The sequence below is a fragment of the Paenibacillus sp. YAE3 genome, assembly GCF_057546105.1.
The window spans coordinates 57,672-115,342 of the sequence record NZ_BAAIYF010000010.1 but is presented as its reverse complement, the minus strand read 5'-3'; the positions used below and the strand labels follow the sequence as shown (position 1 = coordinate 115,342).

Here is a 57,671-nt window from a genome sequence, read left to right as displayed (position 1 = left end):
TTTCGATGTCGTTATACAAGGGGGAAATCACGCTGCTTTTGGGTCCCGGCGGCTGCGGAAAAAGCTCGCTCGCCCTCTGCTTGAACGGGATATACCCGCATGCGGTGGAAAGCGTCGTTACCGGCAGCGTGAAGCTGTTCGGAGAAACGCCGGACCTTCGCCATCCCGGAAAAACGGCCCAAACCGTCGGCATCGTCTTTCAAGACCCGGACAGCCAGTTTTGCATGCTGACGGTCGAGCAGGAGCTCGCCTTTTGCCTGGAAAACATCGGCTGCCCCCGGGAGGAGATCGGCGGGCGGATCGAAGATGCACTGAAGCTCGTTCAGCTGAGCGAGTGCCGGGAGAAAGAAATCCATACGCTCTCCGGAGGGCAAAAACAGCGCGTCGCCATCGCCGCGGCGCTCGTCCTTAGGCCCAAGGTGCTCATCCTGGACGAACCGACGTCGAATCTCGATCCGGCTTCGGCGCAGCAGCTCGCGGACCGGATCCATGCCCTCCGCCGGCTGCTGCCGATGACGATCCTGCTGATCGAGCACAACCTCGATCCATGGATGGAATACGTCGACCGACTTGTCGTTATGGACAAGCAAGGAACGGTTCGATATGAGGGGAAACCGGATGCGTTTTTTACGAACCAAGCACACGAAGCGGCGCAAGACGGCATTTGGCTCCCTCGGGCCGCCACGCTTCACCGCGCGTTGATCCGGGATGCCGGCGTGACCGGCGGCCAAGCGGATGCCGGGGATATCCCGGGCCCGCTGCCGCTTTCCGCCCGGGAGCTTATCAAGGAATGGACGGGGTATCCGGCCCAAATTCAAAAACAAGCGGCCCGTTTGCTTCGGGCGCGGCTACAAAAAAACGCGGAACCTGCGCGCCGCGGCGCGGCCGTCTCCGAACGCGCATCCGGCCCCGGCGTTGCCGAACGCATCCTGCTTCGCGCAGACCGGTTGTCCTTCTTCCGGGGAAAACGGGCGGTGATCGAGGAGATCTCCCTGTCGGTCCGCGCGGGAGAGCTTCTGGCGGTTACCGGCAGGAACGGTGCGGGAAAATCGACGCTGTTCGCCGTGCTGTCCGGGCTTCTGGAGCCTTCGTCCGGCAGCGTCACGCTGGACGGCAAACCGCTGCCGGACTGGAAGGAAGCCGAGCTCCGGAGCCGGATCGGATTTATTTTCCAGCATCCGGAACATCAATTCGTCGCCGATACGGTGTATGACGAGTTGGCTTATTCCTTTCGATTGCAGAACCGCAGCGACACGGACATCGGCGAGCGGGTAAACGGCCTTTTGCAACGATTCCGTCTGGAGGGCCGCGAGTCCTTCAGCCCCTTCTCGTTGAGCCAAGGACAGAAGCGGCGCCTGAGCGTGGCCGCCATGCTGTCGGACGAACAGCAAATTTTGCTGTGCGACGAACCGACCTACGGGCAGGACGCCCATGGGGCCAAGGAGCTGATGTCAGGCCTGCGGGCCCGCGCGGACCAGGGGTTGGCCGTCGTCGTCATCACGCATGACATGGAATTCGTGCAGGAATACGCCGACCGCGTAATCGTTATGAACAGCGGTTCGATTCATTTCGAGGGGCCTCCGATCTCGCTCTGGTCCAAGCCCGCGCGATTTCTGGAAGATCAAGGCCTTATCCCCCCGATAGCCGCGCGGTTGCTGCAAGCCATGGAGATGGGAGATCCATGCTGAACGTCCAGAGCGAAAAATCCGTCCCGGTCCCCCGGCCGCGGCTGCTTCGGCTTGAGGAGCTGAATCCGGTCATCAAAGGCGTGACCGTCGTATTGTGCGTGCTCCCGCTGTCGCTGGTATTCGATCCGGTGACGACTTCGGCGGCGTTGGTCATGACGCTGCTTGTCACATGGATATTCGGGGACGTCTCCTGGAGAAGATGGCTGCTTCTGTTTTCGCCGTTCCTTGTCCTGGCATGCGGTTATTTCTGGACCGCCGCTTTGTTCCCGCGCGAGCAGCCGGAACCGGGCTCCGCGGTCCTATGGTCCATCGGACCGGTGCGGGTGACGGTGGCCGCATTTCAGGTGGCCCTGTCGCTCGGATTGCGCACGCTGCTGTTTTCCGCGCTGTCGCTTCTGTTTATGCTGACGACCGACCCGGTCAAGCTGATGCTCAGCCTGATGCAGCAGTGCAAGCTGCCGCCCAAGCTCGCTTACGGCATTTTGGCGGGTTTTCGTTTTTTGCCCTTGTTCCGCGAGGAATTATCCATCATGCAACGAGCGCACCGGGTAAGGGGGGCCGGACGCATCCGCCGCACGCCCCGGTCGCTGCTGGAGGCGCTCAAGCGCTATGGCATTCCGCTGCTCGCCGGAGCGATCCGCAAATCGGAACGGGCCGCGGTGGCGATGGTATCGAGAGGGTTTACCGGAACGGGCCGGCGCGATTTTTATGACCGGATTCGGGTCACCTGGAGAGATTGGGCATTTATGGCCCTCATGCTGGCGATCGTCGCGTTCAGCTGCGGTTTTTCCTATGCCCTGGGGACGCTGCGGTGGTATAACGGGGAACTTTGAGAGGCATTCAAAAAAAGGAAGCCGTCCAACCGGACAGCTTCCTTATCATGTTTGTTTTGCCGTATGGGCTACGTTCAAATTCGTTGCAACGCTTTCGACAGCCTTGCTCCCTTTCCGTTTCCGCTGCTAGGCCGGCGGCGCCTTATCTCCACTCCGCCACCTTCCACACATCGGTCACCCAGTCTTGGTAAAAGGCCGGCTCGTGGGAGACGAGCAAAACGGTGCCCTTGTAATCCATCAATCCTTTTTTGAGCGCTTCCTTCGCCCGGACGTCCAAGTGGTTCGTCGGCTCATCCAGCACCAGCAGATGGCTCGGCGTCAGCATCAGTTCCGCCAGGCGCACCTTGGCCTGCTCGCCGCCGCTCAGCGTCCGGATCGGCTTGCGGATATGCTCCGCCGTCAGACCGGCCATGGCCAGCACCTTCCGGATATCCTTTTGCGTCAGATCCGGCCGCAGCGCCCAAACCTTTTCCATCGGCGTTTCAACGGGCGCCGCATCCTCTTGGCGGTAATAGGCGGCTTTCACCTGTTCGGATGCAAGCAATTTGCCGCCAAGCGGCCTGAGCTGGCCCAGAAGAGTGTTGACCAGCGTGGATTTGCCCGCACCGTTTTCCCCGACGATCGCTATTTTATCGCCTTTGCGCACCTTCAGCGACACCGGTTTGAACAGCGGGCTGTGATACCCGACCTCCAGCGCCTTCGTCTCTACGATGGTCGTGCCCGCCGTCGCGGCCGGGGTGGAAAACTCGAAACGGGGCGCGGGCCCTTCCACCGGCTTTTCGACCCGGACGATTCGGCTCAGCATTTTTTCCCGGCTTTTGGCCTGCTTCGCTTTACGGATCCGGTTTTTGTCGATAAAAGCCTCCAGCCTTTCGATTTCCTTGCTTTGCTTCTCGTAAGCGATTTGCTGCTGCACCTGCCCGAGCGCCAGCTCCTTTTGGAACTGCCTATAATTGCCCGTATACCGTTTCATATTTTGATGGGCCAGATGAAAGATGACCGTCGTGATTTCATTCAGGAAATGCTCGTCATGGGACACGACGATGTAGGCGTGTTTATAGCGCTTCAGGTAACCCGTCAGCCATTCGATATGGACCTGGTCCAGATAGTTGGTCGGTTCGTCCAACAGAAGCACCTGGGGTTCTTCCAGCAGCAGCTTCGCCAGCAGCAGCTTTGTTTTTTGCCCGCCGCTCAGCAGGCTGACATCCCTTTCGAGCCCAAGCTCCGTAATGCCGAGCCCTGATGCGATGTCTTCGATTTTGGAGGAGATCTGGTAAAACTCGTGATGCTCAAGGGCCGCCTGAAGTTCTCCGTATTTGCGCAGCAACGCATCAAGCTCCTCGCCCGGATCCGCCAGCCGCTCGGCGATCTCGCCCATTTCCTTTTCCATGGCGAACAAGCCCGAAAACGCCCGCTCCAAATACTGCCGTATCGTCGTTCCTTCCTGCAGCTCGATATGCTGCTCCAAAAAACCGACCTGCACCTGCGGCGCCCATTCGATTTTGCCCGCATCCGGCAGCAGGCCGCCGGTCAGCAAGCGGAACAAGGTCGATTTCCCCGCGCCGTTGGCGCCGACCAAGCCGGCATGCTCTCCGGGCAGCAAGCGGAAATGAACGTCCCTGAACGTGATCTGATCGCCATACATATGCGTTAAACCTTCGACATTTAAAATACTCATCGTGATCTCTCCTTCTGGTTTTCGTTGGATTCAAGCGAAAGCCATCCGGAGAAACAGCCATATGAAAATCGCAAACCGCGCCTGCCTTGAAGTTAGGCGGAAATATTCGAATTATAGAAACGGCTCTTTTCCCTGACCATGAACCCGATGCCGGGATAAAAAAACGGGTAAGGCGAATACACCTTACCCGTCGTTCTATATCAGAGTAAGAAAGGATTCGGAATCATATCAACTGTTCTCGAGATGGCTTGTTAAAAAAGGGCAGACTTCTCCCGTCTTAAGCCAAATCTCTTACAAGAACAGTTGATCTTTCCATACCTTTCCACCTCATATCGTCAAATTAAAAAAGTTCCCCGCGTCCGTTTTGATCGACCAACGATTCGTCGAAAAAACTGCCGCTTCGTACCAAATTATAATGAATCGCCACTCCGGATGTCAACCGTGTCGGCAAAGCCTATTCCCCTAGGCTGACCGGACCGCCCGATTATTCGATATAGTCCTTCAGCCGTTTGCTTCGGCTGGGATGTCTCAGCTTGCGCAAGGCTTTGGCTTCGATTTGGCGAATCCGCTCGCGGGTAACGCCGAACACCTGGCCGACTTCCTCCAGGGTCCGCGTCCGTCCGTCTTCAAGCCCGAATCTGAGACGGAGCACGTTTTCCTCGCGTTCCGTGAGCGTATCCAGAACGTCGCCGAGCTGTTCCTTCAAAAACTTATGGGCGGCGGAGTCGACGGGAGCCATCGCATCATGGTCTTCGATAAAATCGCCGAGCTTCGAATCGTTTTCGTCCCCGATCGGCGTTTCAAGCGATACCGGTTCCTGGGAGATCTTCATGATTTCCCGTACCTTTTCAACGCTGAGCTCCATGGCGCGCGCAATTTCCTCTTCTTCGGGTTCGCGTCCCAATTCCTGCACCAGCTGTCTTGAAATGCGGGTAAATTTATTGATCGTTTCGATCATGTGAACCGGTATGCGGATCGTTCTGCCTTGATCGGCAATAGCCCGCGTAATCGCTTGACGGATCCACCAAGTCGCGTAGGTGCTGAATTTGAAACCTTTCGTATAATCGAATTTATCCACGGCCTTGATCAGGCCCATATTGCCTTCCTGAATCAGATCCAACAGCTGCATGCCGCGTCCCGCGTACCGTCTCGCAATGCTGACGACCAGCCGGAGATTGGCCTCGACCATCAGCTTTTTGGCTTCTTCGTCGCCGGCTGCGACGCGTTTGGCCAAACTCACTTCATCCTCGGCGCTAAGCAAACCGACCCGGCCGATCCCCTTCAAGTACATACGCACCGAATCGTCGTTTTTCATTCCAGTCGGCAGAAGCTCCGCTTCGGCAAAATGGACGGCCTGCCCCTGATCGTTCGTATCGGCACGATTTGTCTCTAATTCATGTTCCTCGTTCGCCATACGTACGTCCTCCCCCTTTAAAGATCATTTCGACATATCCTGTATCTTCTTCGCTGCGGCCCTCAAATGAATATTGACGCAAATGAGAAAATATGCTATAATGTTAATGACTATATGGTATCATTTTAAGGGTACATTATATAGTATCATATACGTATGTCACATGCAACATGTTTCATTAAATTATGCAAATCATCATTCTTTTTTTCATAGAACCGAAACGGACTCTTTCCGCAAGAGACCTGTTTCGGTTTTTTTGCTGCGTCATGCCTTTACCGGATCCCACGCCAATACAGCGAGAACGGGAAGATGATCCGACGCCGTATCCTCTTCGATCGCCTGAGCTCCAACCAGCCTCCACCCGCTGTTTTCATCGAACAGGATATAGTCGATTTTGCCGTCTTCGGCATGGGTAGGCCCGATGTGAGCCGTAGCGTCCGCCATGTTTTCCGCAAAAACGCGCATCGTCGCGGAATCCGGCAGCGCGTTCATGTCCCCAGCCAGAATCAACGGCGTTTTGTCCTTGAGCTCATTTTGGATCGCGTTTGCTTGCGCCAACCGGATCTGTTCGGCCAGCTCGGCGTTTTCCTGCCATTCCAAATGCGTATCCGCAAACACGAATGACGGAAGGCCGTGTTCCGGAGCCAGCTGAACGGCCAGCAGCACGCGCTGCTCTCCTCCCGGTTCGTTCGGCAGCATCAGCGTATGCGACGAGGCAATCGGAAGTTTGGAGAGAATGGCTATTCCGTATTCGCCTCCGTCAAAAGCGATCGCCTTCGCGAACCGGTGATCCATGCCCGTCAGTCTTCCCAGTTCCGCGGCCTGGTCCACGCTGCCGCTTCTGGACAAATGGCGGTCCACCTCCTGCAGCGCCACAAGATCGGGACGGATGCCGCGAATCACGGCGGCAATCCGCCCCAGGTCCAAAGCGCCGTCCATTCCTTCGCCATGATGAATGTTGTACGTCATGACCCGGAGCACCGACTTTCCCCCGCCGTCGGGGTCTGGGATGAACGCCTTTTCGGCGCGCTCTTCGGAAGCTGAATAGCCTGCTTTTTGCATCGGAAGTTCCCCCTCCATCATTCGTTTCCTTTGGCCCGGTAAAACGATTTGTTCTCAAGCGCCCTTACCGGCGCGGACCAATCATCCGTGGACGGCATCATCGAGATCGCATCCTCCGCCGCCTGCAGCTTGGCATCCATCTGGTCGATCAAGTGCAGCGCAAGCGCCTCGGGAATTTGCGGCAGAACGGAGCTGCCCCACTCCGGCAAATTATGATGCGACAAAATCATATGCTGCAGCAACACGATTTTTTCCGAATTCACGTCCGCCCCGATCGTCATCGCGGCTTCCGTCACCCAACTGGCGGCAAGCGGAATATGTCCGAGCAGTTTGCCGGTGAAGCTGTATTCGCTGACGATGCCCAGCTCCGCCGTCAATTCCTCCGTTTTGGCGATATCATGCAGGATGATGCCCGCCACAAGCAAATCGCGGTTGAGGAAAGGGCGCTGCTTGCAAATAAACTCGGCTAACTCCAGCATGCGTACGATATGATAGGCCAGACCGGCGTAAAAAGCATGGTGCATGCCTTTGGCGGCCGGATAATGCATTAATTTATCCCCGATTTTGTTCAGGCAGTGGTCGATGATCATCTGGATTTCGGTGTCCTGAATCGTATACGCCGCCGTTTTGATCGTATAAACCAGATCATTGGGCGGAACCGGCGCGGACCGTACGAAATCGGTGATATTGTGGCCGTCTTCATCCGTTGCGGGCCGGATTTTGTTCACCTTGAACTGCAGCCGCTCGCGGTACAGCTGCACGACGCCGCGCACTTTCACGAGCATGGGTGCAAAAAAGGTTTCCTTGTCCGCCGCGGATGCATCCCAAAATTTAGCCGGAATTTCCCCGCTGGCGTCCGCAAGGACAAGATCCAAATAATCTTTGGGCGGCGTGGAATTCGTCTGTTTGACCATCGCCGTTTTTAATAAATAAAACCCCGTAACTTCCTGTCCTTCGGTAAATGATTGTATAAGCGTCATATGGCATCTCCTCCCCCGAATCTCGTTTGCTTGAAAAAGCAAGGAACCGCCTGCTGCAAGCAAGCGGCCCCGTTGCCTCTACCTTTGCTTCAGTATTACAGCAGGGCATGCACCACAAAGTTGACGACGAACAAAGCGGCGATGATATAAAGCACCGGAGAAACGTCCCTGCTTTTTCCCCGGGCGATTTTGACGAGCGGGTACGCGATGAATCCGAAAGCCATGCCATCCACAATACTGTATGTGAAAGGGATCATCACCATGATCAAAAAGGCCGGAAACGCTTCGGTCATATCGCTGAAATCCATTTCCTTCACGTTCTGCACGATCAGTCCGCCAATCACGATCAGGACCGGAGCGATCGCGCTGTCCGGAATGTAGGCGAGCAGCGGAATAAAAAAGAACGTCGCTCCAAATAACGCGCCCGATACGAGCGCCGTAAGGCCTGTCCGTCCGCCGGCCGCGATTCCCGCGCTTGTCTCCGCCGAAGCGACCATCGGGCTGCTGCCGAAAACGCCGGCAACGATATTCGTCAGCGCCAACGCCCGCAGGCTTCCCCTGAAATTGCCGGGACGGCCGATCATCCGGGTTTGGGCCGCGATCAGGCCGATGTTTTCGAACACGACGATCAAAAGCAGCAAAAACACCGCGATCCAAAACACGAGGCTGCCGATTCCCGACCAGGAAAGCTGCCCGAATAACGTCCCGTACGATTCGAACAGGCGGCCAGGCTCCGTCTGCTGCACGGGTTTGACCGCTCCAAGCAGATAAGCCAGCCCGGTGCCTGCCAGGATCGCGATCAAAAGGCCGCCTTGGACGTTGCGGATAAACAGGATCAACGCCAGAAGCAGCGTAATGCAGGATACGATGACCGAAGGATCGCTGAAATGGCCGATCGTAACAAACGTCGTTTGATGCGCGATGACGATTTGGCTTTTCTGGAGACCGATAAAGGTCAGGAACAAGCCGATCCCGACGGTGATGCCATGCTGCAAATGATGCGGTATCGCCTCGCTGATGATCCGGTAAAGGGACGTAAACGCCACAATCGTGAACAAAACGCCCGTCACCGTCACCACCATCAAAGCCTCCTGCCAGCTTAAACGCATCGAGTGGACCAGCGTATAGGTAAAAAAAGCATTGATCCCCATGCCCGGCACGACGATGATCGGCGATTTCCCGCCGAACGCCATCAGCAAGCAGCCGACGATCGATGCCAAAATGGTTCCGATCATCGCCGCCTTCAGCGGCATGCCTGCATCATGCAGGATGTTCGCGTTCACCATCACGATGTACACAACCGAAAAATACGCTACGGCTCCGGCGATGAGTTCCTTTTTCCAGCTGTCTCCCGGCCTGAGGCCGAGACGATTCCGCCAAAAACCTTGTCTCAAAAAAATCCCCCTTTTTTCTCTCTCTATGTCGAACCCCCCGGCAAATGACCCCTCATTGCCGGGCATGAAACAAAAAGGCGTGATTGTCGGTTTTTCTCGACTTTTCACGCCTTTTGATTGTACCACATTCTGGCTGAAGGAAGGGATTTTCTTTACACCCGGATCCCGGCCTTTTTCAGCAGATCCTTGACGGCCTCGCCGACCATGATAAGTCCGGCTACCGGCGGGACAAACGCGTTGCTGGCCGGCGGCTGCTTCGCTTTGCGTATTTCCGGAGCATTTTCGGGCACGATTTTTTCCGTCACGTCCACCCGCGGCTTCATCGGCTCTTCGGTCGAAAAGACGACCTTCACGCCTTTTTTGATGCCTTCCTTGCGCAGCTTGGTGCGGATGACGCGGGCGATCGGGTCGACCGTCGTCTTGGAAATATCCGCGACCTGAAAGCGGCTCGGGTCCATTTTGTTGGCCGCGCCCATGCTGGAGATGATCGGAATTTTTCGCTTGAGGCATTCCTTGATGAGATGGATTTTGTACGAAACGGTATCGGACGCGTCCAGCACGTAATCCAGGTCGTATTTGAAAAGCTCCTCGCAGGTTTCCTCGGTATAAAACATATTCAAGGCGATCGCTTCGCATTCGGGGTTGATCAGCTTGATCCGTTCCACCATCAAATCGGCTTTTTTCTGGCCGATCGTCGTCGTGAGCGCATGGATTTGCCGGTTAATGTTGGTAATGTCCACGACGTCCTTGTCGATCAGGATCAGCTTGCCGACGCCCGTGCGGGCGAGGGCCTCCACCGCAATGGAGCCTACGCCGCCGATTCCGAGGACAGCCACCGTGCTGTTTTTCATCGCTTCCAGACCTTCCGGTCCTATGGCCAGTTCCGTCCGGGAAAATTGGTTGAGCATAGAGTATGGAGGCCTCCCTTTATTTAAGCATTCACTTTTTTCTCTGCAGGTTTTTTCGCCACTTTGATATGAAGCTGTTCAAGCTGCGACGCATCGACCGGCGATGGCGCGTCCATCAGCAGATCCGTGGCGCTTGCCGTTTTAGGGAACGCGATCGTTTCGCGCAGGTTGCTGCGGCCGGCCAAAAGCATGACGAGGCGGTCCAGGCCGAAGGCGATTCCGCCGTGCGGCGGCGTGCCGTATTCGAACGCTTCGAGCAGATGGCCGAATTTGTCTTGGGCTTCCTCCGGCGACAATCCCAGCGCCGCAAACATTTTTTCCTGCATGTCGCGCTTGTAGATCCGCATGGAACCGCCGCCGACTTCATAACCGTTCAGCACGATATCGTACGCCTGGGCCAGAATTTGACCCGGGTTCGTTTCAAACAGATGCTGGTCTTCATCGCGCGGACGGGTGAACGGATGGTGGAGAGCCACGTAGCGTTTCTCTTCTTCATCCCACTCCAGCAGCGGGAAGTCGACTACCCAGGCGAATTTGAACTCGTTTTCGTTGATCAGACCGAGTTGTTTGCCGATTTTCAGGCGGAGTGCGCCAAGCACGTCGGCAACGACCTTTTTATTGTCGGCGGAGAAGAGCAGCAGGTCGCCTTCCTCGGCTCCGGTGCGCTCTCTCAGCGCTTCGATCTCTTCAGGGGTAAAGAATTTGACGATCGGCCCTTTGAATTCGCCTTCCTTGACTTGAATCCATGCCAATCCTTTGGCGCCGTAACGGGCCGCGAACGGTCCCAGATCGTCGATTTCCTTCCGGCTCCACGTGCCGCAGCCTTTGGCGTTCAGCACTTTGACCTCTCCGCCTTTTTCGATGACCGAAGCAAATACCTTGACGCCGCTCGACGCAACCAGGTCGCTGACTTGAATCAGTTCCAGCCCGAAACGAAGGTCCGGTTTGTCGGAGCCGTATTTGTCCATCGCTTCAGCGTAGGTCAGGCGTTGGAAAGGCAAAGGAATGTCGACGTTAATCGTTTCCTTGAACAGGCGGGCCATCAGTTTTTCCATCATGCCCAGCAGCTCGTCCCGGCTCATGAAGGACGTTTCGATGTCGACCTGCGTGAATTCCGGCTGACGGTCCGCGCGCAAGTCTTCGTCCCGGAAGCAGCGGGCGATTTGGAAATAACGCTCGATGCCGCCTACCATCAGAAGCTGTTTATACTGCTGAGGGGATTGCGGCAAAGCGAAAAATTCGCCTTCATGCACCCGGCTTGGCACGAGATAATCGCGTGCGCCTTCCGGGGAGCTTTTGGTCAGGATCGGCGTTTCCACTTCGATAAACCCTTCGCCGTCCAGGAAGTCGCGGAAAATCTTCGAAGCTTTCGAGCGGAGCAGCAGCGTTTTCTGCATTTCCGGGCGGCGCAGGTCCAGGTAACGGTATTTCAGGCGAAGCGACTCGTCGACTTCCACGCCGTCTTCGATGAAAAACGGAGGCGTCTTGGCGCCGTTCAGTACTTCGATCTCGGTGATTTGAACTTCGATTTCGCCTGTGGCAAGGTTCGGGTTGATCGTTTCCGGATCGCGTTTGACGACTTTACCGGTAACCGCCAGCACGTATTCGCTGCGCACCTTGTCGGCAATCGCCAGCGCTTCCCCGGAATACGCGGGGTTGAATACGATTTGCACGACGCCGCTGCGGTCGCGCAGGTCGATGAACAATACGCCCCCGAGGTCGCGGCGGGTTTGCACCCAGCCGTTCAGTGTTACGGTTTCTCCGATGTGGCCTGTCGTCAGGCTTCCGCATTGATGGGTCCTAAGCATGATTCTCAAACTCCTTTTATATTTGGTATGCCTATTCGGCGATTTCCTTTAGTTTCGTTGCAAGCTCGCTCAGTTTTACCGTCTGCTGTTCGCCGGTCGCCATCGATTTCAGCGCGATTTCGCCCCGCTGCAGCTCATCGTCGCCGAGGATCGCCGTCACTTTGGCGTTAAAACGGTCCGCGGATTTCATTTGAGCCTTCATTTTTCTTCCCAGGTAATCGCGTTCGGCCGACAATCCTTCCTTGCGGACGAGATACAGCAGCTTCGTGATTTCCCGGTCGGCCGCTTCGCCGAGCGCGACGAAATAAACGTCCAGCGGTTTAACGGCGTTCAGGTCGATTTCCTGCTTTTCGACGATCAGCAAGATGCGCTCGAGCCCGAGCCCGAATCCGATCCCCGGCTGATCCGGCCCGCCGATTTCGCCCACGAGGCCGTTGTAGCGGCCGCCGCCGCCGATCGTGTCGATCGCGCCGATGCCCTGCGCTTTATATTCGAAAGCCGTATGCGTGTAATAGTCAAGGCCGCGAACCATACGGTGGTTCACCTCGAAATCCACGTCCATATCCGTCAAATACCGTTTGACCTGTTCAAAGTGGGTCGTGCATTCCTCGTCCAAACTGTCGAGAATCGAAGGCGCGTCGACGAATTTGTCCTGATCGACCTTGCAGTCCAGCACGCGCAACGGATTTCGCTCCATCCGCGATTGGCAGTCCTTGCACAAACGGTCCTTCATCGGAGTGAGGAATTCCAGCAGCTTTTCGCGGTATGCCGCGCGGCTCGCCGGGTTGCCGACGGAGTTGATCTCTACCTTCACGCCCTGCAGCCCTAGTTCTTTGCAGAACTGGTAACCAAGCGATACCACTTCCGCATCGATCGCCGGATCGATCGCGCCGAAGGCTTCGACGCCAAACTGGTGGAACTGCCGATAACGGCCGGCCTGCGGACGTTCGTAGCGGAACATCGGTCCGATGTAATACAGTTTGCTGACGTCCGGTTCCCCGTAAAGCTTATTCTCCACGTAAGAACGGACGACCCCCGCCGTTCCCTCCGGACGAAGCGTCATGCTGCGGTCGCCTTTGTCCTTGAACGTGTACATTTCTTTTTCGACGATATCCGTCGTTTCGCCGACGCCGCGTTCAAACAATTCCGTCTGCTCGAACATCGGCGTGCGGATTTCGCGGTAATTGAACCGCCGGCACAAGTCTCTGGCTTTTTCCTCGACGGACTGCCATTTTTCCACGGTTCCAGGCAAAAAGTCCTGCGTGCCTGTCGGTTTTTGGTAAGCCATCGTTCTACCTCCTGCTCCATGTATTTTTCGCAAATTTCGCAGCAAAGCTCAACATTTGCCAAAATACGGTTTTGAATGTTTCTTTTCGTATTTCAAATCGCTTATCAAAGTACGGGCCAAAAGCCGCCGGGTATGCAAAAAATCCCTCGCCCTGCCGCTTCAATAAGCAAACAGGGACGAGGGATTGGATCGATCAATCTCCCGTGGTGCCACCCACATTCCGGACCCGCTGATATAGCGCATCCGCTCATACGTTTAACGCCCGTTACGCGCAGCACGTCTACTGGCAAGGATCGCACAGATTCCTCGGTTTTCGACGCGTGTTCTCGGGGAAGTCATTCATCCGGTCATCCATAGAATCCTTCCAGCCTAAGGGATTCCTCTCTGCATGGTGGGGCGCGGACTACTTGGTCCCGTCATCGAATCGGTTTTTGGATTATTTTTAGATTGTAATGAACTGCTTTACTAAAGTCAAGGGGCAGGCAAAAGAAAAACCTACAATCCGATTGTAGGTCCAAAAGACTTTATATTAAAAAAGGGGGTCATGCTGTTATTATAAGCAGGCTATATTAAAGGATGATGAAGCTTATATTACAGTTATATTACAAATAAGAAACCGCTTTAAAAAGCCCGGCTTTTACTCATTCCTCAAAGATTTCGACGTGACCTCCGTGATTGCGCAGCGTGTTGACGACTTTTGCATAATCCTCATCCCGCACTTTGCAGGAAAGCACGTATTCAAGATCATCGTAACGATCCGCGTACAAATCCATGGAATCCGGCAGCAGCACGTCTTCCGCGGTCCGGTTGTCCACCGGTGATTCCCCGGCTGCATCGCCATCCCGGTCTCGCGCGCCCTCGTCATCATCGACCGACATTACCACCGGAGGAGTATAGGCCGCCCCGGAAACGCCGGCAGCCGATGCGGAACCGGTCGATACACCATTGCCTGTCATCCCCGCCGGGGCAAACGGGAGCAGAATCCGCCTGTTGCCTTCCAGCGCAGTCCCGAGCCGGCCGACCTCCAAATGCTCCGTCTCGATGCCGATCAATTTCGTTTTCGCTTGCTCGGCGTCGTCTTCCGTTTTGAAGTATGCCTGAATTTGTTTCGACATGATCATTGCCTCCTTTTCCGGAAGGATTCTGGTTTGCCTTTATGCTCTGTAATTACCCCAAAGAAAACCGGTGTAACCATCATTTAAAAAAGCAGGGTTCCGATATGCCGGAAGCCCTGCTTTGCATGGGTACTGTTCGATTGTTAACGCTGGCGGTAAGGCAGCGATCCTTTTCCCTTGTCGTATCCATGCCATAAAGGAAAAGGAATTTTCCCTGCCTGCTCCAGCTTGACCGCTTCTTTCACGGATTCAAGCGGAATAAGCGGCAGCTGCTTTAGGGCAGATCCTTGGAAAGATTGGCGCATAAATAGGACGGCTCCTTCGGATAATTGCTGATGTTCTATATTTCAGCATTCCCTTGGGGACGCCGGTTTATGCCGTCGTTTTGCTGTCGATGATCAACGTGACGGGACCCCAGTTCGTAAACGCGACATCCATCATCTCGCCGAAAATGCCGGTTTCGACCTGCAGCCCTTTGGCGGACAGCTCGCGGTTAAAACGTTCGTACAGCTCAAGCGCCCGATCGGCTTTGGCCGCAGCCATAAAATTCGGACGTTTGCCTTTGCGGCAATCGCCGTAGAGCGTAAACTGCGAGATGGACAAAATCCCCCCGCCCACATCGGTGACGCTGTAATTCATTTTGCCTTCCCCGTCCTCGAAAATGCGCAAGCCCGCGACCTTGTCGGCCAAATATTGCGCATCCTTTTCCGTATCTTCATGGGTAACCCCTACGAGGACCATCAAACCTTGGCCGATCCGGCCGGTAATTTCTCCGTTCACGGTAACCTGCGCTTCCTTGCAGCGCTGAACGACGACTCTCATGCTGCGATTCCCTCCGCTTGCTGAATGATGAATGTTATTGAATGATCCGGTGCACGGTATAAACGTCTTTGACGCGTTTGATCCGCTCCACGACCGAATGGAGATGATCCGTGTTGCGGATCAGGATGGTCATGTGGATCAGCGCCATCTTGTTTTTGTCCGAACGTCCGGTGACGGCGGAAATGTTCGTTTTGCTTTCGGATACCGCCTGAAGCACCTCGTTCAGCAGGCCGTTGCGGTCATGGCCCGTAATTTCGATGTCGACGCTGTAATTCGCTTCGATTTCCGTCTCCCATTCGACCTCGATCACGCGGGCTGCATCCTCGCTTTCCTCCGACGCCTGAATGTTCGGGCAATCCGAGCGGTGTACGGAAACGCCGCGTCCGCGGGTAACGTAACCGACGATATCGTCCCCCGGAACAGGGTTGCAGCAGCGCGCAAAACGGACCAGCAAATTGTCGATTCCTTTGACGCGCACGCCGTTGGTCGGGCGGGATCGTTTTTCCGACGGGGCTTTGATTTCCTTTTTCTCCGACGTCAGTTCCAGCAGATTGGCTTCTTCCTGCTCTTTGCGGAGGCGTTCCGTCAAGCGGGTGCAAATCTGGGCGGCCGTGATGCCCCCGAATCCGATGCCTGACAGCATGTCCTCCACGTCGTTGAAGGCGAACTTTTTGGCGACTTCCAGCAGCTTGTCGTCCGTGGTCCATTCGGCAGGATCGAGCCCGCGGTTTTTCAGCTCGCGTTCGATCATGTCGCGGCCTTTTTCGACGTTTTCTTCGCGTTTTTCCTTTTTGAACCACTGCTTGATTTTGCTTCTGGCGTGGGAAGACTGGGCAATCTTCAGCCAGTCCCCGCTGGGTCCGTAGGAGTGCTTGGACGTCAGGATTTCGACGATGTCTCCGGTTTTCAAGCGATGGTCCAGCGGCACGATCCGCCCGTTCACCTTCGCTCCGATCGTACGGTTTCCGACCTCCGTATGGATCCGGTAAGCAAAATCCAGAGGCACGGATCCTGAAGGCAGCTCAATAACCTCGCCCTTCGGAGTGAACACGAATACGAGGTCCGAAAAGAAATCCATCTTAAGGGATTCCACGAACTCGGAAGCATCCTTCGCTTCATGCTGAAGCTCCAAAATTTCCCGGAAGAAAGTCATTTTATTTTCAAAATTGCCTCCGGCCGGCGTCGTCCCTTCCTTATACGCCCAGTGAGCCGCGATCCCGTATTCGGCCGTCCGGTGCATATCCCACGTCCGGATCTGCACTTCCGTCGGTTCCCCGTTGGGGCCGACCACCGTCGTATGAAGCGATTGGTACATGTTGGCCTTCGGCATGGCGATGTAATCTTTGAACCGTCCGGGCATCGGCTTCCATAACGTATGAATGATGCCGAGCGTGGCATAACAATCCTTGATGTTGTCGACGATGACCCGGATCGCGATCAGGTCGTAAATTTCGTTAAACTGCTTGTTTTTGGACGTCATTTTGTTAAAAACGCTGTATATATGCTTCGGCCGGCCGGACAGATCGCCTTCGATCCCCATTTCGTCCAGCTTTTCGCGGATTTTGGCGATGACGTTTTCGACAAACTGTTCCCGTTCGGCGCGTTTTTTATGAATCAGGTTGGCGATCCGGTAATATTGCTGAGGGTTGAGATAGCGAAGCGACAGGTCTTCCATTTCGCTTTTGATCGCCGAAATACCGAGCCGGTCCGCGATCGGGCAAAAAATTTCGAGCGTTTCGTACGCGATCCGCCGCTGGCTCTCCTCCGACTGGTATTTTAAAGTACGCATATTATGAAGCCGGTCCGCAAGCTTAATCACGATGACCCGGATATCCTGCGCCATGGCGATAAACATTTTGCGGTAATTTTCGTTCTGCTGCTCTTCTTTGGAACGGAACTGGATACGCTCCAGTTTGGTCAATCCGTCAACCAGCATCGCGCAGGCGTCGCCGAACTTGTCCCGGATTTCTTCCAGCGATACGGTCGTATCCTCAACGACATCATGCAGCAGCGCAGCGACGATGGATGTCGTATCCATCATCAAGCCCACGACAATTTCTGCAACCGCCAGCGGATGCAGAATATAGGGTTCGCCGGATTTGCGCACCTGTCCGTGATGAGCTTGCTCCGCAAATTCATAGGCTTCGCGGATGCGGCTCAAATCCGGTTCTTTGATATAGGCTCCTGCCTTTTCAAGTAATCGCTCTATGCCCATTCTAGTCGTTTCCGTTTCCCTTCTATATGAAATAGAACCCGCAAACGTTTATCCTAAGCAGGTTCCCTGGTCAAATAAGATTTCCTATAATTATGACGCTTGAAAGGCTCCGCGTCAATATTTCGTGCCAGGAACAGGGAGGTTTGGACGGAACATTCCGGTGTTTTTGGTTTTTCGTCAATTTTTATCATCGAATTTGGCCATAATCACATAAAAAAATGATTGAAAAATGTCGGCATCTTAGCTAATCTAGTTCATTGAATGCAATTCGAGATACGAAAATATTTCATATTTAGGAGTGAAGAACCTTGCAACGCGAAATTCAAGTCCATGAAAGGCTTCCGCTTGGCCCGGGATTCCTTCTCAGCCTGCAGCACCTGTTCGCCATGTTCGGCAGCACGGTCCTCGTGCCTAACCTGTTCGGCGTCGACCCCGGCATGATTTTGCTGATGAACGGCATCGGCACCCTGCTGTACATTTTGATCTGCAGCGGAAAAATCCCCGCCTACCTCGGCTCCAGCTTCGCGTTTATTTCGCCCGTACTAGCCGTCCTGAATCATAACACGGACAATTACCCGCTGGCTCTCGGCGCTTTTATCGTCACCGGCATCATTTTCATCGTCGTCGGACTGATCGTGCAATACGCCGGAACGAAATGGATCGACGTCGTTTTCCCTCCCGCGGCCATGGGCGCCATCGTCGCTACGATCGGCCTTGAACTCGTGCCTACTGCAGCCGGCATGGCCGGCCTGATCCCGAAGGACGGCGCTTCGGCGGATTGGTTTCATCCGAACGCGGTGATCCTGTCCATGACGACGCTTGGCGTCACCGTCATCGGCGCGGTGCTGTTCCGCGGCTTCCCGAAGATCATCCACATCCTGATCGGGATCGTCACCGGATACGCGGTCGCCTATTTTATGCCGGGCATGATCAACAAAAGCGCCATCGCAAGCGCGCACCTCTTTTCGATGCCGACGATCACCACTCCTAAATTCGATATGAATGCGATCCTTACTATCATTCCTGTATCGCTGGTCGTCATCGTCGAGCATATCGGGCATTTGCTGGTCACAAGCAACATCGTCGGCAAAGACTTGTCCAAAGATCCCGGCCTGAACCGCTCTTTGCTCGGTAACGGCATTTCGACCGTCCTGTCCGGATTCGTCGGCTCTACCCCGAACACGACGTACGGCGAGAACATCGGGGTGATGGCGCTGACCAAGGTCTACTCGGTGTTCGTGATCGGCGGGGCCGCCGTCATCGCCATCGTGCTGTCCTTCTCGGGCACGTTTTCTTCGGTCATCGCAAACATCCCGGAACCCGTCATGGGCGGCGTGTCGCTGCTGCTCTTCGGGGTCATCGCCGCTTCGGGCCTGCGTATTTTCGTCGAGCAAAAGGTCGATTTTTCGAAACCGACGAACATGATCCTTGCCACGCTCGTGCTGGTCGTCGGCATCAGCGGCGTGCAGCTCGATATCGGCAACGTCCATTTGAAAGGGATGGCGCTGGCAACGATCGTGGGCATGTTGCTGAGCTTGTTCTTCAAGCTGATTGACGTGCTTGGCCTTTCCAACGAAAAAAACGACGAACTTGTTGAAAAGACTCCAGACTGATCCCAAATAAACAGAGCCGGACAAGCCCTTGTAAGGGGCGCTGCCGGCTCTGTTTTTTATGCCTTTGCCAAATCCGAATAAACATGCCGGGGCTGGAACCCGATGCAGTCTTAGCCTTCCTCATCCGGCGGATAATAACGAACGCTTAGCCCCGCTTCAAAGGTCCGGTTCCACGGCAGGAAGCAATCCGTTATTTCGACGCGTCCCCCGCTTCCGTCAATGCGCTGCCGGAGCTCATCCGCCAGGCGCTCCCGCACCAGCCGGGCAACTTTTCCCCGCGGTCCGTCCAGCTGAAATCGGCTGAGCCCCATCGCTTCGACATCGCATTGATTCAGTTTCGTGCGGACGACGGTGCAGTAACACAAATCCTCCGCGTAGCGCAGACCCAAAAAATCCAGATGCTGCGGCGTCCGGCCGAAACGAAGATACAAAAACGACTGCGCGATGACCGTTCCCAGCGTATTTCCGCTCGTGTTCCAGCCGGCATAACCCGCCAATTCGAAGAGAAGACCTTTGTGCTTCAGCAGCTTCAGCAGTTTGCGATCCGCACCGTTTGCGTAAGCCACATCGGCTACGGCCACGGGTTTTCCTTTGCGGCGAAGCATGTAATCCCCGTATTCGGCCAGTTCGACGATGTTCCGGGATACCTCGTCACTCCAATCGGGCTCCTCTTGAACGGATGCTTCCGCCATCGTCTCCCCGGGCGTGTTCACGAGCAGCACGAGATCCGCCTCGTCTGCCGAGGACGCCATCAAACCGCCTGCGGCCATGATTTGGCATTTCAGGCTTTCGTGGAGAACGCGGTCCTCGTACAGCGGGGTTACCCAAGCTCCCCGGGAGGCGGCCAGCCTCGCATACACGAGCGGAACGGCGTTCAGGCTTTCGTTGACCATTCTGGCCAGCAGCGTGCAGCCGACTTCGTCCGCTCCGGGGTACATGTACGTTTTCAGCTCCAAATCGAGCTCCGAGATCAGGGCCCGCACCTTCTGCTGGTCCTTTGCCGTGTACCCGTAAAGCGCCGCATCGTCCTGCGGGATGACCATAAAATCGATGACGCCATCGGCAGCGAGCCGAAGCGCGTAGTCGATCGCCCCGATGTTGACGGATCTGCGGTGCAAATAATCCTCCAGAACGCCGGCGGGAAGACGGCTGTCGATCTTCGCCAGCTCCTCCAGTTCCCCGGGGGCAGCGAGCCCCAGCTCCGACCGATGGCCGATGTATCCTTTCCGGAAAATATCCCGCCCCCAATCGGCGTAATAATCCGGTTCCTCGTCGGAGGACGAATATTGGGGACAGCGCATGATCAGCTGAAAGGCGAATATGTTCAGATCCGGATTGCGCTCCTTCAGCCCCCGCAGTTTTTGCAGACGTTCCCTGAGCTGCGGTTCTTCCATAGGATGCAGCCTGGATGGGACGATGCCGCCGTACAGCAGCGTATCCAGCGCTATGACGGCGCCGTCCGCATCCGCAGTCTGTTCCTCAAGCCAGGCCCATAACCGGTCCGTGTCCCCCGGCCTTTTTTTCAGTCCCATCATCTCCATGGGCGGGCGCGCCATGCGGACGCCGGTTCCCTGCGCCAGCAGGTAAGGAAATTGGTAATTGCAAGGCCGTTCATCCAGCGGCATATAGACGATTTTGTGCAGCTTCCCCATCGCTTAACAAGCTCCCTTTTTCATATAAAAGTCCATCCCCCGCCGCCTAGCCTTTGATCGCTCCCGCGATGCCCTCCATATAATACCGCTGCGTAAACAGGAATACGATGATGATCGGCAGCACCGAAATCATCGTCCCCGCCGCGATCCAGCCGAAATTATAAGAAAACTGTCCGTTCAGGAACGTCAGCGCCGCGGCAAGCGGATACTTCTGCGGATCGTCCAGCACGACGATCGGCCACAAAAAGTTGTTCCAAAACGCCATCATCTCCAGCAATGAGATCACCGCGATCGCCGGTTTGACGAGCGGCAGCACGAGCTGCCACCATATCCGGTACTCGGAGGCGCCGTCCATTTTGCCCGAATCCCGGATGTCCGTCGGAACGCTCAGAAAGGTCTGCCGCATCAGGAAAATGTTGAACACCGAAACGGCCGAAGGCAGCACCACCCCAAGAAAAGAACCTGTAAGATGCAGCCACTGGATGGTCAAATAGTGTACGATCATGGCCGTCGAAGACGGAATGATCATCGTCGCCACCAGCAGCCCGAACACGAAATTTCTGCCTTTGAAGCGGAAGGTCGCAAGCGGGTAAGCCGTCAATGCGGATAAAACGACATTGCTGACCACCCCTAGCGCCGTAATGACCACCGTGTTGTAAATGTATTTCGGAAAACTCATGAACTGCCATACTTTCACGTAGTTATCGAAATCGATAAACGTCGGCAAAATAGCCGGAGGATTGGCAAACACGTTTTTGCCGGGCATCAGCGACACGCTGAGCAGCCACAGAAAAGGTCCCATCATAAATAAGGCCAGCGCCAGCAGCAGGACGTACACGACCGCAAGCCGCACGCCCGTCAACCATTTTTTTGCATAAGTCGTCGTCGCCATCAATAGGGATGTACACCCCCTCTGCGGTTAAAGCGGAAGACAAGCACGCTGAGCGCGCCGATCAGGACGCTTACGATCAGCCCCAGCGCCGACGCATACCCGAAGTTGAACTGCTCCAGGCCTTTTTGGAAAATGTAAACGCTGGAGGTTAACGTCGAGTTCCCCGGACCGCCTTTGGTCAAAATGTAGACCTCGTCGAATACTCTGATAGCCCCCATCAGCGAAATCAGCGTGCAAAACAGGATATGCGGCCGAAGCAGCGGCACGGTGATGCTCCAAATCGAACGCCAGCGGCTCGCGCCGTCCACCCGGGCGGCCTCGTACAGATCCGAGGGGATGCCCTGCAGTCCCGCCAAATAAAGCATCATGTAGTATCCGAGCCCTTTCCACATCGTAATGAACATGAGGACGAACAACGCGGTGCTGCTGGTCGACAGCCAGGAAACCTGTTCATGGATAAGCTCGATTTTCATCAGCAGGAAATTGACGACGCCGTTGCTGCTGAGCAGCCAGCTCCAGATCAGGGCGACGGCCACCATCGAAGTCACGACCGGGATGTAATAGGCCGTACGGAATATTTTGACGCCGGGTATGTTCCCGTTCACCAAAATCGCCATCAAAATCGATAAAACCTGGATCACCGGCACGACGATGACGTACAAAAGCGAATTCCACAGCGAAATCAAAAAATTATGATCCTGAAAAGCCTTCACGAAATTATCCAAGCCAACATAGTGGGTTTCGGAAATGACGGAATAATCGGTAAAGGACAGCGGAATCCCGTAAATGATCGGCCAAAATACAAACACCGCTATTAGAGCCAGCCCGGGCGCCATAAACGTCCAAGCTGAGAAGGCTTCCGAACGCACCCATCTGCGCATGCCGCATTCACCGTCCCGTTTACTTTTTCAACACCTGATTGACCTCCTGCTCCATGGCGTTCAGCGTGGAAGCGATGTCGGCGTCGTTCAGCATGATTTTTTGCAGGCCTCTGGCGATCGCCCCGTTGATATCCGTTGCGTTCGGCACGCCGACCATATAATCGACCGCTTTATCCAGGCTGTTGGCCGAAGCGATTTTGGCCTGGGCTTCCAGCGTGTTGTCCGACTGCGTAAAAAACGGATCCTTAATGGACTCCTTCGTAGACGGAAGCGTATTGGCCGCTTTGGCAAACGCCGTCTGGTTATCCGCATTCGTAATGAACGCCGCAAACTCCACCGCTTCCTTCGGGTGCTTCGACTTCGCGGGCACGACGACGTTCATGCTGTTCGACAAGCGCACATCGGCTTTGCCTGTCGGAAGCGGAACCGCAACCGTATTTTTGTAAACGTCCGGTGCCGAGGTTTTCAGGAAGTTGATGAACGTCGGGCCTGCGATTTCGAAAGCCATCTGTTCGCTGGAATAATATTGGATCTGCTTCGTGAACGGAACATCCTCCTTCATGATGACGCCGTCGGCGATTTTCTGTTTCGTTTTTTCGAGGATCGCTTTCGTTTCCGGCGTATTAAATGCGGCTGCGCTTTTGTCCTCGTTCAGGATCTTGATGCCTTCTTTCGGGAACAGGTTGGAAACCCACTGCGTCGCATATCCCGTTTTCCCCGTTTTTTCCTTGATCTGTTTGGCCCAGGCGATCAGCTCATCCTGCGATTTCGGCGGATTTGCCGGATCCAGGCCGGCCGCCTTGACGATTTTGGTGTTCATGAAAAGAACTTCGGTGCCGGTGTACCAAGGGAGGGCGTAGGCTTTTCCGTCGATCACGGTGGAATTGAAGATGCCGTCAAAATAAGACTTCTTCTGTTCATCGGTCAAAAAGGCGTTCAGATCGGTTACGGCGCCTTTGGAACCCATTTGGCTCGCGAATTCCGTGTTCAAGTTGACCACGTCCGGACTGGATCCGCTGGCAATGCTGGTAAGCAGCTTGTTGGTAACGGCATCGTAAGGATAGTCCTTCCAGTCGACGGTTACGCCCTCATGGCTTTTTTCGTATTCCGAGATCAGGTTATTGAAATAATCCGTAAAGGTCGGCTGCAGCGAGATCGTCCAAAATTCCAATTTCACCGGCTCCGCTTTGCTGACGTTTTCTTGCGTTTTTCCGTCGCCGTTTTCCTTCGTCGTTCCACTGCTTTCTTTCGGGCTTGCTCCACCTCCGCCGCAGGCGCTCAGCATAAACGACAACAATAACACGGACAACACAATGACAGACATTCCCTTTTTGTTCATTTTCATGTTTTCGGCTCCCTTTCCATGATTGTCGGCAGACATTCCTTTGGCTTGAGGATAAAAACGGCGGAACGGCATCATCTTTTGGGGCAGGAGAAGAAAATCGGGATACTCAGAGAATTTCTTCTGTTTATTATAAAAATATGAAGTTTTTATCCTCTCTTATAACACTATTTCGTATCGCCGCCGAGCATTCCAACAATCTGCGTACAACCCGGGGAAAACTGGTCATGACGGCGGCCATGCCGGCGAGTGGACAACACCCCTATTCCATGTATATTTGCGGCACAAAGCAAAAAATACCTTCAGGTCTGAATCGACCCGAAGGTATTCCTAATATTTCCCGGGAAAACGTGAGTCCCGGACAATCCTTATAAGTATTCGCTATTGGCGATTAATCTTCGTATTCCATGAGGGAGAACACTTCGATCCCAGGCAGCTTCTCGCGTCCGTTCAGAGCCGAAAGCTCGATCAGGAACGCTGCGCCGACGACATTCCCTCCCAGCTGCCGCACGAGGTTGACGGAAGTCGAAATCGTGCCTCCGGTCGCCAGCAGGTCGTCCGCAATCAGCACGTTTTGTCCTTTGCGGATCGCATCCGTATGCATCGCAAGACGGTCTTTGCCGTATTCCAAATCATAACCGACCTCGATCGTCTCGTATGGAAGCTTCCCGCTTTTACGGATCGGCGCAAAACCGACGCCAAGCGCATAGGCCAGAGGAGCGCCTACCACGAATCCGCGCGCTTCGGGACCTGCAATCACATCGATGTTCAGAGCGGAAACCATTTGTTTAAGGTCGTCGATGGCTTTTTTGTACAGCTCTCCGTTCTGAAGCAATGTGGTAATATCCTTGAAGCTGATCCCCGGCTGCGGGAAATCGGGAATGACCCGAATATGTTTCTTGTAATCCAAATAAATCTCCTCCTAAGTGTTATACGAAAGGTCATGCGTTTAGCTGGCGCCTTCCAAACGGGATATCATCCAGCTCGTGCATTGGGATGTGCCCGCATACAGCAAATGTTGCTCCATTTCGGCCAGGCTGCCCAATGCGGAGAAATGCGCTGAACTGCTCAGTTCGCGTTTCGGCGGTTTCGGAATGACCACGATATGGCCGTCACGGCGTTCAATAAACGAAAGCTCCTCGAATACGTCCATCATCATCGATACCATACGCAATGTCGCGGAGGACTGCTGGCTGAGACGGAGAAGCGCTTCCTTCTCCCTGATCGGCTCAGCAGCCATCCGCATCAGCAATACATACAGCAGTTTGAATTGGTCCCGGCTCGGCACGGTCAGCTTCTCCGCCTGATTCCGTCCCGAGTGAAGCAGGAACAGGTTGGAGAGGTTTTTGAACGTGGCAAGCAGCGTATCGAGCTGATCCGCGGAGTCGGGCACGTGTATCATAAACAAAGTCGTAATCTGGTCAGCGTCATAGGTATGGGCCGCGTCGTTATATGCCGAAATTCCAGCATTCTTATCATATACCCAAAGGGTGCAATCATTCAAATGCAATTTCGGGGAACTTTCGAGGCGCGGATTAAACACGGCTGCGATCTGTTTGCGGTCCAGCCGCATATGCGGCGATATCCGGTCGTAGATTTGCTGGACGAGCCTCCATGGCTCTTTTGCATCCCTCAAATCGAACACTTGCGGTCCCACGATCCGCATATCCTGCAGCATCAGCTGCGGCTTCCGCGACCCGTTCCATTCGTTGACCGAAACCTCGGCCAGAATGTCCAGGGTCATTCCCTCTTCCAGCACGTCCGCCAAATCTCCCCTGCCGAAAGCCACGGCTTCCATCCGCGCGCCGTCCTGTCGGACGACCAGCTTCAGATGTTTACCGTCTTTCCCCATCTTTCTCGTTTCGACGAGCCGGGTTCCGCGGAAAATGAGCTTCGGCACCGGATTGGCCATGCCAAACGGCGCCAGCATCTCCATTTCGTCGATGACGTCCAGCGGAACGTCGGATAATTTCCATTCGCCGTCCGCAGCCGTGACGGGAATATAATCTTCTTCCGTCATCGCTGCGGCGGCAAACCGGTTCAAAGCTTCTTCAAACGCTTGAAGCTGATCCTTGTGCAGGCTCATGCCGGCTGCCGACGGGTGCCCGCCGTAATGGTCCATCAGGTCTTTGCAGGAGGTCAGAGCTTCGTAAATGTCAAGCCCCGGGATGGATCTCGCCGAACCTTTGCACATCCCGGTTTCGGGATCGATGCCGAGAATAATGACCGGGCGGTAATAACGTTCCAAAATTTTTGAAGCGACGATGCCCACGACGCCAACGTTCCAGCCTTCGCCTGCCAGAACGATCACGTCCGGAACGCTGCCGTCCGTACATTTATGCTGCAGCTGCCCAAGCGCCTCTTCGACGATCGATTCGACGACCTGCTGCCGTTCCTTGTTCAGTTCGTCCAAGGCATGGGACAGACGCTGCGCTTCGTCCGCATCATCGGACGTCAGCAAAGCCACGGCGGAACCGGCATGGTCCAGCCGGCCGCTGGCATTGATTCTTGGCGCCATCCCGAATGCCACGTTCGTGGCCGTAACCGATCCCATTGCAATCCCGCTGACCTCCATCAGGGCGCGAATTCCCGGAAACGAGGTGCGACGCATCGATTCCAGTCCGCGGCTGACCAAAATGCGGTTTTCCCCGGTTAACGGCATCAGATCCGCGATCGTGCCGATCGCAACGATTTCGGTCCATTCCACCGGGGGTTCCCCGAGTATGGCCTGGGCCAGTTTATAAGCTACGCCGACGCCCGCCAATCCTTTGAACGGATAAGGGCAACCCGGCTGCTTCGGGTTGATGAGGGCATACGCCTCGGGAAGCACTTCGGGCGCTTCGTGGTGATCCGTCACGATCACGTCGATGCCAAGCGCGTTGGCATAGGCGATTTGCTCTACCGCGCTTATGCCCGTGTCCACCGTTATAATCAGGCTGACGCCTTGCTGATGGGCCCAATCCAGCGCATGGTTATGTAACCCGTAGCCTTCATTGGAACGATGCGGAATGTAAATATCGAAAGAGGCCTTCAAATGCCGCATGAAAAAAATCATTAATGAAGTGCTGGAAACGCCGTCCGCATCGTAGTCCCCGTATATGAGTATATGTTCCCCTTGTTCAACCGCCTGCCGAATCCGCGGTACGGCTTTATCCATGCCGCGGAGCAAATACGGATCATGCAAAGCGTCAAGGCTGCCCCCGAGAAACATCTCGGCATCGTCCAGGCTGGTGATGCCTCTGGAGGCCAGCAGCGAAGCGGTCAATGGGGATACCGAAAGCTGCTTAGCCAAAGTTCGTGCGGTCTCTTCGTGTCCGGAAGGAGTCTGCCACGAATATTTTGATTCAAACAATCGTCTTCACCTTTCTTTCCCTGCCGGCTTGCGCCTTCGATGCGCGATGAAACGCGTTATTGAAGCAGCGTCGGCATGTCATTATCCGTAAGCTGATGATTGGATTTGTACGGATAGCCGGGATCATAAGGAACGACTTGGATATTCACGTCACTGATATGCACGAAGCGGTTCATCAGCAGTTTTTTGGCCCGCTCCGCGATTTCGTTTGCTTCTAGCACCGTAATGCGGGGATTGACGCTGATTTTCAGATCAACGGTTACGTAATGTCCTTGCTCCCTGGCCTTCAAATCGTCGACGGTGATGATGCCGTGTACCCGCTGCACGGTCTCGATGAAATTCAGAGAGTCCTCCTGCTCGGTTTCCTCCACAAGCGAACCGTAAACGGATGTCACGATCATCAGGTACCCTTTGCGGAGCACCAAAGCCGCCACGATCAGAGCAGCAACCGGATCCATGTACATCAGCGCTTTCACCTGCAAACCGTCGCCTGCCAAGGACAAAAAGACGCCGATGCAGACGGTCAATGATGTATACAAGCTAAAGCGATGTTCTTCGGCATAAGCGGTATGATTCCCGTCGCCTTGCTTTTTCGAATAGCGGTATTGAAATTGAAAAATGGCTTCCTTTACGGCCAACGACACAAAAATGGCGATGAGCGTAAACGATTCCGGTATGTCGATGGTTCCCGAAGCGATTTCCCGAATGGAAGCGATCGCGATCTGCAGCCCTCCCATCAGAACAAGCACCGCAAAAATGATCGCAAACAAAGGCTCCGTTCGGTGCGAGCGTTTCGGCTGCTTGCCTGCGCCCCAAGCTTTGGCGGACATGCGGCGCGGAATGAGCCGGTTCAACGCGGTCACCGCATCGGAAGCGGAATACAACGCATCGCCTAGCAATGCCTTGCTTCCCCCGAAATAACCTAATGTCCCTTTAAGAACGGCAAGCGACAAATCGCCGATCATTCCCGCCCAGGTGACCGTATCGGAAGAATGTGAACGCCCTGTGCTCATGTTTGCCTCCTCTCCGGCAGTCCCAACATGCCGATTCTTTTCTTGAAATGGATGTCATCCGCGCGGTTATGACGCACCCGCATCCGTTTCTTCGAGGTGAATAAGCCATTGATGAGTTCCACATGGAAGATCGAAAGCCGCGTCGCATGGGACGCGGCTTTCACCTGTACAAGAACCTTACGCTTTGGAAGGCTTGACCGCTTTCCGGTTAGGTTTTTGCTTGTACTTAAAGAACAGCCACAGCGGGCTTGCGATGAAGATCGAAGAGTATGCCCCGAAGATCAGGCCGATGACCATGGCCAGCGAGAACATTTTGATCGATTCTCCGCCGAACAGGAACAGGAAAAACGCGGCGATAAATACCGTAAACGCCGTATACAAGGAACGCATCAGCATTTGGTTGACGCTGTGGTTCAGCAGTTTGGCCAAATCCTCGCGCGTCTTCTGCTTGCCGAAACGCAGGTTTTCGCGGATCCGGTCGAAAATAACGATCGTATCGTTGATCGAGTAACCGATGATCGTCAGCACCGCGACGATGAACGTCAGGCTGACCTCCAGCCGGAAGATGGAGAAGATCGCTACGACCATAAACGCGTCATGCAAAAGCGCGACGATAGCCGCTAACGCGAACCGCCATTCAAACCGGATACTTACGTATATGATGATCCCGATACAGGATATGAGTACGGCATAGATCGCATTCCGGCCGAGCTCCTTGGCCATTTCCGGATCAACGGTGTTGATTTCGAAGGATGCAGACTTGTCCAGCTTCTGAATTTCAGCTTTCAGCTTTTCGTCCTGATCCTCCTTGAGCACTTTCGTGAAACGGATGTTCACCCGCTGATCCCCCGGCGTGATATGCGCGTCTTCTTTGGCCACTCCGATGGCGCTGAGCACCGGCTGTATCTCTTCAGCCGTCACGTTTTTGGACAGCTTCACGTCCACGTTCGAACCCGCGCGGAAATCAACGCCGTAGTTCAAACCGAAAGCGGAAAGCGCGATAATGCCGGCGATCGTCAGCACGATCGAAAAGATAAAGGCCGGCTTGCTGAGCTTCACGAAGTCGAATTCTCTCTTAAAGTGCATTGATCTCACTCTCCTTTACCCCGAACTGCTTCGGTTTTTTGAGCAGCTCGCCCTTGACGAGCAAACTAAGCAGGAAGTGGGTCAAATACACGTTCGTCAAAATGCTCAGCACGATTTCGACGATCAGGACGAGGGCGAAACCTTTGACGGCGCCTGTCCCAAACGCGAACATCACCGCACCGACGATAATCGTCGTAATGTTCGAGTCCAAAATCGTGCGGAAGGAGGATTTGTTCCCCGCTTTGACCGCCGAGGTGATGCTGCGGCCGTTGCGGATTTCTTCCCGAATCCGTTCGTTTGTGATGATGTTCGCGTCGACGGCCATCCCGATCCCGAGAATAAACGCCGCGACGCCCGGAAGGGTCAGCGTAAAGTCGGCCCAGACGAACACCAGGATGAGCAGCCAGGTATGCACGATCAGCCCGAAGCTGGCGATGATGCCCGGCAAACGGTACATTGCGATCATAAAGAGCAGAATGACGATGGAACCGATGATGCCTGCTTCGATCGTTTTTTGCAGCGACTGTTTGCCCAGCGTCGCGCCTACGCTTTGAGAATATTTTTCGGTCAGTTTCAAAGGCAGGGCGCCCAGATTGATCGTGTCGCGGATTTGTTTGGCTTCTTCGATCGAATAGCTGCCGGAAATTTGGGCTTTGCCGTCGGTCAGCTCTTGACGGACCGTCGGGTCGGACAGCATGTTGTCATCGAGGAAGATCGCCAGGTTTTTGCCGATCAAACGTTTGGTGACATCCGCGAATTTCTTTTTGTCCTTCACCTTGATATCGATGACGGGCTGGTTGAGTTGGTCGTAGCCTACGGAAGCTCCGTTTTCGACAAAATCGCTGCCGACCAGCTCGACCTTACAATATATATCTTTCGGTTGCGCGTTTTCCGCAGGCGCCTTGCAGCCATCCGCGCTGCGGAATGTCAGCGAGGCCGGCTCCTTCATTTTCTTTCTGACTTCGGCTTCGTTGGTTACGCCTGCGATTTTAAGGCGAATCCGGTTCGTACCTTCAGTGGTTACTTCGGGTTCGCTGGTACCAAGCGCATTGGCGCGCTTCTCCAGGCTTTCCGCCGTACGCGTGAGGGACTGTTTCGTAATCTTTTGTCCCGCTTCGAGCGGCGAAGCTTCGTACAAAATCTCGAAGCCCCCTTTAAGATCAAGACCGAGCCGGACGCCGTTCAGCAATCCCGGAGTCGACCAGGCCATGATTCCCGCAGCAACGAGCACGACGATGATGAAAGTAGCAATTCTTTTCATGCCGTTCCTAGTTCCCCTTTCGTTCTCAATATTCCTATTATAGCCATGCGTCAAAAAGCAGTCAATTTATCAATATTTGTCGTTTCCGCCCGCCGGGAGGTTTTCCGGATCTTGAAGAGAGGCCTTATCCGCTTAGCCGCCAACCTGAAAAAGTTCCTCTCCATTAATCGAAAGAGGAACCTTTATATGCAGATATGGTCATAAAGTTCATAAATGTCGTTACCTTCAGAGAGAGAATATCGTTGGTCAGCTTATACAAAGGAGGAATGCCTTCCTTTTCGTATTTGCTGCTGATGCAGTTCCAGATGTCTTTGCTGGTCACATGTTCATAACCGATAAGCCTGAATTCCTCCGCCTTGCTCCGGCAAAACGCCTCAATGGCGGCATCCATCTCGCTTTCGCTCATATATTCCGGGCTCACTGGCGCACCCTCCTCCCCGTCTCCCTGGTGTCTTCCTGCCAAGTTATACTTTTATACTACCACATTCGACCCCGCTTGGCCCCATTCCTTCTTTTGGATTGCAAGACTTTTTTCGGTTTTCGCCAAACCCTCGCGCAAAAATGTCCTGGTATGAATGGACGAGTCCGGCATATCCATATACAAAAGGTCTGTCGCAACGCATGCAGCAGCAAAAGAGCTGGCACGGAAAAAGGGAGTGGCGCATTTGAACAAGCTAACACCTCGCACGGGGACATCGAAAAAGCAGACGTTTATCCAAGGCACGATGATTTTGCTCGCCGCCGGGATCGTCAACAGGATTTTGGGATTTATTCCCCGCATCGCCCTGCCCCGCATCATCGGGGCCGAGGGCGTCGGCATTTACCAGCTCGGATATCCTTTTTTCCTGGTGCTGGTCACCATCATCACCGGCGGGATTCCGCTTGCGGTGGCCAAGCTGATATCCGAAGCGGAAACGGAGAACAAACCGCAAAATTCCGAATTCGTCCTCCGCGTCAGCCTGATGCTGACCGTCGGTTTGGGCATTTTGTTCATGGCGCTTTCCGTCTGGCTTGCGCCCTGGGTGACGAGCCATATCCTGACGGATTCGCGCGTCTACTACACGTTTATCAGCATGAGCCCGATGCTTGTCATCGTTGCCGTATCATCCGTTTACAGAGGCTATTTTCAAGGCAAGCAAAACATGATCCCTTCCGCCGCCTCAAGCATCATCGAAACCGTGGCCAGAATCGGCTGCACGTTATGGTTCGCTTATCTGCTGCTGCCCAAGGGGATTGCTTATGCCGCGGCAGGAGCGATGCTTGGGGTAACGGCCGGCGAATTTTTCGGGCTGCTCGCCCTGTTATGGCAGTTCCGCAAGGAGCGGCCAATGATGGCCAAAACCGAAAAAGGCTCGCGCAATCAAGCGTCAAGCCCGGGTTTGTTTTCTCGTTTGATGGGCATCAACATTCCGGTGACGGCAGGCAAGCTGGTCGGTTCCTTTTCTTACCTGTTCGAATCGATTATCACCGCGCAAAGCCTTGCCATCGCAGGCATCGCCACGTCCGTCGCCACCGCGCAATACGGCGCGCTGCAGGGCATGATCATTCCCGTCCTGCTCCTGCCCGGCGCCTTGACCTCTTCGCTGGCCGTATCGCTGGTTCCATCCCTTTCCGAAGCGGCTGCCCGCAAAGACCGGTTGACGATCCATAAGCGGCTCAACCAAACGATCCGGCTCGCCTTGGTTACGGGCGCTCCTTTCTCCGTGATCATGTACGTGCTCGCCGAACCGCTTTGCCGGCTGTTGTACAACAGCGCGGACATCGCGGGGATGCTGCGGATGCTGGCCCCTTTTGCGCTTTTCGTCTATGTACAGGCCCCGCTGCAGGCCGCGCTGCAGGCATTGGACCGCCCCGGTAGGGCGCTGTTCAACACGCTGGTCAGCGCTTCGATCAAGCTGTTTCTGATCTGGTATTTGTCTTCCCAGCCGGAATACGGCATTTACGGCGCCGTCATCGCGATCATCATCAACAGCATCGTCGTCACCGTCCTTCACGGGTTTAGCATCAGCCGGCTGCTCGCTTACCGCTTCAAGCTTTTCGACATGGTGAAACTGCTTTGCGCCATGCTCATCATGGCTGCCCTAACGACGTATGCCTTCCGCCATTTTCCGTTTGCCGGCTTCGGATGGATTCAGCTTTTTGCATCGGCGCTCGTTGGCGTGGCTGCGTTCCTGGTCACGGTTTTTGCCGTGAAGCTGGTCTCGCCGCGCGACGTGAGAAGAATGCCGGTCATCGGCAAATGGTTCGGCTCGGACGAGCCGAGGAAACCTGCGGCATAAGGTTTATTTCGGGTCGACGTATACCTTGCCGTTCGGGTCGATCGAGCATAAAAATACGTCCTTGAACTCTTTGACGCCATGCTGCTGAATTTGATGTTTAAGCCAAAACCGGTTTTTTCTCAGCTTCCGCAAATTGTCGTCCTGCACTTTTCCGTCCATGATCAGCGGAACGGGAAGCACGCCGAAACTGAAGGTTCCGGCCGGGGCAAAAAAGAGCTTTTTCGATCTGGATCCGCCGTTTGCCGCAATCTTCCCCGCCTGCCGCGGATTTGCGGGTCGTTTTGTCTCGGGCTGCGCCCAAGCCGTGCCGCCGCTTGTTCGGGGATCGTTCCCGCCAAACGGCTGCCGGGTTTCCTCGCGCGAAGCGGAAGGGGATTTGGGAATGACCGTCAGCTGTCCGGAGTTTTCCAGAATGGCAAATTCGACGTCCGCGATGTTTTGGATGTTTTTCCCGCGCAGCTGGAGCAGCAAATCGTCCAGATTGTACCGCTGTTTCCGCATCTCCTCCCGGTTGAGCTTGCCCTTGGCCACAAGAATGCTCGGCTCGCCTTCGAACCATAAACGCACTTTCCTGCTCTTCAGGCTGACGATGGCGATGATCAATTGGATGATGACCAGCGTGATCATCGGCACGATCCCGTCGAAAACCGGGCGCTTGATATCTTCCAGCACAAAAACGCCGATTTCGGCGATCATGATGGAAATGACGAGATCGAAAATCGAAAGCTTTCCGATTTCCCGTTTTCCCATAATCCTTAAAGTCAGATAGATGACAAAATACATGAGTACCGTCCGAAATACGGTGACCAAAATGTGAGCAGCCACACCCAAGCCCTCCCTTTGATGCGATATGGTTGGAAGATATATGGGTATTTTGGCCTTCGTCCATTTCAGGCATGCACTGCCGCGCGGATTAATAATTGGAAAATTACTTGTACTACCCCGGGAGGCTTGGACATAGATTTACATTAACTTATGGTTTAGGGGATTGACGAAAAAAATCCTAGAATGATGAAGGGGGTTCCTGTTATGCACATGATCCGGCGCGTGCTTTCTTTTCGGATCGCAAATCCGATTCTGTCCGGGCTCTACTATTCTTTTTTCTGGATGATGCTTGGCGCGCTTGTCCTTTCTCTCCTGCTGTGGTCCAGCGGCATGGACGAACAAAGCCTTTCCCGCTACATTTATGTAGTCCATGCGGTTGCATCGTTGTTCGGGGGGATTGTCGCAGGCAAGCGGGCAGGAAAAAGAGGCTGGTACCAAGGCGGCCTGACGGGCATTTTGTACGGCGCGCTGATCATCATGATCGGTTTTCTCGCGCTCGACAGCCATTTGCAGACGGGGGATCTGCTGCTGCTTGCCGCGGCGTTTGCCTCGGCGGCCATCGGCGGCATGTTCGGCGTGAACCTTAAAAATAAGTGAATCGATAAGGCCTCTCCTCTTGAAATATGGTACACTAAGTTCACTTGATTCTTACAAGAGGAGGCTTTTTCTGATTTGATATACCAATCCATGCAGGGAATATCCATCGCCTCGGCGGTCGCCGTGATTCTGCTGATCTGGCTGGGTACGCTCCGCAACCCGTTCAAAGCGGCCTACCTGTTTATTAAAGAGCTGCTTACTTCGCGCAAGTTTTTGCTGCTGTTCTTCATCATGGTAGGGATTCTTCTGCTGAACAAATATGAGCTGCAGATCGAAGAAAACATGAATTACCATAAAGATTTCACGCCTTGGGTATTCGGCTTGGAAGGACATTTCGTGCAGCATTTTCAGAACTTTTTCCACAGTCCGTACCTTACGCCCGTCCTCGTTTTTTTCTACGTGGTGGTTTTTCAATCGCTGCTTGTCGCATCGCTTGGCGTTTATGTTTCCGATCAAAATAAAGTGTTCGTGCTGGCCACCTGCTTCGCGATTATCATCAATTATACGGTCGCGATTCCGTTTTACCTGTTTTTCCCGGTCAATGAGGTGTGGTCTTACCCGCCATCCGGAGCGTCATTCCTCATGCTGGAGGTCTTTCCGAACTTCGAGCAGGAGTACAGGCCTTTATCCGGCATCAACAACTGCTTCCCAAGCCTCCATACGTCCATTTCGGTAACGATGATGGTTTTGGGATTGCGTTCCGGCAACAGACGCTTCGGCATCATGACGACGGTAAGCGCCATCATCGTGATTTTCAGCATCTTCTATCTGGGTATTCATTGGCTCACGGATATGATCGCCGGCACCATACTCGGCCTCATCGCTTCCAATGCGGGCATTCTGTTCGCCAAGCTTTCCTTGCGAAGCCAAAACGAATCCCTGCTTCACCGGCAGCGCAAAATGTTCGGCGGATTGTAATAACGAGAGTTATATACTTACAACTGATAAAAGAGGCGGCTCCCTGAACGGGAACCGCCTCTTTGGTTCGGCTAACGATGCTGCATTTTCGCTGCGATAACCGATTTCATCATGCCGTTGGACGCTTCAAAGAAAGCGGCATAGGGATTTTTCCGCATACCCGCTCCATTGTCGCTTATTGGTCATGATGAATGGAATTCATAAGTAATCTTGTGATTCGTTATGTCGCTGCAGCTTATTTTTCGCCTTCTGCCGCCGTGCTGATCGCATGGCTGATGGAATTCCGGTCGAACGTCAGTTTCGTGACGTCATTGACGCGCAAAACGACGATGTCGTCCGTGATTTCCATGATCGTCCCGTGAAGGCCCCCGATCGTAACGACCTTATCCCCTTTTTTCAATGCGCTGAGCATCGAGTTCCGGGTTTTCTGTTTCTTTTGCTGCGGACGAATAAGCAGGAAATAAAAAATCGCAAACATCAACACGAGAGGCAAAATCAAGCTGAGGAAGTTGCTTCCGCCGCTTGCCGCGCCGCCTGCGCCTGCCGCAATTTCAAAACTTTCGAATTTTTCGAACATCCCTTTCCCCCCTTTCATGGATTAACCCCGTCGTTTCAGTTTCAGCTGCTTCCGAAAAACCTTCGGATTAAAAACCTTTATCATTGTCATGAAGACCGTACTGCTCAAAAAACTCATCGCGGAAATCAAGCAGCCTGTCTTCCATGATGCTTTGCCGCACTTGCTTCATCAGGTTGATAAGGAAATGCAGGTTGTGGTACGATGTCAGCCTGAGGCCAAAGGTTTCGTCGGCTTTGATCAAATGACGAAGGTAGGCTCTTGAATAGTTCCGGCAAGTATAACAATCGCATGCAGGATCAAGGGGGCAAAAATCTCTGGCGTATTGGGCGTTTCGCACGACGAGCCGTCCTTGGCTGGTCATCGTCGTTCCGTTGCGGGCAATCCGCGTCGGAAGGACGCAGTCAAACATGTCCACACCCCGGATCGAACCTTCGATCAAGGCATCCGGAGAACCGACGCCCATCAAATAACGGGGTTTGTTGTCCGGAAGGAGCGGAACGGTATAATCCAGCACTTCATACATCAGCTGCTTGGACTCTCCAACGCTGAGTCCACCAATAGCATACCCCGGGAAATCCATGGAAGTCAAATCCCGCGCGCTTTGTTTGCGCAAATCCTCGTACATGCCTCCCTGAACGATGCCGAACAACGCCTGGTCATGCGGGCGCGCGTGGCTTTTCAGGCAGCGCTCGGCCCATCTCGACGTCCGTTCCAGCGATTTTTTGACGTAATCGTATTCGGCCGGATAAGGCGGGCACTCATCGAATGCCATCATGATATCGGAGCCGAGCGCGTTCTGGATCTCCATCGCCACTTCAGGAGAAATGAACAACTTGTCCCCGTTCAGGTGGGAACGGAAATGCACGCCTTCCTCGGTGATTTTACGCATTTCGCTCAAGCTGAACACCTGGAAACCGCCGCTGTCGGTCAAAATCGGGCGGTCCCAATTCATGAATTGATGCAGCCCGCCCGCTTCCCGGACGATATCGTGGCCCGGGCGCAGGAAAAGGTGATAGGTGTTGCTCAAGATGATTTGCGCGTCCATCGCCTTCAGCTCTTCCGGGCTCATCGTTTTGACGGTGGCCAGCGTTCCGACCGGCATGAAGGTCGGCGTTTCGATCACCCCGTGGGGGGTATGGACGCGGCCGAGGCGCGCTCCGGATTGTTTGCATGTTTTAATGTGTTCGTAATAAACTGCTGCAGTCATATAGATACCATCCTCTTAGATTCCGCTCGATCGGACTTAATAAATAAACATGGCGTCGCCGAAGCTGAAAAAGCGGTATTTCTCTTTGATCGCTTCTTCGTACGCATGCAAAATATGCTCTCTGCCTGCCAGCGCGCTCACCAGCATCACCAGCGTGGACTTGGGCAGATGGAAGTTGGTGATCAGGGCATCCACGACCTTGAATTCATAACCCGGATAAATGAAAATATCGGTCCAACCGCTGCAAGCCTCGAGCTGCCCGCCCGCAAACCGGGTGCCAAGCGTTTCAAGCGTCCGGCACGAAGTCGTGCCGACGGCAATGATGCGTCCGCCCCGGCTGCGCGCAGCGTTTAAGACGTCGACCGTTTCCTGCGAAACGGAATAATACTCCGCGTGCATCACATGGTCTTCGACCTTGTCGACGGACATCGGACGGAAGGTGCCCAGCCCGACATGAAGCGTCAAATAGGCGATCGTGACGCCCTTGCGCTCGATTTCCTCGAGAAGTTCTTTCGTGAAATGAAGCCCGGCTGTCGGCGCGGCCGCAGAGCCCTCATGGCGGGAATATACGGTCTGATACCGTTCCCGGTCATCCAGTTTCTCCTTGATATACGGAGGCAGGGGCATCTGGCCGAGCCGGTCCAAAATCTCCTGGAAAATCCCTTTATAATAAAACTTCAGCACGCGTTCGCCCATGTCGGCTTCATCTTCGATGACGGCTTTCAGCTCGTCCCCGAAAACGATCGTCGTGCCCGGCTTCAGCTTTTTGCCCGGTTTGACGAGCGCTTCCCAGCGGTCTTCGCCGAGGTTTTTCAGCAGGAGCACTTCCGCTTTGGCGCCCGTATCTTCCTTGGTCCCGAACAATCTCGCGGGAATGACCCGCGTATCGTTCAGCACAAGCGTATCGCCGGGATGCAGCTGGTCCACGATATCCTTGAATGTATGATGGGCAATCGCCCCGTTTTGCTTGTTCAGCGTCAATAGACGCGATGCCGTCCGCTCCTTGAGCGGCGTCTGTGCAATCAATTCTTCCGGCAGGTTAAAATCGTACAAGTCTACGTTCATATTGCGTCATTCCTTCGTAATAGTTACGTTCTGGTAATAGTGTTTCAATATATCCTGATAACCATACCCTTCGTCAGCCATCCCTTTCGCTCCCCATTGCGAGAGTCCGAGGCCATGCCCGTTGCCGCGGCCGACGAACATAAAACCTTCGTTTTCGTCGACGCTGCGTGCGCTGCCGTCCCCGTTCAGGATGACCGTTCCTCCGCCTGCAAGGGTGCTTTGGCCGGAAGCCGAGACGACGGCAACGCCGGACGAACCGGTCTTTTTGGCCGTCGTGCCGTCGGCACTCCGTACAGTATAGCTCCCGGTTTGGACAATATCAAATAAGGTGCTTGGAAGGCTTCCCAGCGCCGAGCGGAACAGGTCCGGATATTTTACGTCGAGAACCTGGCCGTTGGCCTTGATTTCCGTCGCTCGGCCCGAGGGCCCGCGTTTCGAGACGTCCAGAGTCACGATCGGGGAAGGAGGCGACGTCTGGGTTTTGCCCTGCAGGCTTTTAAGCAGCTCGGCCGACGTAAACGGCCCGCGAACCCAGGAGTACGTGCCGGATTCGTTCACTTTTTCCAGCAAGACCGCCGTATCGCCGGGATTCATTTTGGTGACCGGACTTTTATCGGACTGGATCAGCGGCAGCGGGCGAACGTTCGTATCTTTGGCCGTCACGGTCACTTTGGCGAGTCCGCCGCCGGTAAACGTGCCGGTCTCTTTTACGTTGTCTTCGCGCACATAGCCGCTGACGCCGGAAGGGAGCAGCACATGGTACCACATTTTTTGGCCCTTCGCCGCGGCCGTGTCCCCCTCGCTTGGCACGCTGGCGAACGCATCCCCGCCGCTGTTCCACACTTCGGAAGGATCGGCCGACGCGCCGCCGGCGTTGGAGGAAAACACCGCCTCGACCACTTTCCCGTCTTTCCGGATCACTTCGCCGCGGGTTGCGTCGACTGCTTCGACCACGCTAGGGGATTCGGAAGAAACCCCGTTGTAAGCCTGGCTCAGCGTCGTGTCGACGACGTCCGCGATTTTAAACTTGCTGCTTTGCCCCACTTGAAATTCCGCATAACTGCGCGCGGCGACCGCTTGGGCTTTCAGTGCTTCCGCAGGCCACGAGGACGGCACCTCGCCGCCGACGACCGAATAGAGGTACTCTTCAAACGGCAGCTCATTGACAAGCGCCAGCTGTCCGTTCAAAACGCTGATCTCCATCGCCCCGCGGTAAGAACGGTTTGATCTTTCCTTTACCTTCAGTTCCGAGCCGCTGCTCGAAGCCCATGCTTTGACGTCTTTGCCGCTGACCTGAAAATGCTTGACGGGTTGCCCTTGGCCGACATCCTGCCGGATGATCAAACCCGGAAGGCCGGCATCGGCGTTCGAGAGCGCAAATTGCGGCAATTGCGCCGCCGCGGAGCTTGACAGGGCGGCCAAATCCTGATCGTTTGCCGCTTCCCCGACCCAAACCGCGTAGCGGCTGCCGCCGTCGGCCGTCTGCTCCAGCGCGACCATCGCATCAAATCCGGCATCCTTGATGGAGCTTGCGGCTGCCGCCGCTTGCGCTTCCGTATCGTAAGAACCGGCGGTCAAATGCTTCGGGCCCTTCACCGCGGGAACCTGCCCCTCCAGATAAGCGGCCGCGGTTTTGGCCGTGCGGGCTGCTCCTGTAGCGGCCGCCTGCTCGCTTGCATAAGGCCCGGCATATAGCTGGTACACTTGTCCTGCGGAGGTCTGGGCCGCAAACAGAAACGGCTTGTCCGCCGTAGCCGCCAGTTTTTTGTAGGCCGCGGAGGCGGCCGAAAAATCCTTCGTTTCCAGCACCTTCACGCGAAAGCCGTCGATGCTGAAGCGCGCTTCTTCTCCGGCGGCAAGCGCAAAGGCGGAGGATGGCCCTCCGGCCGCTTTGAATCCTACGGACCAAGCTTGTCCGGAGGAAAGCGTCACTGCCGCCTGCGTGGATTTATACGTGCTGCCTAAATCCATGAACAAACCGACCCGGATCTGGTCGGCCGAAAGAGCCGATGCCTTGCCGGACAACTGCAAGCCGCCGGCGGCCAGCAATACGGCCAAAAGACCTTTGCCACACCATGTAACTACCTTCGGTACCGTCGATTTTCGCACTCGTAATATTCCTCCTTGCATCCCATGAAGTCTTTATCAAAATTAATGTTAAAATCGCGATTGATTTAACGGGGATCGGGCATCGGCAGTCCTAGGTGCTGATAGGCCGCAGCCGTCACGATCCTGCCCCGGGGCGTCCGCTGCAGGAAACCGATCTGCAGCAGGTACGGCTCGTACACATCCTCGATCGTTTGGCTTTCTTCGCCGATGGTGGCCGCTATCGTATCGAGGCCGACCGGCCCGCCCTTGAAGCTCGTAATCATCGAAGTAAGCATTTTGTAGTCGATTTGGTCCAAGCCGCGCGGGTCGACTTGAAGCATTTTCAGCGATTCTTCCGCGATTTTCGGCGTAATCATGCCGTCCCCCCGCACCTGGGCGTAGTCCCGGACTCTTTTCAGGAGGCGGTTCGCGATCCGCGGCGTGCCTCTGGAACGCAAAGCGATTTCCTCGGCCGCATCCCCCACGATTTCGATGCCGAAAATGTCGGCGCCGCGCGATACGATGTAGCTGAGTTCATCCACGTTGTAAAATTCGAGCCGGCTGACGACGCCGAAGCGGTCGCGCAGCGGAGCGGACAACAGACCCGCCCGGGTCGTCGCCCCGATCAGCGTAAACGGCGGCAGGTCCAATCGGACGGAGCGCGCGCTCGGGCCTTTGCCGATCATAATGTCGAGCGCAAAATCCTCCATCGCCGGATACAGCACCTCTTCCACCGTACGGTGCAGCCGGTGGATCTCGTCGATGAACAGCACGTCCCCTTCCTGCAGGTTGGTCAGCAGCGCCGCCAAATCGCCGGGACGCTCGATCGCAGGCCCGGAGGTGGTGCGCAAATTGACGCCGAGCTCGTTGGCGATAATGTTGGCCAAAGTCGTTTTGCCGAGCCCCGGAGGCCCGTACAGCAGCACGTGATCCAATGCCTCGTTGCGCATCTTGGCGGCTTCGATATAAATTTTCAGGTTTTCCTTTACTTGGTTCTGTCCGATATATTCGTTCAAATACCGGGGGCGAAGGCTCAGCTCCACCGCCTGGTCTTCCATCATTAAATTTGCCGATATGATCCGGTCATCCATTCCTGTCGCCCCTCTCCCAGCAGCCGAATGCTTCGATTACCCCGCATAAAGCAGCTTCAGCGCTTTTTTCATCAATACGTCCACCGAATCTCCGAACGCCGTTTCATCCTTGATTTTGAGCCATACCCGATCCAGCTCCGCATCCGTGTATCCCAGCGCCTTGAGGCCTTCCCGCGCCTCGGACCAGGCCGATCCGTCACCTTCCTCGGGCTCGGGCACCGCAAACAGTCCGGTCGCCAGCGAAGCCGTGCCGAAGCCGTCAAGCTTGTCCTTAAGGTCCAGGACCATGCGCTGCGCCGTTTTTTTGCCGATCCCCGGCATTTTCGTCAGGAACGTGATGTTCTCTTGGTAAATGGCCGTAACCAGTTGCTCCGGCGTGCCTCCGGCCAAAATGCCCAATGCGACCTTCGGACCGATTCCCGAGACGTCGATCAGTTTGCGGAACAGCCTCTGCTCCTCCCGGGTCGGGAAACCGAACAACAGGATCGCGTCCTCCCGGACATGATGGTGGGTGTACACGGTCACGGGTCCTTCCGTTTTGGCGAATACAAAAGGATTAGGGCAGAATACGCGGTATCCTACCCCTTGAACGTCCAGCACGATATATTCATTTTCCAGATGGACCATCGGCCCTCTTAAAAAATCGATCATTTTCGCAATACCTCGTTTATTTTCGAATTTAACGCGTGCGAATGGGCGTGGCAAACCGCCACGGCCAAGGCATCCGCCACGTCATCGGGCTTCGGCACGGCCTGCAGCCTCAGAAACATCCGAACCATTTCCTGAACCTGCTTTTTCTCCGCCTTGCCGTAACCGACTATGGCCTGCTTCACCTGCATCGGCGTATATTCCGCGATAGGCAAGCCGCGCTGGGTGGCCGCCAAGATCAAAACTCCGCGCGCCTGGCTGACGAGCATCGCATTCGTGACGTTCCGGTTGAAAAACAGCTTTTCAAAAGCAACGCATTCCGGTTGATATTTATCGATCAGTTGAATCATGGCTTCGTACACATGCAGCAGCCGCTCTTCGTCGGGCGTGTGAGCCTCGGTCTGAATGCAGCCGTATTGCACCGGGGTCAGCTTGCTTCCGGCTTGATCGATGAAACCAAAGCCTACGATGGCGATCCCCGGGTCGATCCCTAATATGCGCAAATGAATTCTCTCCCCTAAATTGAAAGCGAACATATGTATTCGTTCTATTCATTATAATGTAAAACTTCGTATCAAGTCTATGACCCTAGCAGAAAAACGTCTATCGGCAGGCATTCGGCCGCCGCTAATCATATGTTCATAAAGCAGAAATTTGTCGGACTTCGCGCGGCTTGTCATTTCAAAGCGATGCTCTCCGATGTTTTGTACCCCGACAATCGATTACATCTTTTGCAGCGTATGGGCAGAATTGTAGGTTTGCGTCAGTTCGTGGATGAAAGCGACCATTGCGGCGTTCAAAAATTTTTGCTTGCGGTATACGATGCCCACCTTTTTCTGCGGTACGGGATGGACGATCGGGATGATGGCAATATCCGAGTGAAGGATCATGTTCAAATACGATTTCGGCAAAATCGTGCAGCTAACGTTCAGCTTGACCAATTGCAGCATCGAATCCATGGTCGACAGCTCGATGATCGGATGCAGGCGATGTCCGGCCTCTTTGCTGTAAGCGTCCACCATTTGGCGCACCAGAAATTTTTCCGGGAACAGCACCAGCGACTCCAGCGTAAGATCCTCCAGCTTGACGGCAGCCTGGCGGCTCAGCCGGTGTTTGGCGGAAACCGCAAGGCAAAGCTCCTCGGTATAAAGCTCCATGCTGACCAATTGTTCGTCGTCCAATGGCAGAAACACCACCCCAAGATCCAGCTTGTTGTCGATCAGTCCCTTCTTGGTTTCTTCGGTCGCGAGCTCGTGCACGGAGATCGAGATGCCCGGCATTTTTTGATGGAAGGAAATGAGCGTTTGCGTCAGCAGATGGTTGCCCGAGCATCCGATGGTAAGTTTTCCCCTTTGCATCCCCTTGAGTTCGTTAATTTCGGTTTGGGCTTGTTCCAATTCGTGAAAAATGTTTAATGCGTGCTCTTTTAACGTCATGCCGGCTTCCGTCAAATAATTTTTTTTGCCGATCCGTTGGAATAACGGCGTTCCGACCCTTTCCTCGAGCAACCGGATTTGCTGGCTAAGCGTAGGCTGGCTGATGCCCAACTTTACGGCGGCCTTGGTAAAATGCAGCTCTTCGCAAACCGCCAGAAAATACTCAAGCAGACGAAAATCCATGGACCGATCCTCCACCATAGTTGATATCTATTATTTTAATTGATAACATTGAATTGACCAATCATTTTTTGTTATCTATAGTAGACATTATTATAAATGTACGATAGGAGCGCATGACTATGAGCGATGAGATCAAAATCCAATTAACCACCACGCCGGGAAACAAGCCGGACAGCAGCAATTTGAGTTTCGGGAAATATTTTACCGACCACATGTTTATCATGGATTACCATACGGAGAAGGGCTGGCATGATCCAAGGATCGTTCCTTACGCTCCGATCGCGTTGGACCCTGCGGCCATGGTGTTTCATTATGGGCAGGCCGTTTTCGAGGGGCTGAAAGCCTACATGACCGACTCCGGCAAGGTGCTGCTGTTCAGACCGGACAAAAACATGGAACGCTTGAACCGTTCGAACGACCGGCTGGGGATCCCTGAAGTCGACGGGGAGTTCGTCATCCAAGCGATCAAAACCTTGATCGAGATCGATAAAAGCTGGATTCCTACCGAGAAGGGCACGTCCTTGTACGTCCGCCCATTTATCATCGCCACGGAGCCATGCTTGGGGGTACGGTCCTCGTACACGTATCAGCTCATCGTCATCCTGTCGCCGGTAGGCGCTTATTACTCGGGAGGCCTGGAACCGGTCAAAATCAACGTGGAAAGCTCCTATACCCGCGCGGTTCGCGGCGGGATCGGGTATGCCAAGGCCGCAGGCAACTATGCGGCAAGCATCAAAGCCCAGGAAAACGCCAAAAAAGAAGGCTTCTCGCAGGTGCTCTGGCTGGATGCCATCGAAAAGAAATATATCGAAGAAGTGGGCAGCATGAACATTTTCTTCAAAATCGCGGGCACGGTCATCACGCCGGAAATTAACGGCAGCATCCTGGAAGGCGTGACGCGCGACTCCGTCATTACGCTACTGAAGGATTGGGGAGTTCCGGTCGAAGAACGGAAACTATCCATCGAGGAAATTTACGAAGCCTACAAGCAAGGACAACTGGAAGAGGTGTTCGGTACCGGTACGGCAGCGGTTATTTCGCCGGTCGGCGAGCTCCACTGGAACGAGCATACGATGGCTGTCAACGACAAAAAAATCGGCGAGTTGTCCCAGAAGCTGTATGACACCATCACCGGCCTGCAGTCCGGTCAGCTCCCGGATACGCGGAATTGGACCATCACGTTTTAACTTTAAACCGGATACGACAAAAGGATCCCGAATGTCATCCTGACATAAGGGATCCTTTTCTTTTAGCATCGGCCGTCATCCTTCACGCGCGTAATCGCTGAACGTGGACAGGACGCTGTTATATTCGTCGATGTCCTGAATGCGAATGCCGTCATACAAATGTCTTAACGCATCGTCCGGCAAGGAAGACTCCATGGAGTTGATGTCCAGCTGAAAAAACGTCTTAATGACTTTCTCCTGTTCGGGCGGTCCGTCAAACAAAGACAAATTGCCGTCCTTGTCCAAACTCATGTAGGCCCGTTGTTTGCAGGCCGGCGAAAGATCATGAATCGTTTCGTTCAAAACGACTTTGCCCTGCCCTTCAAATTGTCCCTTCCAGGACGGGTGATCATTCAGCAAATTATATATTTCATCCACGTTCAGCTTGCCTAACGACCGTTCCTCTTCGCCGCAAACATAACTGTGGCGGACGACCACTTCATTAATTTGCTTGGATTTGTTAAGCAGTTTCCAAAAGTTCGAATCCTCCGGATCGCTCATCCCTTCGGACTGCTGATAATATTGAAGCGTTTCTATGGCCACTGGCGGTTTGGAGCTTAGCAAGCTTTGTACCTTGTCCGGCAAATACATGCTGACCCACACGATCGCGATCAACAGCGAAGATAACCCTAACGTTAACGACCGGCGTTTCAAACGCCGCCACTGCTTTTGCAGTTGTTTCTTGATCCGAGTTGCATTCACGATAATCCCCTTCTATTCCCTGTCTTTTTCTTTTATTGTGACCTGGGGATTACATATTTATACAGCAAAAAAGCCACCGAAAATTTCGATGGCTTCCGTGATCGGGATGACACGATTCGAACATGCGACCCCCTGGTCCCAAACCAGGTGCTCTACCAAGCTGAGCTACATCCCGTTATGAAATTGAATGCCGGTGAAGGGACTCGAACCCCCACGGTTTCCCTCACGATTTTGAGTCGCGAGTGTTATTATAACACATGCGGAAGTTAAGTCAAGGAAGAAGAATTTAGAACCCGCGAAAAGCCTTGTAAAATCAAGGTTCTTCGCGGGTTTTTCTGTTTTTTTCAGGATTCAAAAGGCTTTGGGGATTTCCTCAAAAAAGATGAGATTTTAGAACGTTCGAGAGAACTCGGAGAGAACTAAAGAAGATCAAGCCCGCTCCCTACCATTGACACATTATTCGGAGCGCATGCTCCTGGGAGGGTGTTGTATATGTCCAAAACAACGGTCATTACTATTGCAAACCAAAAAGGCGGAACCGGTAAAACTACGACCGCCTACAACTTAGCTTATGCCTTATCCAATGAAGGAAAAAAAGTATTGCTAGTCGATTTTGACCCGCAGGCCAATTTGACGATGTGCTTTGGCATTGAAAATCCGGATCAACTCAAGCTCTCGATGTTTAATATCATGAATGCCATCATGAGCGATGAGCCGCTTCCGACTCCCGACGAGTACATTCATTCTCACGGTAACATCGACCTGATTCCGAGCAACATCGAATTGTCCGTTGCCGAAATCAATCTACGGGATGAAATGGGTGGGGAGAAAACGTTGGCTTCCCTACTGGAACCGATGAAACATAAATACGATTACATCATTATCGATACGAATCCTTCCCTTGGCTTGCTGACAATCAACGCACTCGCGGCCAGCGACCGAGTACTTATTCCAGTCAATCCGCAACTATGGTCCGCCACGGGTTTGACCCAATTGCTTAAAATTATCGTCAAAGTGAAAAAACGCATTAATCCAAGGATTGGTATCGAGGGCATCTTAATGACCATGTGCGATACCCGAACGAACTTATACAAGGAAGCCTTTCGTCTTGTGAAAGTTTACTACCGGGAAACTTTCCGTATCTTCGATGTGCAAATCCCGCTTTCTGTTAAAGTCGGGGAAGCCAACTTTTACAGTCAAAGCATTATCGAGTTTCATCCAAAATCCAAAGTAGCCTTGGCTTATCAAAGCTTGGCGAAGGAGTTGATCCAAAATGGCAAGTAAACGCCCTACGCCCAAGCTCTCCAGTATTGATGAACTGCTGCTGTTATCTGAGGAATCAAAAGTACCCGAAACCGTGACCGGAACAGGTGTAACCCAGCTACTTCTATCTGACCTGGTTCCGTTTCATAATCACCCCTTCAAGTTATATGAAGGGAATAAGCTGGATGAACTAGTTGAGAGTGTCATGGAAAACGGAGTGTTGATTCCGATCATCGTCCGACCAAAAGAACCCAATGGTTATGAAATCCTGTCCGGACATAACCGTGTGAATGCCGCGAAAGCTGCCGGTTTAATCTCTGTTCCTTCTATTATAATGGACAATCTTACAGAGGCCGAAGCCGTCATCATCGTGGTGGACACTAATTTCCATCAACGTTCTATCCAGGATATGCTGCCCAGCGAACTGGCTCGTGCCCTGCATATGCAGCTTGAAGCTTGTAAGGAAGCTAGACAGAAACAAGGTAGGATAAACGAAATTGAAAATGCCGAAATTCCCGGTGATGACGGGGAAAACAGCGAAGGTGTCCCAGTGGGACACCGCGGCAAAAGTGTCTATGAGGTTTCTCATAAAAACGATATGAGTCCTACCAACATCAAGCGTTATTTACGTCTCAATCATTTAGTCCCTGAGTTGTTAGAACGAGTCGATCAGGGAGAAATCAGACTACGCCCTGCTGTAGATTTGTCTTATTTAAAACCGGAAGAACAGCAAACAGTAGAAGTCTTGATTCAGGAACAAGGCTACAAGGTGGACATGAAAAAATCTGAGTTACTAAGAGGAAAGTCCGAAAACCGCAATTGTAATGAACAGGTAATTAAGGCCATTCTTTCCGGAGAAGCCACCCGGAGACCGAAAAGCAAAACCCCCGCCCCTTTTAAGTTGAAACATAAAATTTACACCAAATACTTTACGCCGGATAGCAAAGTGGCGGAAGTCGAAGAAATCATCGACAAAGCGCTGGCCTTATATTTCTCGCAACACCCCAAAGAAAACCACGATCCAGACAAGGAGGAATTTCAATGATGTTTAAAGACCTTGCCCATGAACAGTTTTATGAAGGAAACGTGATCCGCGCTCATCGTCAGCATGATCCTTATCGTAAGGCCCTCTTTTATCTCCTGGGCCTGACAGAAGACACCCGCAAAAATATCAACGATCTTTACGATTTCAAGGAAGATAGCATCCGACTAGAGGGATTGAACGAAAGTTGGCAAACAGGAACCACTTCTCGTCTCACGCGATTAGCATTTAATTTATACACCGGCTATACGGGAGAAAGCGAAGAGGACGCCCGTCATTACAGCCCCTACTATCTATTCGACAACGGCTTACTGCCCTACTTTTTTGAAGCGGTTAAACTTCGCTACTCTTCCTACGCCTCTGATTTATCGCAGAGTTGGACATCGTTTCAACCTTTCACTAACCACGGCAGAGATGTATGGGATGAACTGGAGCACTAAAACCGCAATTCGAACCATGGAGGAAGGAGGACAACCATATGGCACGCGCTAAACAATTGAAATCGTTATACGAATCCGGAGTAGCTTACATTTCCAATACACCTGAAGCCTGGACGGACTATCTGACCTTTGCTTCCGGGATTTATAAATATTCCTTCGACAATGCCCTGTTGATCTATATGCAAAACCCCAATGCGACCATGCTGGCTTCCTTACCTCTTTGGAACAAATTGGGGCGTTTTGTTACCAAAGGAGAAAAAGCGATCGCTGTCTGTGATTATCGGGAGACTCGTTTAACGCTTGATTATTTATTTGACGTAACCCAAACTTACGGTAAGGCCGCGCCAAAAACATGGCGTTTGGAGCATCTGGATATGGCCGAATTGGCAGGAAGACTTTCCTCCTACGATACCGATAATCTTAGCGAATGTATTGGCATGATGGTCAGACAAAGCATGGATTCTTTGGATGATTCTATGCAGGATATGGAACTGGACATGGCTGATCATCTGTTTGGTTCGCTTCCTACCGGGGGCATTGAAGATCAAATGTTGGAGTTAATTGAAGCGAGCAGTCGTTTTTTCATTCATCAGCGCTGTGGCATACCGGAATCCATCATCTCTCCAGCCTTTGATACGATCCCTCATTGGAATACCGTGCCTCTCATGTCCCGGCTCGGCGGAATCGTCACCGAGTTATCCAAAGAAATCTTGCTGGACATCGGGAGACATGTCAAAATCTTGGAACTGGAAAGGAGTATGACACATGACCGAAATCAAGGCGAATCTGAATTATTCCGAACAGACGGACGGTCTGCTTTATCCCCAACTGCAAATCTCCAATCAAGCGGAGGCCGACCAACAGCCCCTGGGCAAATACGGGCGAATGGCGCTGAACTATTTACGCAATCATCATCCACAGAGGTTCATGAGCTTAAAAATGCAAGGGAACCTGATGAAAAAAATGCATCAGGCGGATCAGGAAGCCAACGAGAAGATGAACCAGCTCACCGAACAGCTTCTCCGACTTCGTCCGATTCCGCAGACCGAAGACATTTTGGAGCGGACACGCCACCTGAATCAGATCAAGTCCACAGCCGAGGAACTGGTACTGAACGACATCGTACTGAAACCGAGATAACCAAATCAAAGCCGAATCCTGAACCGCCTGTCAGCGGTTCTTTTTTTGCACCTAAACAGGAGACCGACAGCATCAGGCATGACGCCGAAGATATGCTGGAACACCTGCTGCGCAGCGACCGAGGCGGATTGGTGATCAAACCGCGTGTGTATCAATTTGTTACAGAGGAACCCCAACCCGTAAAAACGGCTAAACTGGCCGCATTGCTCAAGTCCCTTTACGGAATCGGCGGCGCTAGAGGAGAGTTCGGCAACGGGTTACGCGGATTCGACTACAACGGCAAAGGGATCGAGTTGTATTGGGTAGATACGGATGACGAACTTCAAAGTACTTTCACTTGGAATAAAGTCGCCACCAAGATTTTAGAACTGATCCGGGATGGTCGTTATGATGAGAACTTTGCTCCCTTCCCTCCCGTTGAACCGGGGTGGACATTGTTCGATTATGCTTTGGAACTGGAACAACAGGATGCAGGCGACCAGACAACCGTAACGCTTGAAGAAGTCACGAATCAAGATGTTCCAGATCTCGAAACGGAATACGAAAATCACGCAACAGTCATTAACGTATCGAATATACCCGCTTCCCCCGTTTCCAGCAATGCTGTCAATTATCGCTTTAACCCGGAGGCTTCCCCTTACGTTTCAGGCCCAAAAAGTAAATTCAAACGGAATATAGAAGCCATTCGGCTGCTCAAACAACTGGAACAAGAAAATCGCCAGGCAAGCCCGGAAGACCAACAGATTCTGGCCGGTTATGTTGGATGGGGTGGTTTGGCCAATGCCTTTCATCCATCCGCGTCCGGTTGGGAGACCGAGTATCAGGAACTGAAACAATTGCTGGATGAAACGGAATATGCAGCAGCGCGAAACTCCACGATCACGGCTTTTTATACCGAGCCATTCCTTATTGAACACATCCATGCCGCGTTGCATCGTTTTGGCCTTACGGATGGAGCAGGCCGCAAATTGCTTGAGCCCTCCATGGGAACCGGAAATTTCTTTTCAGTTTTGCCTCTGGATTGGCAACAGGCCGAGCTTCATGGCGTGGAACTGGACAGCATCACCGGTAGAATCTCACGACAGCTATATCCTCAAGCAACTATACATCTACAGGGCTTTGAAACGGTCGATTTTCAGGACAATCATTTTGACGCTATTTTCAGCAATATTCCGTTTCACAATATTCGTGTATTTGACCGGCGCTACACCAGCAATTACCTGATCCATGATTATTTTTTCGTCAAATCTTTGGACCTGCTCAAACCTGGCGGGATCTTGGCCTTTATCGCCAGCAGAGGGACACTGGACAAACAGGATTCCTCCGTTCGGGAAGTGCTGGCGCGAAAAGCGAACCTGATCGGAGCTGTACGCCTGCCTAATACAACCTTTCAATCGCTGGCCGGAGCCGAAGTCACGACAGACATCGTCTTTCTGCAAAAACGGGAGCAGCCGCTGAAGTCGTTGAAAAAGGAAGACATGCCAGAATGGGTGTTTACCGGTTTTACCGAAGATGGCGTGCCGATCAACCGTTACTATCTCTCTCATCCTGAAATGGTGCTGGGACGAATGGTTTGGGATCACGGCATGTATGGGCCGGAGCAGACTACAGCTTGTGTGCCGCATGACAACCAGGAACTATCTCCCCTGCTGGAGCAAGCACTCAGTACGCTACAAGCCTCCTTACCCGGCGCATCGGAAAAAACATGGGAAACAAACTTGCCGGATGTGTTGGATGAGGAAGAAGTCAAACCAATCAAGGCTCCTCCTGGAACCAAAAACTTTACCTATATCATTCAAGAAGGTCAAATTTTTTACTGCGAGAATGGCTATTTGTTACCGCAGGACATCAAAGGCAAAAAAGCCGATCGCATCAAGGGATTGTGCGAAATCAAGTCGGCTCTCTTGGATGTTATTTATATCCAATCCCACGAATCCGGATACGATGAAACGGAGCTAAAGAAAGCCCAGCAGCAACTCAATCAGGTATACGACCGCTTTGTCCAGCAACACGGTTTTATCAACGATCGAGCGAATACGGCCGCTTTTACCGATGATGATCAACTGCCGCTCTTGCGCTCCATCGAAGATCAGACTTCGGATAAAACATGGGCGAAGGCTGCTATCTTTTCTCGCCCAACCATTAGAATGAACCGCCTGCCGGACCAAGCGGATAGCGCCCTGGAAGCCTTGCAAATTTGTTTAAATCAACGGTTACGAGTTGACTTGCCGTATATTGCCCACTTATGCGGCAAATCGGTCGCCGAAATACGGGAAGAACTAGGGGATCGCATCTTCCTGAATCCACAAAAATATACCGGTGACGAAGAGGAAGGATGGGAGCTGGACGAGGAATATTTGTCCGGCAATGTGAAAGATAAGTTAGCTTACGCCACGTTAAAGGCGCAAGAATTTCCTGACTTGTTCGAGCGTAATGTAGCGGCGTTATCCCGCGTTCAACCTGCCCCGCTGTTGCCGGGCGATATCGATTTTCGCATTGGCAGCCCGTGGATTCCCGTACGCTATTACCGCGATTTTATGTATGAAACCTTTGGGACGACCCAAGCGTTTCAAAGAGCCCGTACCATCGACGTGGAATATTTGGAATATACCAATACGTGGCGCGTATCCGGTAAAACGTTGGAGCGAAACTCCATCAAGGCAAACCAGACCTACGGTACCCATCGAGCGAACGCCTACGAGATTTTTGAAAGCAGTTTGAATTTGCAAAGTATTACGATTCGAGATCCGGTCACCTACTTGGACAGCAATGGCAAGGAGCAGGTCAAATACGTGGTTAACGCCAAAGAAACGATGATTGCCCGTGCCAAACAACAGCAAATGAAAGAAGCCTTTGGAGCCTGGTTGTTCCGAGACAAGGAACGGGCGGATACGTTGCTTGCTATTTACAACGATAAGTTTAACACGATCCGTCCTCGTACTTATGATGGCGATCATCTGGTGTTCCAAGGCATGAATGAGGAAATGGCGTTGCGGAAGCACCAAAAGGATGTCGCGGCCCGAATTATCTATTCCGGCACTGCCCTTATGGCTCATGAAGTCGGCGCGGGCAAAACCGCCGCTATGATTGCCGCAGGCATGTACTTGAAGCGTATCGGCGCGATCCAAAAACCGATGTACTGCGTCCCAAACCACTTAACCGAACAATGGGCCAATGAATTTCTACGTTTCTTCCCTGCTGCAAATATTTTGGTAACGACAAGAAAGGATTTTGCTCTGGCCAATCGCCAGCGCTTTGTCTCACGGATTGCGATGGGAGATTACGATGCCATCATCATCGGCCACAGCCAATTTGAGAAAATCCCCATCTCCAAGAAACGCCAGGAACAGCTCCTGCAAGATGAAATCCGCAACGTCTCCCAGATGATTGACCAGATGAAAAAAGAAAAGGGAGACAACTGGAGCATTAAGCAGATGGTCGTTTTCGAGAACAACCTGAAATCCCGTCTGGAGCGTTTAGTCAATGAAGGCAAAAAAGACGATTTGATTACCTTCGAGCAGCTTGGTGTGGATATGTTATTTGTCGACGAGGCGCATGCGTATAAAAATTGCTTCACATTCACTAAAATGCGTAACGTTGCCGGCATCGGTAAATCCAGCAGCCAACGAGCGACGGACATGCTGCTGAAATGCCAATATTTGCAGGAAATCAACAACGGCCGCGGCGTCGTTTTTGCTACTGGCACTCCGATCAGTAACAGCATGTCCGAGATGTATGTCATGCAGCGCTACCTTCAACCACATTTGCTGCAAAAATTGGGATTACACTTTTTCGACAACTGGGCCGCAACGTTCGGTGAGGTCGTCACCTCGTTGGAGATTACCCCGGAAGGCAGCGGCTACCGAATGAAATCCCGCTTTGCCAAATTTCATAACTTGCCGGAACTGATGAGCCTATTTCGTCTGGTTGCCGATATTCAGACTGCCGACATGCTGAAACTTCCTACCCCACAGTTGGAAGGCGGTAAAGCAACCATCGTTGTCAGCGAGTGCACTCCTTATCAAAAAATGATGATGAACGAATTTGTCGAGCGAGCAGAGAAAATACGGAACAACGAAGTGGATGCTACGGAAGACAATATGCTGAAGCTGACACACGAAGCAAAACTCATGTCCATTGATCCCCGACTCGTGGACGAAGAAGCCCCCTCCGATCCGGACTCTAAACTGAATCGCTGTATTTCCAACGTTTTTGACATTTGGAAGAAAACCCAGGATGACCAGCTTACTCAAGTAATTTTTTGCGACAGCGGCACTCCGAAACCGGGACAATTTAACGTGTACGATGAGGTAAAAGCCCAACTGTCTCATTTCGGTGTACCTGAACAAGAAATCGCTTTTATTCATGATGCGAAGACCGATGTGCAGCGGGAGGAACTTTTTGAAAAAGTTCGCCGCGGCGAAGTCCGGATATTGCTTGGATCGACTCAAAAAATGGGAACTGGTACCAATGTGCAAGATCGTCTCATTGCTGCTCACCACTTGGATTGCCCCTGGCGACCGGCAGACATTACGCAGCGTGATGGCCGTATCCTTCGGCAAGGCAATCGGAATGAAGTCGTCCAGATTTTCCGTTATGTCACGAAAGGGACTTTCGACTCTTACCTGTGGCAAATCCAGGAACAAAAACTTCGCTATATCTCCCAGGTCATGACAGGAAAAAGCATTTCCCGCTCCTGTGAAGATGCCGATGAAACGGTTCTTTCTGCCGCCGAGGTAAAAGCTATTGCAACCGCGAATCCATTGCTTGCGGAGAAAATGCAGATAGACAACGAGGTCATTCGCCTGAAACTGCTGCAATCCAATTGGCATAACGAACGTATGATGCTGGAGGGCAAAATCAAGCAATATCCGCAATTAATCGAAAAGATACAACATGAAATCAAGGATTTACAAGCAGACATTCACTTATCCCGCCAGTCCATGAACCAATCTTTTGTCATGGAATTGGATGGAAAAACCTTTACGGAACGCCCAAAGGCAGGCGAAATGCTTCTCCTCCTTTTCAACATGACGGAATTGCAACCTGATGAATCGGTACGAATCGGATCTTATCGCGGATTTGAACTTTTGCTTGCCCGCCAATCGATGTACAATATGCATCTGGAAATCAAAGGAGCGAAAAACTACGCCATTGATTTAGGAGAATCAGAATTGGGCAACATTTCCCGAATCGAGAATGCCATTGAAAAAATCCCTTCTTTGCTGCATGATGCTGAACAAAAGCAAAAAGATACGCACGATCAGCTAACGGCTGCTCTGAACGAAATAGACAAGCCTTTTGAATTTGAACAAAAATTGCAGGAGATGGCAGCCCGGCAATCCGAGATTAATTCGGCACTGGAGTTTGAGGAACTACAAGGGCAAGAAATCGTGATGGATGAGCACGCCGAGGAAGAGCGATCCGATCATAAAGAAGAGTCCTTTGAGTTGGAAAGAGAAGAATAGACAATCCGTCTACAACTCGAGTCTCCAACTTGCCCCGAAAACCCTTCAAATTTTCCTCGTACTCTACTTTGCCGGATTATTAGTTTGGTGCGTTTCCAATGTTCATATTCATTAAGGGCTTTATCGAGCTCTGCCGACTTTTTAACCACCTCCGGTGATCGTATACCCAATTCCTTTGCCAGCAAATTCAATTCGTTACGAAGAAATTCTATTTTTCCGAGTAGCTTATTTTCAACCAAACCAGATCCCCCTGTTTTTATATTTCTCCAGGGTTCATGCATACTGGTGTCGTTTCTCTTTTGTATATCTGATGGCTTCCCCTTTTCAGCTATACCATTTGCTTCTTTTTTGAATTTCGCGAAATCTAAAAACCACCCACCATATCCTGCCAAATTTAGTATAGCCCATTCTTTCATTAAGGACAATTTAAAATACAAAATGTCCTTAGAAGTACCTCATGCCTTTTCTAATAATCGTCTACACTTCTATATGAGAGGTGTTGATGATTCTATGGAAGCTTCTATTGTCATCCTTGTCGGTGCTAAAATCAAACTATATCGTCAGGCGAAAAATTGGACACAGGAACGTTTAGCCGAAGAGATTGGTTCCACCCCATCCTATATTGGAAGGCTGGAGCGCGGCGAGCAGAATGTAAAACTGCAAACAATTGAAAAGATCGCTAAAGCATTAGAAGTAAACATAAACCTATTTTTTGAAGACGAAGAGGAAGGTTTTTTAAGATCCAAGAAATGGGTTTGGGAGAGCATGACATTATTGTTGCAGCAAAGCGAGGCTCGGCAACATCGTTTGTATCGTATTTTAAAAGAAATCGTCGCTCATGACGAAAATAAGTAGCAAAAACCAACAAGCTTCCCTATTATGGCTTGTTGGTTTTTGTTTTATCGTCCATTATCCAGCAAACTAATCGTATGACTTGACGGGAGATTTAAGGCGCACTTTGTCTAAATGATCACTTTCCAGCCCCATAACGACTCGCCTCCTTCGTTCGGACAAGAGTTGCTCATTTAATATACAATAAAGAGCCGTCCTTTGCGAACGGCCCACCAAAATGAAATCATATTGATTTTTCTCGCAGCTGGTCTATCTTATCAGGCGAGAAACCAGTGGCAGCAGCAATGACCGAGATTTCCACTCCCAAATCAAGCATTCGTTTGGCGACTTCTTCTTTGCCTTTTTGTTCGCCCCTACGTTCTATATCATCGAGTACCTTTTCCAAGCCCATAACCGACACGTCTCCTTTCACGCTTTGAATAAACTCTTGCAAATGCGATTCATTCTCCGGAAGTTTCTGTAGGAGGATGTTAGCCATCCATGCCACAAATTTCTGCTGGCTGTCTTCCGGCAATTGTTGAATCGTATGCATCAGCTTGCCGAGTCGTTCCAACAACTGCCCCTGATTTTCCGTTTGATCGAGCAAAAAGACGGAACCAATGGTATTCGATAAAGAGAGCAATTCATCTTCCGTATAGCGGGCAACATCAATTAGTAAATATTCAAAATCCAGCAATTCTCGGCCAAACATCTCTTCATTGTCCAGCAGCTTTCGAAACTGGCGATGGGCTGTCCATCGTTGTTTCCCATTATACAATACGATCGGCACAATGGGTGGGAGCCGGAAAGATTTTCTATTGGCCTGGGCTTTTTTCTCGTCATTCAACAAGTATCGCCATATTTCCACCTGGTATAACAACAAACGATAAGGCATTTGGAAGTCCACTTTCGACTGCATTTCCAGCAGCAAATAAAACACGACTTCCTGCCCGTTCAACTGTACGCGATAAACCAAATCCGCTTCCTTGCGTTTGAAGTCTTGGAGTACGAACGAATGCGGAATTTCCTGGACACTGGTTTCGTCTATGCTTTGTACCCATCCTTTATGAACAAAAGAACGAAGCAATTCCACAAACAGTTTCTTGCTGGAAAGCAGGAAGCGATACGAAGTATCGTGACGCTGGTGTATAGTCTCCTGGCGTTCATCGGAATTCAATCGTATCCACCCCAATCTGTTCTTTCCTTTATTATATCGCTTACGCCAAAGGATAACAACGAAATGGAGGCGTTGAAAATGGGGCAAGGCTTACCCTTTACCAAAGATCAAATTGCCCAAGCCAATAGCATCGACCTAATCGAATTTGCAAAATCCAACGGCTATGTTCTTGAAAACGGCGGCCGCCGCGCGCTTCATGCAAAGCAAAGCGGCGGCCTTTACTTTTTCCGGGATAGCAACAAGTACTATCACTTCTCCACCGACACCCATGGCGGTCCTATCGACTTCGTCATGCAATTCTGGCGCATGGACTTTAAAGAAGCCGTTGCTCTTCTATTAGAAACCTCGCTGCCACAGCATATCCCTTCTTCCGCTCCCAAAGAACGAGGGCAACTCCTTTTACCGGCGAAAGCGCCCAATTATCGGCGCGTGGCTTGGTATCTCACCCATGTTCGGGGCATTGAGCCGGAAATCGTTTCCCGTCTGATGCACGAGAAAAAGCTATATCAGCAGGACAAAACCGGAAATTGTGTATTTGTCGCTTACGATACAGACGGAACACCGAAATATTGCTCCCTGCGCGGCACTAGGCCGGAACGTCCTTTTAAACTGGATCGGGAATATTCCGACAAGAGCTATCCCTTTCACATCATCGGAAAAAGGAAAAAGGTTTATGTCTGTGAAAGTCCCATTGACGCCATGAGCCATGCTACGCTTGCAAAATTGAAAGGACTGGATTGGAAAGCAGACCATCGCATTTCCCTAGGCTGTCTGTCCGACCTTGCCTTGGAACGATTTCTCCAACATCACCGTATTCATGAAATCATCTTTTGCCTAGATAACGACCATAATGCAACGTTTCGTGACGGCAGCCTTGCTCCCAATTGGGGACAAGAGGCTGCCTTAAAATTTGCCCATAAGTATAAAGGATTGGGTTATCAAACTTCCATTCAGACGCCACAGTGTAAAGACTTTAACGAAGACCTAAAAGCGTTCCGTTTAGCACGATACGAAGCGACACTGATTGTAAGAGAGGAAGAGTTTGAGTATGAACGTTAAGCATTTTTATCATTGGATTAAGAGAACTGCTTGTCCGCTCAAGTGAGGTAGTGCTCGCTTTGCGAAGCAAAACAAAGTAGTCTCTACTTTTTCCATAATATAAACAAATTTG

Annotated in this window: 47 protein-coding genes and 1 tRNA gene (1 of these 48 only partly in view); 13 read left to right on the top strand and 35 right to left on the bottom strand. The window is 52.7% G+C overall.

Annotated features, from left to right (window positions below):
* Both AC27KL_RS19770 and AC27KL_RS19765 read left to right on the top strand, forming a co-directional pair.
* A protein-coding gene (locus AC27KL_RS19770) for an ABC transporter ATP-binding protein (RefSeq protein ID WP_487170744.1) crosses the window boundary here: on the top strand, positions 1-1,688 show its 3' portion. Its footprint begins 91 nt before the window's first position; only the last 1,688 of its 1,779 coding nucleotides appear in the window; the start codon falls outside the window, past its left edge; its stop codon occupies positions 1,686-1,688.
* The gene (locus tag AC27KL_RS19765) at positions 1,682-2,521 is read left to right on the top strand and encodes an energy-coupling factor transporter transmembrane component T family protein (protein WP_487170743.1); all 840 of its coding nucleotides are present in this window, start codon (positions 1,682-1,684) and stop codon (positions 2,519-2,521) included. The genes AC27KL_RS19770 and AC27KL_RS19765 overlap by 7 nt, the downstream gene beginning before the upstream one ends.
* Positions 2,522-2,663: 142 nt before the next feature.
* On the opposite strand, the gene AC27KL_RS19760 is transcribed toward AC27KL_RS19765, so the two are convergent.
* From AC27KL_RS19760 to AC27KL_RS19705, 12 genes are all read right to left on the bottom strand, one after another.
* Positions 2,664-4,199, bottom strand: a complete 1,536-nt coding sequence (locus AC27KL_RS19760) for an ABC-F family ATP-binding cassette domain-containing protein (RefSeq protein WP_487170742.1) — start codon at positions 4,197-4,199, stop codon at positions 2,664-2,666.
* Between the two features lie 484 nt (positions 4,200-4,683).
* A complete protein-coding gene (rpoD, locus tag AC27KL_RS19755; protein ID WP_246537120.1) occupies positions 4,684-5,514 on the bottom strand; it encodes an RNA polymerase sigma factor RpoD in 831 nt (276 codons plus the stop codon).
* Positions 5,515-5,877: 363 nt separating this feature from the next.
* Positions 5,878-6,675 (bottom strand): endonuclease/exonuclease/phosphatase family protein, encoded by a 798-nt coding sequence (locus AC27KL_RS19750; RefSeq protein WP_487170741.1) that lies wholly within the window; start codon positions 6,673-6,675, stop codon positions 5,878-5,880.
* A gap of 17 nt (positions 6,676-6,692) precedes the next feature.
* Positions 6,693-7,655 carry a 3'-5' exoribonuclease YhaM family protein gene (locus AC27KL_RS19745; RefSeq protein ID WP_339323919.1) on the bottom strand — a complete coding sequence of 321 codons (963 nt, stop codon included), beginning with the start codon at positions 7,653-7,655 and terminating at the stop codon, positions 6,693-6,695.
* 95 nt (positions 7,656-7,750) lie between these two features.
* The gene (locus AC27KL_RS19740; protein ID WP_487170740.1) at positions 7,751-9,049 is read right to left on the bottom strand and encodes an NCS2 family permease; all 1,299 of its coding nucleotides are present in this window, start codon (positions 9,047-9,049) and stop codon (positions 7,751-7,753) included.
* 152 nt (positions 9,050-9,201) lie between these two features.
* A complete protein-coding gene (locus tag AC27KL_RS19735; RefSeq protein ID WP_036711218.1) occupies positions 9,202-9,957 on the bottom strand; it encodes a tRNA threonylcarbamoyladenosine dehydratase in 756 nt (251 codons plus the stop codon).
* 23 nt (positions 9,958-9,980) lie between these two features.
* Positions 9,981-11,765, bottom strand: a complete 1,785-nt coding sequence (aspS, locus tag AC27KL_RS19730; protein ID WP_339323917.1) for an aspartate--tRNA ligase — start codon at positions 11,763-11,765, stop codon at positions 9,981-9,983.
* 31 nt (positions 11,766-11,796) lie between these two features.
* Positions 11,797-13,053 (bottom strand): histidine--tRNA ligase, encoded by a 1,257-nt coding sequence (gene hisS, locus AC27KL_RS19725; protein ID WP_036711216.1) that lies wholly within the window; start codon positions 13,051-13,053, stop codon positions 11,797-11,799.
* Positions 13,054-13,694: 641 nt separating this feature from the next.
* On the bottom strand, positions 13,695-14,168 hold the full coding sequence (locus AC27KL_RS19720; RefSeq protein WP_487170739.1) for a hypothetical protein: 474 nt from the start codon (positions 14,166-14,168) through the stop codon (positions 13,695-13,697).
* Between the two features lie 143 nt (positions 14,169-14,311).
* Positions 14,312-14,473, bottom strand: coding sequence for a hypothetical protein (locus AC27KL_RS19715; protein ID WP_156124606.1), 162 nt, complete (start codon positions 14,471-14,473; stop codon positions 14,312-14,314).
* A 67-nt stretch (positions 14,474-14,540) separates the two neighbouring features.
* On the bottom strand, positions 14,541-14,990 hold the full coding sequence (gene dtd / locus AC27KL_RS19710) for a D-aminoacyl-tRNA deacylase (protein WP_487170738.1): 450 nt from the start codon (positions 14,988-14,990) through the stop codon (positions 14,541-14,543).
* A 34-nt stretch (positions 14,991-15,024) separates the two neighbouring features.
* A complete protein-coding gene (locus tag AC27KL_RS19705; protein ID WP_339323912.1) occupies positions 15,025-17,205 on the bottom strand; it encodes a RelA/SpoT family protein in 2,181 nt (726 codons plus the stop codon).
* A gap of 308 nt (positions 17,206-17,513) precedes the next feature.
* Between AC27KL_RS19705 and uraA the strand changes: the two genes are divergently transcribed.
* Positions 17,514-18,818 carry a uracil permease gene (gene uraA / locus AC27KL_RS19700; RefSeq protein ID WP_487170737.1) on the top strand — a complete coding sequence of 435 codons (1,305 nt, stop codon included), beginning with the start codon at positions 17,514-17,516 and terminating at the stop codon, positions 18,816-18,818.
* Positions 18,819-18,928: 110 nt separating this feature from the next.
* Here uraA and AC27KL_RS19695 read toward each other — a convergent pair whose 3' ends face one another.
* From AC27KL_RS19695 to AC27KL_RS19650, 10 genes are all read right to left on the bottom strand, one after another.
* Complete coding sequence (locus AC27KL_RS19695) at positions 18,929-20,470, bottom strand: DUF4127 family protein (protein WP_487170736.1); 1,542 nt, start codon at positions 20,468-20,470, stop codon at positions 18,929-18,931.
* A gap of 46 nt (positions 20,471-20,516) precedes the next feature.
* Positions 20,517-21,362 (bottom strand): carbohydrate ABC transporter permease, encoded by an 846-nt coding sequence (locus AC27KL_RS19690; protein ID WP_339325070.1) that lies wholly within the window; start codon positions 21,360-21,362, stop codon positions 20,517-20,519.
* Entirely contained in the window at positions 21,362-22,243 is an 882-nt protein-coding gene (locus AC27KL_RS19685; RefSeq protein ID WP_487170735.1) for a carbohydrate ABC transporter permease, read from the bottom strand. Before AC27KL_RS19685 ends, AC27KL_RS19690 begins: the two co-directional genes overlap by 1 nt.
* A 19-nt stretch (positions 22,244-22,262) precedes the next feature.
* Entirely contained in the window at positions 22,263-23,588 is a 1,326-nt protein-coding gene (locus AC27KL_RS19680; RefSeq protein ID WP_487170734.1) for an ABC transporter substrate-binding protein, read from the bottom strand.
* A gap of 388 nt (positions 23,589-23,976) precedes the next feature.
* Entirely contained in the window at positions 23,977-24,495 is a 519-nt protein-coding gene (locus AC27KL_RS19675) for an adenine phosphoribosyltransferase (RefSeq protein WP_036711201.1), read from the bottom strand.
* A gap of 39 nt (positions 24,496-24,534) precedes the next feature.
* Complete coding sequence (gene recJ, locus AC27KL_RS19670; RefSeq protein ID WP_487170733.1) at positions 24,535-26,937, bottom strand: single-stranded-DNA-specific exonuclease RecJ; 2,403 nt, start codon at positions 26,935-26,937, stop codon at positions 24,535-24,537.
* 56 nt (positions 26,938-26,993) lie between these two features.
* The gene (locus tag AC27KL_RS19665; protein WP_487170732.1) at positions 26,994-27,950 is read right to left on the bottom strand and encodes a cation diffusion facilitator family transporter; all 957 of its coding nucleotides are present in this window, start codon (positions 27,948-27,950) and stop codon (positions 26,994-26,996) included.
* 177 nt (positions 27,951-28,127) lie between these two features.
* Positions 28,128-29,036 carry a protein translocase subunit SecF gene (gene secF, locus AC27KL_RS19660; protein WP_487170731.1) on the bottom strand — a complete coding sequence of 303 codons (909 nt, stop codon included), beginning with the start codon at positions 29,034-29,036 and terminating at the stop codon, positions 28,128-28,130.
* Positions 29,026-30,297 carry a protein translocase subunit SecD gene (gene secD, locus AC27KL_RS19655; RefSeq protein WP_339323905.1) on the bottom strand — a complete coding sequence of 424 codons (1,272 nt, stop codon included), beginning with the start codon at positions 30,295-30,297 and terminating at the stop codon, positions 29,026-29,028. The genes secF and secD overlap by 11 nt, the downstream gene beginning before the upstream one ends.
* Before the next feature lie 163 nt (positions 30,298-30,460).
* Positions 30,461-30,703: a post-transcriptional regulator gene (locus tag AC27KL_RS19650; RefSeq protein ID WP_036711300.1), complete on the bottom strand. Its 243-nt coding sequence runs from the start codon at positions 30,701-30,703 to the stop codon at positions 30,461-30,463.
* Between the two features lie 319 nt (positions 30,704-31,022).
* Between AC27KL_RS19650 and spoVB the strand changes: the two genes are divergently transcribed.
* A complete protein-coding gene (gene spoVB, locus AC27KL_RS19645) occupies positions 31,023-32,576 on the top strand; it encodes a stage V sporulation protein B (protein ID WP_487170812.1) in 1,554 nt (517 codons plus the stop codon).
* Positions 32,577-32,579: 3 nt separating this feature from the next.
* On the opposite strand, the gene AC27KL_RS19640 is transcribed toward spoVB, so the two are convergent.
* The gene (locus tag AC27KL_RS19640) at positions 32,580-33,359 is read right to left on the bottom strand and encodes a YetF domain-containing protein (protein WP_487170811.1); all 780 of its coding nucleotides are present in this window, start codon (positions 33,357-33,359) and stop codon (positions 32,580-32,582) included.
* 246 nt (positions 33,360-33,605) lie between these two features.
* On the opposite strand from AC27KL_RS19640, the gene AC27KL_RS19635 reads away from it, so the two are divergent.
* Both AC27KL_RS19635 and AC27KL_RS19630 read left to right on the top strand, forming a co-directional pair.
* Positions 33,606-33,998, top strand: a complete 393-nt coding sequence (locus AC27KL_RS19635; protein WP_339323902.1) for a TIGR04086 family membrane protein — start codon at positions 33,606-33,608, stop codon at positions 33,996-33,998.
* Positions 33,999-34,073: 75 nt separating this feature from the next.
* Positions 34,074-34,916 (top strand): phosphatase PAP2 family protein, encoded by an 843-nt coding sequence (locus tag AC27KL_RS19630; RefSeq protein WP_487170730.1) that lies wholly within the window; start codon positions 34,074-34,076, stop codon positions 34,914-34,916.
* Between the two features lie 235 nt (positions 34,917-35,151).
* On the opposite strand, the gene yajC is transcribed toward AC27KL_RS19630, so the two are convergent.
* From yajC to AC27KL_RS19590, 8 genes are all read right to left on the bottom strand, one after another.
* Positions 35,152-35,493: a preprotein translocase subunit YajC gene (yajC, locus tag AC27KL_RS19625; RefSeq protein WP_339323900.1), complete on the bottom strand. Its 342-nt coding sequence runs from the start codon at positions 35,491-35,493 to the stop codon at positions 35,152-35,154.
* 67 nt (positions 35,494-35,560) lie between these two features.
* Positions 35,561-36,700 carry a tRNA guanosine(34) transglycosylase Tgt gene (tgt, locus tag AC27KL_RS19620; RefSeq protein ID WP_487170729.1) on the bottom strand — a complete coding sequence of 380 codons (1,140 nt, stop codon included), beginning with the start codon at positions 36,698-36,700 and terminating at the stop codon, positions 35,561-35,563.
* A 36-nt stretch (positions 36,701-36,736) separates the two neighbouring features.
* On the bottom strand, positions 36,737-37,765 hold the full coding sequence (gene queA / locus AC27KL_RS19615; RefSeq protein ID WP_487170728.1) for a tRNA preQ1(34) S-adenosylmethionine ribosyltransferase-isomerase QueA: 1,029 nt from the start codon (positions 37,763-37,765) through the stop codon (positions 36,737-36,739).
* A 6-nt stretch (positions 37,766-37,771) separates the two neighbouring features.
* A complete protein-coding gene (locus AC27KL_RS19610) occupies positions 37,772-39,874 on the bottom strand; it encodes a SpoIID/LytB domain-containing protein (protein ID WP_487170727.1) in 2,103 nt (700 codons plus the stop codon).
* Between the two features lie 65 nt (positions 39,875-39,939).
* A complete protein-coding gene (gene ruvB / locus AC27KL_RS19605; RefSeq protein ID WP_212951810.1) occupies positions 39,940-40,944 on the bottom strand; it encodes a Holliday junction branch migration DNA helicase RuvB in 1,005 nt (334 codons plus the stop codon).
* A 36-nt stretch (positions 40,945-40,980) separates the two neighbouring features.
* Positions 40,981-41,595 carry a Holliday junction branch migration protein RuvA gene (ruvA, locus tag AC27KL_RS19600; protein WP_036711183.1) on the bottom strand — a complete coding sequence of 205 codons (615 nt, stop codon included), beginning with the start codon at positions 41,593-41,595 and terminating at the stop codon, positions 40,981-40,983.
* Positions 41,592-42,095, bottom strand: a complete 504-nt coding sequence (ruvC, locus tag AC27KL_RS19595; RefSeq protein WP_036711181.1) for a crossover junction endodeoxyribonuclease RuvC — start codon at positions 42,093-42,095, stop codon at positions 41,592-41,594. The genes ruvA and ruvC overlap by 4 nt, the downstream gene beginning before the upstream one ends.
* A gap of 219 nt (positions 42,096-42,314) precedes the next feature.
* On the bottom strand, positions 42,315-43,211 hold the full coding sequence (locus AC27KL_RS19590; protein ID WP_487170726.1) for a LysR family transcriptional regulator: 897 nt from the start codon (positions 43,209-43,211) through the stop codon (positions 42,315-42,317).
* Between the two features lie 119 nt (positions 43,212-43,330).
* On the opposite strand from AC27KL_RS19590, the gene AC27KL_RS19585 reads away from it, so the two are divergent.
* The gene (locus AC27KL_RS19585; protein ID WP_339323896.1) at positions 43,331-44,398 is read left to right on the top strand and encodes a branched-chain amino acid aminotransferase; all 1,068 of its coding nucleotides are present in this window, start codon (positions 43,331-43,333) and stop codon (positions 44,396-44,398) included.
* Positions 44,399-44,473: 75 nt separating this feature from the next.
* On the opposite strand, the gene AC27KL_RS19580 is transcribed toward AC27KL_RS19585, so the two are convergent.
* Positions 44,474-45,139 (bottom strand): BofC C-terminal domain-containing protein, encoded by a 666-nt coding sequence (locus AC27KL_RS19580; RefSeq protein WP_339323895.1) that lies wholly within the window; start codon positions 45,137-45,139, stop codon positions 44,474-44,476.
* Between the two features lie 101 nt (positions 45,140-45,240).
* Positions 45,241-45,314: transfer RNA gene (locus tag AC27KL_RS19575), tRNA-Pro, on the bottom strand.
* A gap of 317 nt (positions 45,315-45,631) precedes the next feature.
* On the opposite strand from AC27KL_RS19575, the gene AC27KL_RS19570 reads away from it, so the two are divergent.
* The 4 genes from AC27KL_RS19570 to AC27KL_RS19555 are packed head-to-tail and all read left to right on the top strand — an operon-like array spanning position 45,632 to position 54,492.
* On the top strand, positions 45,632-46,423 hold the full coding sequence (locus AC27KL_RS19570; protein ID WP_024982837.1) for a ParA family protein: 792 nt from the start codon (positions 45,632-45,634) through the stop codon (positions 46,421-46,423).
* Positions 46,413-47,447: a ParB N-terminal domain-containing protein gene (locus AC27KL_RS19565; protein ID WP_024982836.1), complete on the top strand. Its 1,035-nt coding sequence runs from the start codon at positions 46,413-46,415 to the stop codon at positions 47,445-47,447. The genes AC27KL_RS19570 and AC27KL_RS19565 overlap by 11 nt, the downstream gene beginning before the upstream one ends.
* Complete coding sequence (locus AC27KL_RS19560; protein ID WP_051567318.1) at positions 47,444-47,884, top strand: DUF6075 family protein; 441 nt, start codon at positions 47,444-47,446, stop codon at positions 47,882-47,884. Before AC27KL_RS19565 ends, AC27KL_RS19560 begins: the two co-directional genes overlap by 4 nt.
* Positions 47,885-47,922: 38 nt before the next feature.
* On the top strand, positions 47,923-54,492 hold the full coding sequence (locus tag AC27KL_RS19555; protein WP_487170725.1) for an SNF2-related protein: 6,570 nt from the start codon (positions 47,923-47,925) through the stop codon (positions 54,490-54,492).
* Here AC27KL_RS19555 and AC27KL_RS19550 read toward each other — a convergent pair.
* Positions 54,453-54,929 (bottom strand): Spo0E family sporulation regulatory protein-aspartic acid phosphatase, encoded by a 477-nt coding sequence (locus AC27KL_RS19550; RefSeq protein WP_487170724.1) that lies wholly within the window; start codon positions 54,927-54,929, stop codon positions 54,453-54,455. The genes AC27KL_RS19555 and AC27KL_RS19550 overlap by 40 nt on opposite strands.
* A gap of 73 nt (positions 54,930-55,002) precedes the next feature.
* Between AC27KL_RS19550 and AC27KL_RS19545 the strand changes: the two genes are divergently transcribed.
* Positions 55,003-55,347: a helix-turn-helix domain-containing protein gene (locus tag AC27KL_RS19545; protein WP_024982832.1), complete on the top strand. Its 345-nt coding sequence runs from the start codon at positions 55,003-55,005 to the stop codon at positions 55,345-55,347.
* Between the two features lie 220 nt (positions 55,348-55,567).
* Here AC27KL_RS19545 and AC27KL_RS19540 read toward each other — a convergent pair whose 3' ends face one another.
* The gene (locus tag AC27KL_RS19540; protein ID WP_024982831.1) at positions 55,568-56,500 is read right to left on the bottom strand and encodes an Rpn family recombination-promoting nuclease/putative transposase; all 933 of its coding nucleotides are present in this window, start codon (positions 56,498-56,500) and stop codon (positions 55,568-55,570) included.
* Positions 56,501-56,563: 63 nt separating this feature from the next.
* On the opposite strand from AC27KL_RS19540, the gene AC27KL_RS19535 reads away from it, so the two are divergent.
* Entirely contained in the window at positions 56,564-57,559 is a 996-nt protein-coding gene (locus AC27KL_RS19535; RefSeq protein WP_197029762.1) for a DUF3991 and TOPRIM domain-containing protein, read from the top strand.
* The last annotated feature ends 112 nt before the right edge of the window (positions 57,560-57,671 follow it).

Coding starts and splice junctions, on each gene's coding strand:
- AC27KL_RS19765 (WP_487170743.1), top strand. CDS start 1,682: ATGCTGAACGTCCAGAGCGAAAAATCCGTCCCGGTCCCCCGGCCGCGG.
- AC27KL_RS19760 (WP_487170742.1), bottom strand. CDS start 4,199: ATGAGTATTTTAAATGTCGAAGGTTTAACGCATATGTATGGCGATCAG.
- rpoD (WP_246537120.1), bottom strand. CDS start 5,514: ATGAAAAACGACGATTCGGTGCGTATGTACTTGAAGGGGATCGGCCGG.
- AC27KL_RS19750 (WP_487170741.1), bottom strand. CDS start 6,675: ATGCAAAAAGCAGGCTATTCAGCTTCCGAAGAGCGCGCCGAAAAGGCG.
- AC27KL_RS19745 (WP_339323919.1), bottom strand. CDS start 7,655: ATGACGCTTATACAATCATTTACCGAAGGACAGGAAGTTACGGGGTTT.
- AC27KL_RS19735 (WP_036711218.1), bottom strand. CDS start 9,957: ATGCTCAACCAATTTTCCCGGACGGAACTGGCCATAGGACCGGAAGGT.
- aspS (WP_339323917.1), bottom strand. CDS start 11,765: ATGCTTAGGACCCATCAATGCGGAAGCCTGACGACAGGCCACATCGGA.
- hisS (WP_036711216.1), bottom strand. CDS start 13,053: ATGGCTTACCAAAAACCGACAGGCACGCAGGACTTTTTGCCTGGAACC.
- AC27KL_RS19720 (WP_487170739.1), bottom strand. CDS start 14,168: ATGTCGAAACAAATTCAGGCATACTTCAAAACGGAAGACGACGCCGAG.
- AC27KL_RS19715 (WP_156124606.1), bottom strand. CDS start 14,473: ATGCGCCAATCTTTCCAAGGATCTGCCCTAAAGCAGCTGCCGCTTATT.
- dtd (WP_487170738.1), bottom strand. CDS start 14,990: ATGAGAGTCGTCGTTCAGCGCTGCAAGGAAGCGCAGGTTACCGTGAAC.
- AC27KL_RS19705 (WP_339323912.1), bottom strand. CDS start 17,205: ATGGGCATAGAGCGATTACTTGAAAAGGCAGGAGCCTATATCAAAGAA.
- AC27KL_RS19695 (WP_487170736.1), bottom strand. CDS start 20,470: ATGGGGAAGCTGCACAAAATCGTCTATATGCCGCTGGATGAACGGCCT.
- AC27KL_RS19690 (WP_339325070.1), bottom strand. CDS start 21,362: ATGGCGACGACGACTTATGCAAAAAAATGGTTGACGGGCGTGCGGCTT.
- AC27KL_RS19685 (WP_487170735.1), bottom strand. CDS start 22,243: ATGCGCAGATGGGTGCGTTCGGAAGCCTTCTCAGCTTGGACGTTTATG.
- AC27KL_RS19680 (WP_487170734.1), bottom strand. CDS start 23,588: ATGAAAATGAACAAAAAGGGAATGTCTGTCATTGTGTTGTCCGTGTTA.
- AC27KL_RS19665 (WP_487170732.1), bottom strand. CDS start 27,950: ATGAGCACAGGGCGTTCACATTCTTCCGATACGGTCACCTGGGCGGGA.
- secF (WP_487170731.1), bottom strand. CDS start 29,036: ATGCACTTTAAGAGAGAATTCGACTTCGTGAAGCTCAGCAAGCCGGCC.
- secD (WP_339323905.1), bottom strand. CDS start 30,297: ATGAAAAGAATTGCTACTTTCATCATCGTCGTGCTCGTTGCTGCGGGA.
- AC27KL_RS19650 (WP_036711300.1), bottom strand. CDS start 30,703: ATGAGCGAAAGCGAGATGGATGCCGCCATTGAGGCGTTTTGCCGGAGC.
- spoVB (WP_487170812.1), top strand. CDS start 31,023: ATGATTTTGCTCGCCGCCGGGATCGTCAACAGGATTTTGGGATTTATT.
- AC27KL_RS19640 (WP_487170811.1), bottom strand. CDS start 33,359: ATGTATTTTGTCATCTATCTGACTTTAAGGATTATGGGAAAACGGGAA.
- AC27KL_RS19635 (WP_339323902.1), top strand. CDS start 33,606: ATGCACATGATCCGGCGCGTGCTTTCTTTTCGGATCGCAAATCCGATT.
- yajC (WP_339323900.1), bottom strand. CDS start 35,493: ATGTTCGAAAAATTCGAAAGTTTTGAAATTGCGGCAGGCGCAGGCGGC.
- tgt (WP_487170729.1), bottom strand. CDS start 36,700: ATGACTGCAGCAGTTTATTACGAACACATTAAAACATGCAAACAATCC.
- queA (WP_487170728.1), bottom strand. CDS start 37,765: ATGAACGTAGACTTGTACGATTTTAACCTGCCGGAAGAATTGATTGCA.
- ruvB (WP_212951810.1), bottom strand. CDS start 40,944: ATGGATGACCGGATCATATCGGCAAATTTAATGATGGAAGACCAGGCG.
- ruvA (WP_036711183.1), bottom strand. CDS start 41,595: ATGATCGATTTTTTAAGAGGGCCGATGGTCCATCTGGAAAATGAATAT.
- AC27KL_RS19590 (WP_487170726.1), bottom strand. CDS start 43,211: ATGGATTTTCGTCTGCTTGAGTATTTTCTGGCGGTTTGCGAAGAGCTG.
- AC27KL_RS19585 (WP_339323896.1), top strand. CDS start 43,331: ATGAGCGATGAGATCAAAATCCAATTAACCACCACGCCGGGAAACAAG.
- AC27KL_RS19570 (WP_024982837.1), top strand. CDS start 45,632: ATGTCCAAAACAACGGTCATTACTATTGCAAACCAAAAAGGCGGAACC.
- AC27KL_RS19565 (WP_024982836.1), top strand. CDS start 46,413: ATGGCAAGTAAACGCCCTACGCCCAAGCTCTCCAGTATTGATGAACTG.
- AC27KL_RS19560 (WP_051567318.1), top strand. CDS start 47,444: ATGATGTTTAAAGACCTTGCCCATGAACAGTTTTATGAAGGAAACGTG.
- AC27KL_RS19555 (WP_487170725.1), top strand. CDS start 47,923: ATGGCACGCGCTAAACAATTGAAATCGTTATACGAATCCGGAGTAGCT.
- AC27KL_RS19545 (WP_024982832.1), top strand. CDS start 55,003: ATGGAAGCTTCTATTGTCATCCTTGTCGGTGCTAAAATCAAACTATAT.
- AC27KL_RS19535 (WP_197029762.1), top strand. CDS start 56,564: ATGGAGGCGTTGAAAATGGGGCAAGGCTTACCCTTTACCAAAGATCAA.